A 57,671-nucleotide genomic window follows, 5' to 3' on the forward strand; every position below is an offset into this window, starting at 1 on the left:
TTTGGTGGGTCGCGTTGCGGCCCTCGAAGTGGGGTCCGAGTCCGTAGCCCTTGACCGTCTTGGCCAGGATCACGGTGGGTTTGCCCTTGAACTCGGTCGCGGCCTTGTACGCGGCGTAGACCTTGCGGTAGTCGTGGCCGCCGCGTTTGAGGTTCCAGATCTGCTCGTCGTCCAGGTCAGCGACCATGTCCTTGGTGGCCGGGGTCTTCCCGAAGAAGTGTTCGCGGACGAACCCGCCGGATTCGGCCTTGTAGGTCTGGTAGTCCCCGTCGACGGTTTCGTTCATGATCTTCACCAGGGACCCGTCGGTGTCCTTGGCCAGGAGGTCATCCCATTCCCGGCCCCAGACGACCTTGATGACGTTCCAGCCCGCGCCGCGGAAGAACGCTTCGAGTTCCTGCATGATCTTCCCGTTGCCCCGGACCGGCCCGTCCAGGCGCTGGAGGTTGCAGTTGATCACGAAGTTCAGGTTGTCCAGGTTCTCGTTCGCGGCGAGCTGGAGCAGGCCGCGGGACTCGGGCTCGTCCATTTCCCCGTCGCCCAAAAACGCCCAGACCTGCTGCTCGGACGTGTCCTTCAGGCCGCGGTCGTGCAGGTAGCGGTTGGACTGGGCCTGGTAGATCGCGTTCATCGGGCCGATGCCCATGGACACGGTCGGGAATTCCCAGAAGGCGGGCATCAGGCGCGGGTGCGGGTAGGAAGACAGGGCGTGGCCTTGTTTGGACTTTTCCTGCCGGAACCCGTCCAGGTCCTCCTCCGTGAGCCGGCCTTCCATGAACGCCCTGGCGTACATGCCCGGGGACGCGTGTCCCTGGAAGAAGACCTGGTCCCCGCCGGAGGCGTGGTCCTTGCCGCGGAAGAAATGGTTGAAGCCGACCTCGTACAGGGTCGCGGCCCCGGCATAGGTGGAGATGTGCCCGCCCACCCCGATATCGGCCCGCTGCGCCCGGTGCACCATCACGGCCGCGTTCCAGCGCATGTACGCCCGGTACCGGCGCTCGAATTCCTCGTTGCCCGGGAACGGCGCTTCCTGGTCCGCCGGGATCGTGTTCACGTAATCGGTGGTCGTCACCATCGGCACCCCCACCGACTGGGACCCCGCCCGCTGAAGCAGGCTGCGCATGATGAACTGCGCCCGCTCCGTGCCCTGCTCCCTGATCAACGCATCCAAAGACTCAACCCACTCGGCAGTCTCTTCCGGATCACGATCAGGCAGCTGGGAAGTCAACCCGCTAAGGATGTGTGAGGTCTCTTCTCCTGCAGCCACGTCCAACCTCTCTTCATTGAATGTCTGGGCGCTTGCACTGTAGTGCGCGCTGAAACGTGCATGGAAATTTCGTATTGTGAGAATAAAATTCTGTAATTCGAGATTAGCGACGCCTTCGCCAAGCGTCAATCCAGCGGGGCGGAGACTAGCGCCCACAGGGCCTCGTGGCCCCCTCGCTGCCGTTTGTGACCGCCGTCGGGAGTTTGGCCCTTGACCAAAGGTGACCCAGCTCATACAGTTATTTCACTATTCAATAACTAGATTCCACGATGCGAAAATCTTCACATCCTCTCCCAGCGTCTCGGAAGCCTAGTTGCAGCACCACAAAGAAGTGGAGATCCACGATGCAATCGACTCCCCCAGTCGGCGTCACGACGGCTCCGGAGCAGACCGTACTGCCAGGCAGTTCGGTCCATCCGTCAGTAGGAAATGAAACCCTCTGCGATGTAGCGTCCGTCGCAGCAGGCCGCGCCATCAGCCCCAGCCTCTATAACCTCGACCTCGCCCCCACCAAGAAAGAGGGTAGGCGCTGGACCAGCTACAGCATCTTCACCCTCTGGGCCAACGACGTCCACAGCCTTGGTAACTATGCTTTCGCCATCGGCCTCTTTTCGCTTGGCCTGGGCGGGTGGCAAATCCTTGTGGCCCTCGGCATCGGCGCGGTCTTGCTGTTCACCCTCTTGACCTTCTCCGGATTCATGGGCCAGAAGACCGGCGTCCCCTTCCCGGTCATGAGCCGGATCAGCTTCGGTATCCGAGGTGCCCAGCTGGCCAGCCTGGTCCGTGGCGCTGTGGCCATCGCCTGGTTCGGAATTCAGACATACCTTGCCTCCGTGGTGCTACGCGTCATGCTTGTCGCCATGTTCCCCGGACTCAAGGACATGGACGCCAACTCGATCCTGGGCCTGTCCACCCTTGGGTGGATCGCTTTCGTATCGCTCTGGATTGTCCAGTTGGTCATCGTCAGCTTCGGCATGGAAATGATCCGCAAGTACGAGGCCTTCGCCGGCCCCATCATTCTTGCCACCATGCTGGCCATTGCCATCTGGGTCTTCATGGAGGCCGGGGGAGCCATCCAGTGGTCCGGCATCAAGGGCCTCGAAGGAGGGGAGATGTGGCGCACGATCTTTGCCGGTGGCGCCCTCTGGGTCTCCATCTACGGCACTTTCGTCCTGAACTTCTGCGACTTCACCCGTTCCTCTGTGTCCAAGAAGTCCATTGTCCGCGGCAACTTCTGGGGCATCCCCATCAACATGCTCCTGTTCGGCGCAATCGTGGTCATCATGGCAGGCGGCCAGTACAAGATCAACGGCAAGATCATCGAAAGCCCCTCGGACATCGTGCAGAGCATCCCGAACACGCTCTTCCTCGTCCTGGCCTGCCTTGCCTTGCTGATCCTGACCATCGCAGTGAACCTCATGGCGAACTTCGTGGCACCCGTCTACGCGCTGACCAACCTCTTCCCCAAGCACCTGAACTTCCGCAAGGCGGCCTGGGTCAGCGGCACCATCGGCCTGGTCATCCTGCCGTGGAACCTCTACAACAACCCCCTCGTGATTGTGTACTTCCTGGGCGGACTCGGCGCGCTGCTCGGCCCGCTGTTCGGCGTCGTCATGGCCGACTACTGGCTCCTGCGCCGCGGCAAGGTCAACATCCTCGACCTGTACACGGACCACCCTTCGGGCACCTACTTCTACAAGCGCGGAGTCAACCCCCGGGCGATCGCCGCAATGGTTCCGGCCGCCGTCGTCGCCATCCTCATCGCGTTCGTTCCCGCCCTGGAGGCCGCGGCACCGTTCGCCTGGTTCTTCGGAGCAGGCATCGGGGCATTGTGCTACTACTTGTTCGCGGACAAGAAGCAGCAGCACACCGACGTCTCCGGCGAGCCGATCGCCGTCGTCAGCAACCACTAATACTCAACTGACACGCAGTTGTTGTCGTTTTCGCCCGTCAAAACGACAACAACTGCGAGTTAGTTGGGCGTACCAGCCCGATCCAGGAGGAACACATGCGCATCCTCGTCGCAAACGTCAACACCACCCAATCCATGACCGACTCCATCGCAGCCCAGGCGCGGAGCGTCGCGGCTCCCGGCACCGAGATCATCGGCATCACCCCGCGCTTCGGCGCCGATTCCTGCGAAGGGAACTTTGAAAGCTACCTCGCCGCCATTGCCGTGATGGACCGCGTGGTCAACTACCCTGAACCGTTCGACGCCGTCATCCAGGCCGGCTATGGCGAGCACGGCCGCGAGGGACTACAGGAGCTCCTGCACGTTCCGGTGGTCGACATCACCGAGGCCGCGGCCAGCACCGCGATGTTCCTCGGCCACAAATACTCCGTGGTCACCACTTTGGACCGCGCCGTCCCGCTCATCGAAGACCGCCTCAAGCTCGCCGGGCTCGACGACCGCTGCGCCTCCGTCCGTGCGAGCGGCATGGCCGTGCTGGAACTCGAGGAATACCCGGACCGCGCAGTCGAAGCCATCGTGGAACAAGCTGAACGCGCCGTGCGTGACGACAAAGCGGAAGTCATCGTCCTCGGCTGCGGCGGCATGGCCGGGCTCGACGAACAGATCCGCCAACGCTGCGGCGTTCCCGTGGTGGATGGAGTCGCCGCCGCCGTGACCATCGCCGAGTCGCTCGTCCGCATGGGACTGTCCACGTCCAAGGTCCGGACCTACGCCACACCGCGTCCCAAGACCGTCATAGGCTGGCCCCTGACCACAACGGATACGACGACGGCGGATGCTCCCGCCGCGCACTAGCCCGACACACAGGAGAACCGCGTGAGCGAAACCATCCCCACCCGGCCCCGGGTCGCCGTCGTCACCGGAGCCGGTTCCGGGATCGGGCGGGCGGTTGCCCGCCTTCTGTTGGCCGAAGGCTACCGGGTTGCCCTCGCCGGACGGCGGGAAGCGCAGCTTCTCGAGACCGCCGACGGCCACGCCGAGGCGCTCGTGGTGCAGTGCGATGTGACGGTGCCCGACGACGTCGCGCGCCTTTTCGCGGCGGCCCGCCAGCGCTGGGGGAGGGTTGATGTCCTGTTCAACAATGCGGGCATCTTCGGTCCTTCCGGCAGCGTGGATGAGATCAGCGTGGCCGATTGGAATGCCACCCTGGCCGTGAACGTCACGGGATCCATGCTGTGCGCGGCCGAGGCCGTGCGCACCATGAAGTCCCAGGAACCGCAAGGCGGACGCATCATCAACAACGGCTCCATCTCCGCCCATTCGCCACGGCCCTTGTCCGTCGCGTACACCGTGAGCAAGCACGCCATGGCCGGCCTGACCAAGAGCATCGAACTGGACGGGCGTCCGTTCGGAATCAGCTGCGGGCAGATCGATATCGGCAATACCCGCACCGAGATCATGGACACCATCGGCGTGGGCTCGGGTGCGCTCCAGGCCGATGGAAGCAGGCGCGTGGAGCCGATGTTTCCCGTGGAGGACGCCGCCCGCGCGGTGCTCATGATGGCGAACATGCCGGCGTCGGCCAACGTTGGCTCTGTGGTGGTGACCGCGGCGGGGATGCCGTTCGTGGGCCGCGGCTAGCCCGTTGCGGCTGGAAGCCCGGCCGGCTAGAAAATCGACCAGCCCGTGCGGGTGGTGAACTCATCGAGGGCGGCGACGCCTGCCACTGAATTGCCGGATCGTCCCAGGCCAGGGCTCCAGACACAGATGGTGCATTTGTTAGGTACGACGGCCACAATGCCGCCACCTACGCCGCTCTTTCCAGGCAGTCCCACGCGGTAGGCGAATTCGCCGGCGGCGTCGTATGTGCCGCACGTGAGCATCACGGCGTTGATTCTCTTTGTCTGGGACGGGGACAGAAGCGCAGTGCCGTTCCCGCGCAGCCCGTTGTTGGCCAGGAACCGGCTCGCGAGGGCCAAATCAGTGCAGCTCATTTCGAGCGCGCACTGGTTGATGTATGCCTCGAGGACCGAGTCCACCGGGTTTTCGAGGTTTCCGTAGCTGGCCAGGAAATGTGCCAGGGAGGCATTGCGGTGACTGTTCGCCGCCTCTGAAGCGGCCACCTCGGGGTCGGCATCGATAGATCTGTTCCCGCTTTCTTGCCGGAGCAATTCCCGGACGGGCGATGGCGAGTTGCCCGCAATGCTGAGCAGCCTGTCGGTGACAACCAGGGCGCCGGCATTGATGAACGGATTCCGCGGAATTCCGTCTTCGTGTTCCAGCTGCACGAGGGAATTGAACGGATTGCCGGAGGGCTCCCTGAACACGCGCTTCCAGATCCGGTCGCCATCCCCGGCCAGCACCAGGGCGAGGGCGTAGACCTTCGAAATGCTTTGGATGGAGAAGGGCACGTCAGCGTCTCCGGAGGAGAACACGTCGCCGCTGGGAATTGCCACGGAAATGCCGAATTGCCTGGTATCCACCGCGGCCAGGCTCGGGATGTAGTCTGCAGGCGCTCCTTGGCCGAGCAAGGGCTGAACCGTGCCCACAATGTCGTCAAGGAGATTCTGGAGGTCCATGGTCTTAGCGCCGTCCTTCGGAGTGGGTCCACAGCCTGAGCTGAAGATGCGCGAGCAGCCGTTGCTCTGCGGAGTGGAGGTCGATGCCGGCCACTTCGCAGGCCCGCCGCAGCCGATAATGGACGGTATTCCTGTGGACGGCCAGTTCTTCCGCGCACCGGTTCACATCACCGAAGAACTCAAGGTAGGTCAGCAGAGTTGTGGCGAACTCCGGGTACTTGCTGCACAGCAGGGAGATCCCTCCATGCCGGAGGTCGGCCCTTGACCCCAGAAGTTCCAGCAATTCCTTTGTCAGAACGGTCGTTTCCACATCGGCGTAGGACGCCACGTGGATCGAGGGCGTGCTTTCGAGGACCTTTAGCACGCTCCGGACGTGCTCGAGTGTGCCATGCAACGCGTCCAGGCGTTCGACGACGGGCCCGACGGCGGCCTGGACCTGGCAGTGCAGGTGGACCCTTGCGTCCCGGACAATGACGTTGATGAGGCGGTTGATGGCCGGCGGGGACTTTACGGGGTCAAGGTCGGGAAGAATCATGGCTATTTCCAAGCCGATGGCTCCCACGACGGCACCGGGACGGTAGGCGGCCGCATGGATCGATGCCACATTGGCCAGCTCGCCGCGCCGCAGTTGCAAGCCCGCTGCTGTCTCGTCGTCGCCTTGGGCGGAAATCAGGACGAGGGCTGCCGGCTTGGAGGGATCGATACCCGCGGACTGTGCCTGTGAGTGGATCTGGGGAGTGCCGCTGAGCAGGCTGGAGATCCTGTCGCGCCGTAGCGCCTGGGACTGCTCGTTGCGGTGCCGGACCAGTTCTATGGCCGCGTGCCGTGCCGCTCCAACCATGAGCTTGTCCGTGTTGGGAGCGAGGGGTTCCTTCCCTTCCTGAAGCCAGATGTACCCCAGGATCCTGTTGCCTGCGTGGATACCGATCGCCACTCGTTCCCGGAGACCTTCCGCCGGGTTGGCTTCCATATGGATGGGAGCCTCGGCCGCTTGCAGGTGCTTGTAGACCCCTGATTCCTTCAACAGTTTTTGGTAACGCTCCGGTCCACGCCGCGCCAGGATGGAGAGCCTGCGGAGTTCATCGACATCATTGGAGGCCGGTGAGTACGCCAGGACGCGGTTTGCCGGGTCCTCAATGACCACGTGGCCGTTGGCCAGGGTCGCAGTGGTCTGGGCGATCGCAAAAAGATCGCGGTGAATGATCGTGGACGCGTCAGTGGAAAGCGCGGGCTCCTGGATGCGGTTCTTGGCGATGCTCTCCAGCGTGCCCCAGTTCATTGCGGGAGACACTGCGATCAGGCCGATTCCGGTGGGAAGCAGCACTTCCCGAACGGCCTCCAGTTCCTCCTCGTTCCCTTTCACCGCGACGGCGGCGGGGTAGTCCGGAATCAGCTTCCGGATGCCGGGTAATGCCGCGCGACCCCGGACTCCGATCAGCAGGACCAAGCTCCCGCGCTGGACCGGCGTCTCGTCTTCGGCGTCCACGATCACCGTTTCACGAACCGTGCCGTTGTCCGTCCCGGGAGGAACCAGCAGTTGCCCGTTGTCGACGCCAATGTCTTCAAGTATGTCGCTGAGCATGGCGCCAATGACATGCTCGGCAGATTCCTGGGGTGCCACCCGTATTCACTTCCTCTAAGCGGCTTAGCCGCGCTCACAGCCATGAACATTACTCGCACTCCGCCTGAACGGAGTTGTCATTGGAGCACAATCGGGATCGGGCGAATTTAGCTGGCCAGACAGTTCCTTCCGTTCCGCCGGAACCTAGAGTTGTTTTCCGTCCCCTCCTCCGACGATCCAGCAGTGCAGCTGTGATTCCACACGTCGGCAGGGGACAAGTTCTGGAGTATGCAGCCGCACCCGCGGAACCGGAGTCAAAGGAGACCCCTGGAATGAAACGCACACTGAACCGGCCTGCGCCGAACCCGATCGCCGGGGCTCAGATCGCCGGGCTTGATCCCGCGGATTCGCTGGAAAACACCCGTGAACTTCTTGGCGACCGTTCAACGGCTGCGCAGGATTTTTCAAGCGAGGACGCCGGTTACCACAAGACCCTCAAACCCCGGCAGATCCAAATGATAGCGATCGGGGGCGCGATCGGAACGGGCCTCTTCATGGGGGCGGGTGGCCGATTGAATGGTTCGGGTCCGGCCTTGATCTTCGTCTACGCCCTTTGCGGGTTCTTTGCATTCCTGATTCTGCGCGCCCTTGGCGAGCTGGTTCTCCACAGGCCATCATCGGGCTCGTTCGTGTCCTACGCCCGGGAGTTCTACGGCGAGAAGCTGGCCTACGCGGCCGGCTGGTTGTACTTCCTCAACTGGGCCATGACGTCGATTGTCGATGTCACGGCCGTGGCGCTTTACGTCAAATTCTGGGGACAATTCTGGCAGCCGCTGCAAACAATCCCACAGTGGCTCATCGCACTTTGCGCCCTCGTCATTGTCCTGGCCCTCAACCTCGTCTCCGTGAAGATCTTCGGCGAGATGGAATTCTGGTTCGCCCTGATCAAGGTGACGGCGCTCGTAGCCTTCCTCGTCGTCGGGGTCTGCTTCATCGTCTTTGGCGGGAAGACCGACATCGGCGTTCCAGGGCTGGGCGTGATCCTGGACCACGGCGGAGCCTTCCCGACAGGAGCCGTGGCGCCCCTGCTCGCGATCAGCGGCGTCGTGTTCGCGTATGCCGCAATTGAACTTGTTGGTACGGCTGCAGGCGAAACGGCCAACCCGGAAAAGGTGATGCCCAAGGCCGTCAACACGGTAGTCTTCCGGATCGCACTCTTCTATGTCGGTTCCGTGCTGCTCCTCTCGCTCCTCTTGCCGTTCACGGCGTACAAATCCGGCGAATCGCCCTTCGTCACCTTCTTCTCCCATCTCGGAGATCCCCATGCCGCGGCTGTTTCGGCATCAGTGATGAACTTCGTTGTCCTGACAGCGGCTTTGTCGAGTCTCAACGCCGGCCTCTATTCCACGGGCCGGATCTTGAGGTCCATGGCGGTCAACGGCTCCGCGCCACAGTTCACCGCAAGGATGAGCAAATCGGGGGTGCCGTATGGCGGCATCCTGCTGACGGCGGTGATCACTCTGCTTGGCGTCGGCCTGAACGCCCTGGTCCCGTCCCAAGTGTTCGAGATCGTTCTCGAGGTGTCCGCCATCGGAATCATCGGCGGCTGGGCAACCATCATCCTGTGCCACATCAAGCTTCAGACCTGGGTCAGGCTCGGCAAGGCCGTCCGTCCGTCATTCCGGCTCTTCGGAGCCCCCTTCACCTCATACCTCACGCTCGCCTTCCTTGCCTTCGTTCTCGTCACGATGGGCTTCTCGGAGACAGGGCGCTGGGTCCTCGCTTCCCTGCTGCTCCTGATACCCCTGCTCATTGCCGGCTGGTTCGCTTGCCGCAAACGCATCCTGGAGGCAGCCGAGGCCCGACGCGGCCACACTGGCGACCTGCCCGTCGTCGCAGGATCCTTCTCCCAGGGCGGCCAACGCTCCTGATGCACAACGAATTGATGGAAAGCGAAACCACCTTGCCCGGCATGACGTCCCGAAACAACAGCGCCGCCCTGTCCAAGGAAACCACCCTGACCGATAGAAACCAGGTGAACAACCAACTTCCAAAGCGGGACATCGGCACGCCTAGCAGCGCGTGGCGTTCGCGCGCCGATGCGTGGGAGTTTCTCGGGTACGCGTTCAAGCAGCTGGCAAAGGGCGGCACGGGAACGCCGTCGCTCGCCGGCCTGCAGGACCAAGCCGTTCAGGCGCTGCTCCTGCTTCAGGCCATGGAACTGTATTGGGCGGCGCCGGGGCTCGCCTCGGTGGCGCCGCTACTCGGCTGCGTGGATTCCGGTGATTACGACGCCGGACTGGAGATGATCCGCGGAATGTCCCACCTGATGCCTTCCGTCAGTCCGGCACCAGTCAGTCCGGGACCAGCCAGTCCGGGCCGAGTCAGCCCGGAGCCAGGGCAGCCCGGGGCCGGTCGCACCATTCCGGGTGTCCAGGACGAAGGCTCCAGGGGGCCACAGCCGGCGAGCGAGCGGCCCCGGTTCGAGGTCCTGTTTGTCGACGACATCACCGAACAAGAAGCCGAAACGCTGAAAGCGGAAATGCTCGCCCAGCGGAGGCCATCCGATGCCTTCGCCTATGAACTCATCGTGGTTCCCAGCTACGAGGATGCGCTGGTTGCCTTGGTCCTGAACCCTGCCATCCAGGCGTGCATTCTCCGCCCGGGATTCACCATCGGCAGCAGCCAGCCGCTTGGCCGCGACCTGAGGAAATACCTTGCCGGCCTAGTGAGCCCCGAACTTGCCGGAATGCCACCGCTGGGCAGGTTCCTTAGCCTGGCCGAGCAGATCTCCGAGTTACGCCCCGAACTGGATGTGTACCTGGTAGCCGGTGTCGCCATGGAGAGCCTCGCGGGTTCACTGACGAAGCGGTTCCGGAGGATTTTCCGCAGGCAAGACAATCTCGACCTGCACCTATCGCTGTTGTCGGGTGTCGCTGAGCGGTACAGGACCCCGTTTTTTACCGCGCTGCAGGAATACAGCCGGCGGCCGGCCAGCGTCTTCCACGCCTTGCCGATCTCTCGCGGCGGCTCGGTGGGCAATTCGCCCTGGATCCGTGACATGGCCGATTTCTACGGGATGAACCTTCTCTTGGCCGAGACGTCCGCGACGTCGGGAGGCCTCGATTCGCTGTTGGACCCGCACGGATCGATCAAGGAGGCCCAGGACTTGGCGGCGCGGGCTTTCGGTTCCCAGAAAACCTTCTTCGTCACGAATGGAACATCCACCGCCAACAAGATCGTTCATCAGTCTATCCTCGCTCCGGGGAATGTGGTCCTCGTCGACCGCAACTGCCACAAATCCCACCACTACGCTTTCGTCCTCGCCGGAGCCCAGGTTTCCTACCTGGACGCCTACCCGCTGGACAAGTTCGCGTTCTACGGTGCCGTACCCTTGGCCACCATCAAGGCCCGATTGCTGGCCTACCGACGTTCCGGGCGCCTGGACGAAGTCAAGATGATCACGCTGACCAACTGCACCTTCGACGGCATCGTCTATGACGTGGAACGCGTCATGGAAGAATGCCTGGCCATCAAGCCGGACCTCGTCTTCCTTTGGGATGAAGCCTGGTTCGCCTTCGCCCGGTCCCACCCCGTGTTCCGGCGCAGGACGGCGATGGCCGCAGCGAGGAAGCTTGAGGCGTCCTTTAGTGATCCCGGCTATGCCGCCAGGCACGCCGAACAAGCGGCATCGCTCCACGACGCGGTGACGGGCGCGCCCGCTGATGATGAACTCTGGCTGGAGACCCGGCTTATCCCGGATCCGGCGAAAGCGCGGCTGCGCGTCTACGCCACGCAGTCCACCCACAAGACCCTCACCTCGCTACGTCAGGGATCCATGATCCATGTCTTCGACCAAGACTTCAGCGAGCATAACCAAGAGTCATTTCGCGAAGCATATATGACCCATACCTCCACATCGCCCAATTACCAGATCCTCGCTTCGCTCGACATCGGCCGCCGCCAGGTGGAACTGGAGGGTTTCGGCCTGGTTCAGAAACAGGCGGATCTGGCAACCATCGTTGCCCAGGCAGTGGCCCGCCACCCCTTGCTGAGGAAATACTTCCGGGTCCTCACGTCGAGGGACCTTATTGCGGTGCCCTATCGGGAAACCGGCAGTGCCATGCCGCTCCGGGATGGTCTGGCAGCACTGGCGGACGCCTGGCAGCACGACGAGTTCGTCGTCGACCCCAGCCGCCTCACGCTGGACATCAGCCGGACAGGGGTCGACGGCGACACGTTCCGGCACCGCCATCTCGCCGACAAGCACGGCATCCAAGTCAACAAGACCTCCCGTAACACCGTGCTCTTCATGACCAACATCGGCACGTCCCGCAGCGCCGTCGCCTACCTGATCGAGGTCCTGGTCAAACTGGCCGAGTCTTTCGAGGAGGAACGGCCGGCGCGGAAAACGCCGGACGCCGGTCTCGTCGCGGGCCTTACGGGAGCCACTCCGCCGTTGCCCGATTTCAGCAGGTTCGCGATGCGCTTTCGGCGGGATCCGCTCAGTCCCGATGGGGACCTCCGGGCCGCCTATTTCGAGAGCTACAAGGATGGATCAACCACCTACCTGTCGGCCGACGACGTCAAGGCCCGGATCGCGGAAGGCGAGGAAGTTGTTTCGGCGGGATTCGTCACCCCCTATCCTCCGGGCTTCCCCATTCTCGTCCCCGGACAGGTGATCACGGGTAAAGCGCTGGAGTTCATGGCCGCACTCGATACCCGGGAAGTCCACGGCTTCGACTCAGAGCGCGGCTACAGGGTGTTCACTCGGTGACGGTGTCGGCATGCCGGTGGGCAACCCGCCATTCGCCCTCTTCCCGGCGATACACCTGGGTGGCCCGCAGGGTGTAACTGCGCGGCGCACCGTTGATCGAGGTCGAGATGTGCTCCAGGCCGGCGGTGTAGGCCATGTCATCCACCACGTCACAGGCCTGCAATTCGAAGTTGTAGGACGTGCAGTCGGAGAAAGTCTTCTCAAGGCTCGTGAAGACCGCGTCCACTTCCTGCTGCCCGTAGGCGTTGCGCCACGCACCCAGGATGCTCACGGGCTCCTTGCGGGACCAAATGACGCGGCGTGGGGCCGAGTTGCCGTTGTGCAGTGCCAGTTCCGCTTGATAGAGCGCGGACTTCACCCAGTCCAGGAAGTCGTCGCGTTCGGTCATGCCCTCAGTATGCCCTTGGCTCGGGGCTTTGCACAGGCACGAGGAGTCCATTCAAGATGAGTCAGGAAGAAGACATGTTTCCACAATATGAAAATTAGATTCCCTCTTGTGGAATGAAGTGATCAGGATTACATTTGAAAACAACCCCCGAAATCAGGGGCTGTTCCCAAACTGATTGGTTCAGATCAATGAAGATCCCAGACTCTGCGGCGCTGAAGGCGAGTTCGGCCCCGCGGAAGAAGAAGCCACTGTATAAGTCGCTCTTCTTCCAAATTCTGATCGCCGTCGTCGCAGGTGTACTCATCGGCCATTTCTGGCCGAACATCGGGTCCACCCTCCGGCCACTGGGCGATGGTTTCATTCAACTCATCAAAATGATCATCGCTCCGCTGATCTTCCTCGTGATCGTCACGGGAATCTCGGCAGTGGGCGACGTCAAGGCGGTCGGAAGGGTCGGGGTCAAGGCCCTCTTGTACTTCACCGGCGCCACGCTTTTCGCACTTGTTTTCGGCCTGATCGTGGGAAACCTCGTTCAGCCCGGTGCCGGACTGCACATCGATCCCAGCACGCTCTCCCAGGATGCGCTGAACGCAAAGACCGGGACTGCGCCGCCCAAGGATGCGGCTTCCTTCCTCCTGGACATCATTCCCACCTCTGTGATCGGCGCTTTCGCCAGCAACAGCCTTCTCCAGGTCCTGTTCTTCTCGGTCTTCTTCGGCGCGGCAATCGTCGTCATCGGCCGCGAGCGCTGCCTCCCGGTCATCAGCCTCATGGAAACCGTTCTGGAACTGATCTTCAAGATCATGTCGTGGATCATGAAAGTGGCGCCCATCGGCGCGTTCGGCGCCATGGCGTTCATCATCGGTCAGTACGGACTCGACACCCTCGGGACCTATGCGCTCCTTATCGCTTCTTGTTACGGGGCGGCCATCGTCTTCATCGGCCTGCTGTTCCTGGTCGCCTGGAGCTTCGCCCGGGTGCCCCTGTGGCAGTTCCTGAAGTACACCCGCGAGGAATTCCTCCTCGCGCTGGGCACGGCATCCACCGAGGCGGTCATGCCCCGCATCATGACCAAGCTGACCAACGCCGGCTGCTCCCGGGCCACCACCGGCCTGGTTGTCCCGACGGGCTACTCCTTCAACCTCGACGGCGCCGCGATCTACCTTTCGATCTCGCTGCTGTTCCTGGCCCAGGCCTTCGGCCACCACCTCGATCTCGGCCAGCAGTTGGCAGCCCTGGGTGTCCTGCTCCTGACGTCAAAGGGCATGGCCGGCGTACCCGGTTCATCCTTCCTGGCTCTCTCGGCCACCGCAGCCGCACTGGGCATCTTCCCCGTTGCCGGAGTCGCGCTGCTCCTGGGTGCCGACCGCCTCATGGACTCGATGCGCGTCGTCGTCAACCTCCTCGGCAACTGCGTGGCTACGTTCGTCGTCGCGAAATGGGAAGGCCAGTTCGACCGTTCGGTCATGCTCCGCGCCTTCAACGGTGAAATCACCAACGAGGATTCCGCCATCATGCTCGGGGCCGAAGACGTCTTCGAGGAACAGGAAATCGAGCGCCTGAGCGAAGGACAAGAGCCCTCGCCGAAGTTCCGGGGCGGCCCGAATCCCGACGCGATTCCGCAGTTCGAAATGATTAAACCGGGCCAACACCGGAGCCCCTCCGTCAGCCCGGACTAGGCACCACACACCATTCCAGTTGATCGCCCCACCGCGGCGCCGTGGGGCGATCACCCATTTAAACGCTCAGAGCAGCGGCAGCAGCTCCGACAAATCCGCGCGCAGGCCCGACGCGGCTACCCGGCCGGCGTCGACGGCGGCGGACCACGCCAAGCGGCCGGTGACCATCTCCAGCCAGGTGGCGGCGTCGCATTCTATGACGTTCGGCGGGGTGCCGCGCGTGTGCCGGGGGCCCTCCACGCACTGGGTGACGCCGAAGGGCGGCACCCTGACTTCCACCGAGTTGCCGGGGGCGCGGGCGGTGAGTTCCTCCAGCGAGTAACGGACGGCGGTTGCCAGCACGGTGCGCGACGGCGTCGTCACCGGCCCGGGTTCGTGCCCGGCTTCTTGCCCGACGGCGGCCTGCCATGCGGCCAGTGCCGCGCGGCCTTCTTCAAGGTCGATCCGGCGTCGTGCAATTGCCATAGTTCGCCAGTTCCAATCAGTCCAGCAGCGCCGAAACGGCGTTGCCGAGGCGGATCCTGCCGACCGAGTGGCCACCGCCGAGAACGGGCTCCACGACCTTTTCGAGCACGCTCGAGACACCAGGAATGTCCACTGCCCCGGCAACCGCGAGAAGCGTGAGTCCAACCAGCGTGGCCGCGCGGGGGTTCCCGTCCAGGATCTTCACTGCGGCAGAGGCACCTGTGGGGGTTGCCAGGACCAGGACACCCTCCGCTCCGCCCTTGGCAAGCACGTCGAGTTCGTCCATGACGATGGTGTTTGCCTCGCCGCGGCCCTGCACTGCCCACGGGTAGTCCAACATGGACGTGGCAATGGTTGCCGCGCGGGCGTTGGAGCTCTGGTCCCGCGGGGCCTGCGCCAGGCGCGAGTACGCCCGCGCCAGCCCGGTCAGGGAAAGCGCAGCCACAGGTGCTCCGCATCCATCAATGCCGAGGTGGGCGATTTTCTCGCCGCTGTATTCCTCGATGACGGTCCGCACGCGCTGTTGCAAGGGATGGTTGGGCTCCAGGTAGCTGTGCGTGTCCCAGCCGTTCTCGGTGCAGGCCCAGAGGAACGCGGCGTGCTTTCCCGAACAATTGAAGGCCAGCTTGGATTTGCCGTGTTCGGAACGGATCAGCCAGTTGCGGGCGACTTCGTCCTGCGGCCATGCCGAGGGGCACTGCAGCTGTTCTTCCCGAACGCCGGCGGCTTTCAGCATGCCTTCCACCACGTCCATGTGATCCAGCGAGCCCACATGGCTGGCACACGCCAAAGCCACTTGGGCGCCGCGGAGCGGCACGCCCGACTGCATCGAAGCTAGAGCTTGGAAAGGCTTGAGCGCGGAGCGGGCGTAGATGGGTGTCGAGATGTCGCCGAGCTGGGTCACCACGGAGCCGTCACCGGAAAGAACCACTGCGGAACCGATGTGACGTGATTCGATGAAGCCGCTGCGTTCGACCACTGCCAGTTCGACGGCGGACTCAACGCTGAAGGTTTCATGCGAACTCAAGGGCATGATGCAAGTCTAGGGTGAAGGCACCATCTTCCCGGGCTACTCCACGGTCACCATAACGGACTGCCACCCCGAGGCGCCGGCAGGCACGGGATCCGCCCTCTTTTCAGTCTGCAGTTCGCCCGTACCGTCCGTGGCCCGGACCTTGACGTAGTGGGGTCCCGGAGTGGCGTCCCAATTGAAGGACCACTGCCGCCACGTGACAACAGATGCTTCCGCGGCAAGGGTCGCTTCGGCCCATGGGCCGTTGTCAATCTGGACCTCCACCTTTTTGATGCCACGGGTCTGGGCCCAGGCGGTGCCGCCCAAGGCGACCCTGCCGGCAGGCACTTTGGCGAAGGACTTGGGAACTTCAAGCCGGGCCATGGTCTTGATGGGACCCCGCTCGGACCAGCCTCGGGTGGTCCAATAGGCTTTGTTGTCGGCGAAGCAGGTGACTTCCAGGTCCACCACCCATTTGGTCGCGGAGACGAAGCCGTAGAGACCCGGAACCACCATGCGCACGGGGTAGCCGTGTTCCAGCGGGAGGGGTTCGCCGTTCATGCCGATGGCAAGGATGGCGTCTCTGCCGTCCTGGAGCACTTCCAGCGGAGTGGAGGCGCTGAAGCCGTCGATCGAGGTGGAGAGGACCATGTCCGCTCCCGTCTTGGGACGGGCTTGTTTGAGCGCGTCACGGATGGGCATGCCCAGCCATTTGGCGTTGCCGGCGAGGTTTCCGCCCACGGGGTTGGACACGCAGGTGAGCGACACGTGGGTTTCGATCAGTTGGGCGTCGAGCAGATCCTGAAAGGTCAGCCGGACCTCTTGTTCCACCATCCCGTGGATCCGCAGCTCCCAGTCCTGGGCGTTGATCTCCGGGACGCTGAGGGCGGTGTCGATCCTGTAGAAGTCCTTGGCCGGGGTGAGCCAGGGGGTGACTCCCGGCGTCGGGGACTGGACGCCCGCGGGGACGGGAGCAGCCGGCCGGGACGGAGCCGGGAGCTTCAAGGAATCCCGTGCCTTGGCCACATTGCTGCGTGCGGCACTCAGGAACCGACCGCCGCCGGCTGCGACGGCCGCTGCGGCAACAGTGATACCGGTGGCGGCGAAGAAGGTTCGACGCGTCGTGGCGGGACGCTCGATGCCCTTGGCCGCTGTGTCGGCAGGGGCGTCAGGGAAGGAGTTCAGCCGCCAGATACGGGCCACCAAGAGGCGGAGGACAATGAGCCCAGCCACAGTGCCGATCAGGGTCGGTATGGAATCCACGGGCTTCACGCTGGCCCGGGTCACGACGGCGGCCACAATCACCGCACCCATGCCGAGAACGCCCAACACACCGAGCGCCCAATTGCGGAAGGCCACGACACCCAGCACGCAAGCCAGCACGAAGATGGTCAGGCCCATGCCCACAAACAGCGCAGCCTTGTCGTTGGTGCCGAACGTGGTCACGGCAAAGTCCTTCATCCACGGCGGCGTGAAGTCGATGAACGTGGACCCCAACGCAATCACAGGAGTAGCCCGGGCCGTAAAGAAAGCGCCGATCAGTTCCGCAACGGAAAGTACGACGGCGGCAGAGGCCACCCCGGCCAGTGCAGCCAATGCGGTGGGTCCCCTGAGCCAGTTCCTGAGCTTCTTCATGCAGGGTGTTCGTAGCCGGAGGCCGCCGAGATGGGTCGGACATGCTCTGCGGTGGAGGTGGTGAATGGACATATCAGTGTTATGTCCATTGCTCATGGCCGGGATTGGACATGTGCCTCGTAGTGCTTGTGGTCTGGGTTGGGACATGCCCTGCGTTGGGGGTGGGGTTGGGACATGCCCTGCGTTGGAGCTCAGGAATGGGCATATTGCCACTATGTCCATTGCTTGAGACCAAGGGTGGGCATGCTCCCTCTTGGTGCCCGCGGTGTGGATTGCACATGTCCTGCGTTGGAGCTCAGGAATGGGCATGTTGCCACTATGTCCATTGCTTGAGGCCAAGGGTGGGCATGCTCCCTCTTGGTGCCGCGGTGCGGGTGGGCATGTCCAGTGGTGGAGACAGCTTAGGAGTCCTGCCCCCGCACGAAGTACCCTTGAAGACTGTGAAGGTACTCGTCATTGGCCCCGGCGGCCGCGAACACGCAATTGTCCGCTCCTTGCTCAAGGATCCCAACGTTTCCGAGGTCCATGCGGCTCCGGGAAACGCGGGCATCGCCAAGCTGGTCCCCACGTACGCGATCGACGGGAACAACCCCGGCGCCGTCGCAGCGCTTGCGACAAAGCTGGCGGTTGACCTGGTTGTCGTCGGCCCTGAAGCACCACTCGCGGCGGGGGTATCCGACGCAGTCCGTGAAACCGGCATTCCGGTCTTCGGCCCCAGCAAGGCCGCGGCACAGCTCGAAGCCTCCAAAGCGTTCGCCAAGGAAGTCATGGCCGAGGCCGGCGTGCCCACCGCCATGGCCCGCGTGGCAACAAACGCTGCGGAGGCAGCTGACGCGCTGGACACTTTCGGCGCTCCGCATGTCGTCAAGGATGACGGACTGGCCGCCGGCAAGGGCGTAGTAGTCACCAATGACCGCGAGGAAGCACTCGCCCACGCCCAGTCTTGTTTCGACGCTGGCGGAACCGTTGTCATCGAGGAGTTCCTGGACGGACCCGAGGTCTCCCTGTTCGTCCTGTGCGACGGCCGCACCACGGTGCCGCTGTCCCCGGCACAGGACTTCAAGCGGATTTTCGACAATGACGAAGGCCCCAACACCGGTGGCATGGGCGCCTACACCCCGCTCGACTGGGCGCCCGAAGGACTGGTCCAGGAAGTCATCGACCGCGTGGCACAGCCCACCGTGGACGAGATGGCCAGCCGTGGAACTCCATTCATCGGCGTCCTTTACTGCGGCCTGGCACTGACTTCCCGCGGCACGCGCGTCATCGAATTCAACGTCCGTTTCGGCGATCCCGAAACGCAAGCCGTCCTGGCCCGGCTCAAGACCCCGCTCGGCGCCCTGATGCTGGCAGCGGCCAAGGGCGAACTGGACCAGGCTGAAGAGCTGCGCTGGTCGAAGGAGTCTGCGGTCGCCGTCGTCGTCGCCGCCGAAAACTACCCGGGCACTCCCCGCACGGGGGACCGCATCCGCGGCCTGAACAAGGTTGATGCGCTGGAAGGCGTCCACGTCATCCAGGCCGGCACCAAACTGGACGAAGAAGGCCGGATCGTCTCCGCCGGCGGCCGCGTGCTGGCCGTTGTGGCGTTGGGGACGGACCTCGTCGAGGCGCGCGAGCGGGCGTACGACGGCGTGGAGCTGGTCCAGCTCGACGGCGGACAGTTCCGTACCGATATCGCCGGCAAGGCAGCCCGCGGCGAGATCCACGTGGTCTCCCCGGCGACCGGCTCCATCCCGAATGTGAAGGCCTGAACCATGCCTGAAAGCAACGCAAACGGCCTGCAGACCGAAACCCTCGACCTCCCGGGGTGGAAGCACTTCTACTCGGGCAAAGTCCGTGACCTTTACGTTCCGGCGGATGATGTCATCGCGGACGAAACCGGCCAGGACCGCATCTTGGTGGTGGCCAGCGACCGCATCAGCGCCTACGACCATGTCTTGAGCAGCGAGATCCCGGACAAGGGCCGGGTCCTCACACAGCTGAGCCTCTGGTGGTTCGAGCAGCTTGGCGTGGAGCACCACGTCCTGGCGTCCACGGCCGCCGAGGGAGTGCCCGCAGAAGTTGAGGGCCGCGCGATGATCTGCAAGCGGCTGGAGATGTTCCCGGTGGAATGCATCGCCCGCGGGTACCTCACGGGATCCGGGCTGGCCGAGTACCGGCAATCGGGCACCGTCTGCGACATCCCGCTGCCTGAGGGCCTCGTTGACGGCTCGCGGCTTGGGCACGCCATCTTCACGCCTTCTGCCAAGGCTGAGGTCGGCGAGCACGACGAGAACATCACTTATGACGACGTCGTCGCGATGGTGGGCGACGATATCGCCGCGCGCCTGAGCGAACTCACGTTGAAGATCTACACCCGCGCGGAAGAGATCGCCCGTGGCCGCGGCATCATCCTGGCCGATACCAAGGTTGAGTTCGGCATCGATGTCACGACGGGTGTCATCACCTTGGGCGATGAGGTCCTGACTCCGGATTCCTCACGTTTCTGGGACGCGTCCACCTACGAGCCGGGCAAGGCGCAGCCTTCGTTCGACAAGCAGTTCGTGCGTGACTGGCTGACCTCCGCGGAATCGGGCTGGGACCGCTCGAGTGACACCCCGCCGCCCGCGCTGCCGGCCGACGTCGTGGAGAAGACGCGTGCCCGCTATGTGGAAGCCTACGAGAAGCTCACCGGCAGGACTTTCGTCTAGGCCGCAGGGTCTAGCAGAAATGTGAAGAGCCCCGGACCGTCTGAACTGGTCCGGGGCTCTTCACATGCGTGCAACGTGCGCTCAGCTTGCGCGGGAAGACTGCGCACTCCCGCTATGGCCCGACGCCGCCCGACGTTCCGCCAGCCGGATCTCCAGTACGGAGTCCATGGCCTGCTGGACGCGGTCGGCTGCGCCCGCGGCGGTGAAATCGCGTTGGGCCTCTTCGAGGTGGACCAGTGCATCTGTATTTTCCCCGGCTGCCTTGAGTGCCTTGCCGAGGAGGAAAGCGACCTCGCCTGCGGTGTGCCGGGCGAGGACATCGCGGTCCGCGTGGATTTCGCGCAACTTGGTGATGGCGGCCGGGATGTCGCCCGTCAGGTAGAGCCATCTCGCGCGGATAAAGGCAACTTCCAGCTGGTCCGTCTTGTTTCCGCCGACAATCGACAGGGCGAGTTCAGCGCGTTCGATAGCTGAGAGCGTCTCCGGCTCCACGATTCCCGAGGAGAGCCGGACCGCCGCCGATGCCTTGTTGAAGCGGGCCCACAGCTCGATGTCATTGGCGGGGGAGAGCAGCTTCGCGGCGCGCTCGTGATGCTTGATGCCTTCCACATAGTCGTGGCGCATGAAGGCCACGTTTCCCACGACCCAGGCGACTTCGCCTGCGAGCTGCGACATCGAGTGGTCGTCCATCTGGTTGTTCATTGCCTGGCAATACGTCCAGGCTTCGTCCAACCTGCCGCTCTCTGCCAATGCTCCGATCAGAGCCCGGTGCGCCCCGATGATCAACGTTGAGCCTTTGGGGAGCTGCTCGGAAAGCCGCACGGCTTCCTTGGCGTGCTCGACGGCGGTTGCCAGCTGCCCTTGTCCGTGGCAGACGGCGGCAAGCATCTGCCGGGCACGGACTCCCAGGCCCGCGGATTCCGTAGCCATGGGATGTTCCAGGAGATGCTGGATGATCTGCTGGCATTCCTTCAGCTGCCCCTGCTTCATGAGGCATTCGGCCTGCATGTAGGTCATGTTCCACCAGGCGCTGGTGTTCTTTGCCTCGAGCGCGATTTGGGCGGCGGTTGATGCGTGGCTTGCGGCAAGGGGGTAGTCCCTGAGGTCCCAGGCTTGCCTGGCGTACAGCCCCGCTAGCACGTATTCGGCGTCACTGACGGATACGGGCTGGCTCCAGGCTTCCAAGGCTTTTGGTGCCAGTTCCAGACGGCGGGCGAGTTCTTCAATGACTTCGGCCGTTGGCTCCCTCCGGCCGGTTTCAAGAAGTGAAATGTAGCTGGGCGAGTAAAGGTCCCTGCCCAATTCAGCCTGGGTCAGCCCACGTTCGAGCCGTTCGGCACGGAGCTTTTCTCCGAATCCGTTCCCCACAGGTTCCTCCTAGAGGCTGGTCTTTGCGCTGTCTTTACGCATAAAGCTTGACAGTCGCTGTGGAAAACATTTTACAATGAATGTCAACAGGGACCGCGAAATTTCCGTAACGAATCCGACTCGCATTGAGGAAAAATTATGTTGAAGAAGATTGCTGCAGCAGTGGCCTTGGCCGGCGCTCTTGCATTCTCCGCCGCGGCACCAGCCGTTGTTTCCGCAGCCCCTGTGGCAGACACCGTCAGCACGGTGCTCAGCATTGGTAACTGGCCTGACCCGATGAGGATCTCGCAGGCTATCGGCAACTGGCCCGATCCGATGGGTGTGGTTTCGCAGGCTATCGGCAACTGGCCTGATCCCATGAGGGTCTCGCAAGCTATCGGTAACTGGCCCGATCCCGTGTAGCTGAGGCTCGACGGCGGCTTCCGGAGATCCCGGCAGCTGCTGGATAATTCAAATGAAGTGATGAACTCCCCGGTTGTCTGAAATCGACACGCCGGGGATTTCTTTTGCGCGAAGATCCGCGCGGACCGTGACATGCCCCGAGTCATTGTGTCGGGGTTGTTAACAACACTTGTCTCTAAACCTTGGACAAGCGCGGAAACCGGTCAGGGGAATGTTTTTTCCGGTTTTCCCGGGCCCCCGAAAAGCTCGTTAAATAAAGTAGAAGACCTTCCGAGTGGAAGGTCTTCTACCAATTGGTCGGGATGACAGGATTTGAACCTGCGACCTCTTCGTCCCGAACGAAGCGCGCTACCAAGCTGCGCTACATCCCGATCCGCTGCGAAAGCAACTGTTCAAGAATAGCCGATCCCTCCCCGGATGCGAAATCGAAGGAAGCCCCGCCAGGGAACGGGCAGCTCAGACCAGCGAGTCCTTCCAGGCGCCGTGCAAGCGGGCGAAGCGCCCTCCTCCGCCGATGAGCTCGGCCGGCGTGCCGTCTTCCACGATGCGTCCCTCGTGCACCACCAGCACCCGCTCTGCGGTCTCCACTGTAGAGAGCCGGTGGGCGATGATGATGGCGGTCCGCTCGGAGTCCGTTCCGGATAGCAGGCTGCTGAGGCCGGCCTGCACCAGCCGTTCGGAGGGAATATCAAGCGAAGATGTCGCTTCATCCAGGATGAGTACTGCCGGGGCAGCGATGAATGCCCGGGCAAAGCCGATCAACTGCCGTTGCCCGGCGGAGACCCGGCCGCCGCGCTTGTTAACGTCGGTGTCGTAGCCGTCAGGCAAGGCGGAGATAAAGTCATGAGCCCCTACTGCCCGGGCAGCTTCTTCAATCTCCGCGCGGGTGGCCTCAGGCCGCCCCAAGGCGATGTTGTCCGCCACGGAACCGCTAAAGAGGAAGGCTTCCTGGGTGACCATCACGACGGCGCGCCGCAGGTCCGGCGTCGAGAGCTCCCGGAGGTCGACGCCGTCGAGGGTCAAGGACCCTTCGGTGACGTCGTAGAAGCGGGCGATGAGTTTGGCGAAGGTCGATTTGCCGGCACCGGTTTGTCCGACGAGCGCTATGGTCTGTCCGGCGGGAATGTGGAGGTCCAGCCGGGGGACCACTAGCTTCCCGTTTCCGTAGCCGAACTCCACACCGCGGAACTCGATTTCGCCGCGGGCATGGGGCAAGGGCGGGGGGTTCTTGGGCGGCCGGACCGTGGGGACTTCTTCCAGCAGTCCGGACACCTTCTCGAGCGCAGCTTGGGCGCTCTGGAAGGAGTTGTAGAACATGGCCATCTGGTCCACGGGCTGGAAGAAGCGCTTCGTTGAAAGGATCAGGGCCAGGAGCACGCCCACCGCAAGGTCCCCGGAGAGCACCCGGAAGCCGCCGAACAGCAGGACCACTGCCACGCACACGTTGCCGATGAGGACCAGTCCCGGTTGGAAGACGCCATTGAGGTTGATGGAGCGGACCGTGACTTTGCGGTAGTCCTCGGAGAGTTCGGCATAGCGCTGGGCGTTCTCCGGCTCCCTGCGGAAGGCCTTGATGGCCCGGATGCCGGTCATGGTCTCCACGAAGTGCACAATCAGCCTCGCGGACACCACCCGTGATTCGCGGAAGGCGATCTGCGAGTGCTTCTGGTACCAGCGGGCCAGGAAATACGCGGGCACGCCCGTGGCCAGCATGAGTAACCCGCTGCGCCAGTCGAGGGCAAATACCGTAAATGCCGTGAAAAGCATGAACAGGATCCCGGATGCCAGGGAGCTGACGCCCGAATCGAGGAGTTCACGCAGCGCCTCAAGGTCCGAGGTCTGGCGCGCGATGATCCGGCCCGAGGTGTACTTCTCGTGGAACTCCAAGCTGAGCCGTTGGGTGTGCCGGAAGACCCGCAGACGCAGGTCAAGGAGCATGGATTGGCTCAGCTTCGCCGTGGAAGTGACGTAGAGGGCCGTCAGAATCGCCGTTGCGACGGCCGCCGTCAGATAGAGGACGCCGGCGAGGACCACCGGCATGTTGTTCCCGGCGAGCAGCGAGGGCAGTGCGTGGTCGATGCCAAAAGCGATGATCGCAGGCCCGGCTACCCGGGTGGCCTGCGAGAGCACCACCATGCCCAGCGTCAGCCAGAACCGCAACCGCACCGGGCGGATCAGTGACCCCAGCAAGGCGACCGACCGCCGTCGTACTGCTTTGCTGTCGCTGCGGCTCAGGTGGGCGTTGTCCTCATTTGCGGTACCGAACGTGCTCATCGGCGGCCCTCCCCGGCTTGGTCCATGTGCTGTTCCGAATCCAGCTCGTGTTCTAGTTCGTCGAGTTCGAGGTCGAGGTCCTTCGGGCCGGCGTCGAGGCTCGCGATCACGTAGCGGTAGTGCGCGTTGTTGGCCAAGAGTTCCGTATGGGTCCCGACGGCGGTGATGCTTCCGTTTTCGAGCAGCGCCACACGGTCGGCCAGGGCAACGGTCGAGGGCCTGTGCGCGACGATGAGCGTGGTGGTGTCCCGGAGGACTTCGCGGAGCCTGGCCGTGACGAGTTCTTCGGTGTTCACGTCTAGGGCCGACAACGGATCATCCAGCACAAGGACCCGGGGCTTGGCTGCGATGGCCCGGGCGAGCGCGATCCGCTGCCGCTGGCCGCCGGAAAGGCTCAGGCCTTCCTCTCCGATGAGGGTCCCGACGCCGTCGGGCAGCGAATACGCGAAGTGGGCCTGCGCGACGTCGAGCGCTTCCTCGAGCGCTTCCTCGGAAGTGTCGGGCGCGCCGAGCAGCACGTTGTCCCGCACTGAGCTGGAAAACAGGGTGGTGTCCTCGAAAGCGACCGCCACGACGGTCCTCAGCTGCTCGACGCTGAAGTCGCGGACATCCACGCCGTCGATGGTCACGGATCCTTCGCTCACGTCATAGAGCCGGGGGACCAGCTGGAGCAAGGCGCTCTTTCCGCTGCCCGTAATGCCCACAAGCGCCATGGTTTCGCCGGGCTTGATGTCCAGGGTGACGTCGTGCAGGAGCCGGGCGCCGTCGTCGAAACCGAAAGCGGCGCCCTTGAAGCTCAGAGCCCCGCGCAGTTCCTTGGGTGTTTTGGGGTTGGCAGGACTGGTGATGGTGTTGGGCGTATCCATGACCTCGAAGTGGCGGTCGAGGGCGGTCTTGGCGGTCAATGCCATGGCCAGGAGGGTCCCCGAGAATTCCACCGGCGCCGCCACAACCGCCGCCGTGCCGAAGAACGCCACGAGGGAACCGATGCTGAGTTGGCCCGTGGAGACGAGCAGGACGCCCGCCACGAGCCCGACGCCAAGCGCCAGCTCGGGCAGCAGCGTCACCACCAATGTGAAGGTGGCTTGGTGCTTGGCCTTGGCGATCTCGGTCTGCCTCAGCTCCTCGGCCTGCTCGTTGAAGTTCTCCAGCGCTTCGCGGCTGCGACCGAATGCCTTGAGCACGCGGATGCCGTGAACGGACTCCTCCACCGTGGTTGCGAGGTCGCCGGCCTGGTCCTGGCTGAGCCGGGTTACCACGCTGAAGCGGCGGCGGAAGCGGAAGGAATAGACCATGATGGGCACCGCGGCTGCCAGGAAGATCAAAGCGAGCTGCCAGCTCATCGCGAACATCACCACGACGCCGATCACCACGGTCAAGGTGGTCACCACCAGCATGATCGCGCCGAACGCCATCCAACGCCGCAGGAAGTTCAGGTCCGTCATCGCACGGGACAGGAGCTGCCCTGAGCCCCAACGGTCGTGGAAGGAAACGGTGAGGTCCTGCAGGTGCCCGTAGAGGGACACCCGCATCCTCGATTCCACTGTGGTTGCGGGATTGATGACGAACTGGCGCCGCAGGGCCACAAGCCCGGCTTCAGCGATGCCGAGCGCCAGAACAACGACGGCGGCAATCCAGACAGCGTTGCTGGGGCCGCCAGGGTGGAGGGAGCCGTTGATCAAAACCCGCAGCACCTGCGGGATGGCAAGTGCCATGATGCTGGCCAGCAAAGCGCTGAGCAGGCCCATGAAAAGCCGGGGGAGGATCGGTTTAACGTGCGGATAGAGACGTTTGACGGAGGTGAAGAATGAAGTCTGTTTGGCCATGCCCGCTTCTCAACAGCTTTGTCCCGGCGTTCGGCGCCTGCCCGGCGCGACGCACGGAGGTAGTTTCCTATAGCAACTACCCTATGCCATCGCGTAACAGGATTCACAGCACCATTGCGTTGCGTGATACGAGGTATTCGGAACTACCCTTCCCCCGGACATGCCCAGCTTTGGTAGCCAAGGATGGACATATTGCTGTTATGCCCATCCTTGGCACGGTGGGATGGACATGCTCATTGGGGCGGGGTGGTTATGCCCATCCTTGGCGCGGTGGGAGGCGCATGCTCGGTGGGGCGGGTTGGTTATGCCCATCCTTGGCGCCGAGCGAGGCGCATGCTCATTGGTGGCGCGGGCTATTGGCGGGCCGTCAGCGTCAGCAGCACCGCTTCCGGCTTGCACGCGATCCGGACCGGGGCGAAGCGTGAGGTGCCGATGCCCCCGGAGACGTTGACCGGCGTCGTGCGTCCGTTGTTCTCCCAATCATGCAAGCCTTTGGCGCGCCACGTGGGGAGATCGCAATTGGCAACCAAGGCACCGTAGCCCGGGATGCAGATCTGGCCGCCGTGAGTGTGTCCGGCGAGGATGAGGTCTGCGGAGTCGTTCGTGAAATGGTCCAGGACCCGTTGGTAGGGGGCGTGGATGACGGCGACCCGAAGGTGCGGGCGGGAGTCCTGTCCGGCGGTGCCGCGTGGCCAGCCAGCGTAGCGCTCCCGATTCAGATGGGGGTCGTCCACTCCGGAGAAATCGAAGCGGATCCCGTTGATGGGCAAGGACTGGTGCCTGTTGGTGAGGTCGATCCAGCCGGACATCCCGAAACCGGAACGCAGCCGAGGCCAATCGAGCTCGACCTGTTTGTTCTTGACGCGCGACGGGCCGCGCAAATACGCTGCAGGGTTCTTGAAACGCGGGGCGTAGTAGTCGTTCGAGCCCGGCACGAAGACACCCGGGAACTTCAACAGTGGCCGCAATGCATCCAGCAGCGGAACGACGGCGTGGGGGTGGCTGAGATTGTCACCCGTGTTCACCACGAGGTCAGGCTCAAGCGCCGCGAGCGAACGCAGCCATTCGGCCTTCCTGCGTTGGCTCGGGACGAAATGGATGTCGCTCAAATGCAGCATCCGGAGGGGAGCCGAGCCTTCGGGCAGGATGGGAACGGTCTCCTCCCGGAGCACGAACTGGTTCTTTTCCCAGAGGCCATAAGCGAGGCCGGCAACGCCAGCGGTTGCGCCCGCACCGGCAGCTACGGCAAAGCCGCGTCCGATGCTTCGGACGCGGCTTGCCAGCGATTCAATGATGGGCTTGGCGCCGTTAGCCATTGTTCTTTTTCCCGTTGTTATTTCCGTTGCTGCTCGGCTGGGTGCTCGGCGTCGTATTGCTCGGAGTGGAGTTGCTTGGTGTCGAGGTCCGGTACCCCGGCGGATCGAGCAGGTTCGACGGCGGGGCCGGGAACGGGTTGGTGCCGTAGGCAGGTGCAACCTGGGTCATGTAGTTGGAGAACTGCGGACCGGCGATCATGTAACCGTCAATACCTTGGTAGAACTTTCCATTGATAGTCACATTTTGACCAGGCCGTTGCTGGTTGCCCAGCGGATCCCCAAACCATGTGGCCGTCGCGAGGCCGGAGGTGTAACCGGCAACCCAGGTGGAACTGTTGCTGTCATTCGTGCCGGTCTTGGCCGCGACGGGGAAAGTGGTCTTGGTGGAGATACGCGGCTGGATCAGCGAGCCGGAACCCTTGTTCAGAACCTCTTGCATCGCGTAAGCAACGCCGTGAGCAACCTCAGGGGTGACCGCATCCCTGCAGCTAGTGGACTGGGCCGGCAGCTTAGCACCCGTTTGGTCGGTGACCGAAGTGATGGCGATCGGCTCGCAGTACTTGCCATTGTTGGCAAAGGTGGCGAAGGCGCTGGCCATGGTCAGGGGAGAAGTCTGGGTGGCGCCGATCAGGTTGGACAGGCGGGTCATGTTGACCTTGGGGTTCGGGTCGCCGGTGGTGGCATCCGGGAGGCCGCTGTGGATGCCGACGGCGTCGACGATCTTCTGGATTCCGCACAGGTCAACCCGTGCAGCCGTGGCAAACGTCATGGTGTTGATGGAGTTGGCCAAACCATCGACCACCGTCATGGGCTTGTAATAGCCGCCTTCGGCGTTCTGAAGGTCGTGGGTTCCGTTGGTGCTGTCGTATGAGTCGGTCACTGGAGTCGGACAGGTGTTTTTCCAAGGGAATCCGGGCGCGTACCGCCGGACGGTGCCATCCAGCACGGTGTTCATGGACTTGCCCTCGTTCAACCATTCGGCGAAGGTAAAGGGCTTCATGGTGGAACCTGGCTGGAAGCCGCCTAGTCCATTAAGGTCATTGCCGTTCGCATCGAGTTTGTCGACGTTGAAGTTCTGCGTTTGATCGAACTTCCCCGCAGTGGGAAACCAGACGGTGTTTTGGGCCATGGAGATGATCTTGCCGCTGCCCGGTTGAACCGAAACCAAGGAAGCGCCCCATTTGTCCGGATTCGCGCCAGCGGAAGCGTCAACCTGGGCCTGGGCCACAGCCTGGGCCTTCGGATCGAGTGTGGTCTGGATGGTGAGGCCGCCCCGTGAGACGCGATTGACGCGATCGTCGATCGTCGCACCGTACGCAGGGTTGTTGTAGAGCAAATGCAGCACGTAGTCGCAGAAATACGCAGCCGTGGGGGAATAGGGGCAACCTTGGCGAGGCTGCGTGACCTTGGTGGTCACCGGCGTCGCGATGGCGGCGTCGTAGTCAGCCTTCTTGATTTTGCCCTGGTCCAGCATGAGGCCGAGGACCAAGTCGCGGCGCTGCTTCGCGTGGTCCGGGTTCGCAACCGGGTCGTAGTAGGACGGGCTGTTGACCACGCCCGCCAGCAAAGCGGCCTGCGGCAACGTGAGGTCCTTGGCGCTGGTGCTGAAGAAGAGTCTCGAGGCGGCTTCGATGCCGTAGGCATCCTTGTTGAAGAAGACGATGTTGAGGTAACCCTCAAGGATCTGCTGCTTGGAGAATTTCTTCTCCAGCGCGATGGCCAACTTCATTTCGCGAAGTTTGTCGCCGACGCCTTTGTTGACGCCATTGAGCTTGACATCGGCCGACTGGCCCTGGGACACGAGCGACTCGTTGATGACGTTGTTCACGTACTGCTGGGTGATGGTGGAAGCACCCTGCTTTTGGCCACGCGCTGTGCTGACGATGGCGCGCATGATGCCCGTGGCGTCGATGCCGCCGTGCTCATAGAAGCGGCTGTCCTCGACCGCGACGATCGCGTCCTTGATGAAAGGGCTCATCTGGTCGAGCGGAACCCGAGTGCGGTTCTCGGAATAGATCGAGGCGATCTGGCTGCCGTCCGCAGCCAGGATGGTGGTCGCCTGGCTGGGCGGGTTCACGGTAAGTTCCGCCGGCAGCGTGTCAAAGAACTGAATGGACCCACTCGCCGCACTGCCTGAAACGGCGGCCGCGGGGACAAGCAAGCCCGCCACCAGGACACCACAAATAGCGCTCACACCGAGGAATCCAAGGATCTTTCCAAGAGTGGTGGCAGTGTCGAATAGAGGGTTCCTACGAGTCACCATGTTCACCACTTTACCGGCAAGGGCTAGTCTTTCTTTCATGACCAAATGGGAGTACGCGACGATTCCGCTCATCATTCACGCCACAAAGCAGATTCTGGACCAGTGGGGAGAGGACGGCTGGGAGCTCGTCCAGGTTGTCCCCGGACCCGATGGAAACGGACTTGTTGCATACTTGAAGAGGGAGAAGCAGTAACAATGACAACCCCCGCAGAAGCCAGCGTTGGCGCGGATTCCACAGCTCCGGCATCCGCCGTCGAGCAGCGCCTTGCCGAACTGGGACTGACCCTGCCGGCTGTTGCAGCTCCGGTGGCCGCATATGTTCCGGCCATCGTCTCCGGCAACCACGTCTACACCTCAGGACAGCTGCCCTTCATTAACGGCAAACTCGAAGCTACGGGCAAAGTCTCCAGCGGTGAAGAGGGCCTTTCGGACGAGCCCACGGTGTCTCCGGAAGACGCGCAGATGTATGCAGCCGTCTGCGCTGTCAATGCCTTGGCTGCCGTCAAGAGCGTCATCGGGGACCTCGACCGCATCACGCGCATCGTGAAGGTCGTCGGCTTCGTGGCCTCCGATACCTCCTTCACCGGCCAGCCCGGTGTCATCAATGGTGCATCCGAGCTCCTCGGGCGTGTCTTCGGCGACAAAGGGCAGCACGCGCGTTCCGCCGTCGGCGTTGCAGTTCTTCCGCTCGACTCTCCCGTCGAGGTCGAGTTGATCGCTGAATTCAGCTAAGGAACCGGTTCACTCAATTGCCACAACTAGCCCGACGCCTGTTTGCGTTACCCCCTGAACTAGAAGGGGCTGCACGGAACTGGCTTGAGCTCGGCGAACGGGCCCCCCGCGCCGCGCGTTTTGCATCATCTGTTGTCCTGCTCCGCGATTCGCCTACCGGCTTGGAAACGTGGATGGGTTACCGTCCCGGTTCCTCGCCGTTGGGCGTCGCCGCGTTTCCCGGCGGATCGCTGGAACCCACCGACGACGACGCCCTCGGCTGGCTTGGCCCCTCGCCTCAGCATTGGGCTGAGACGCTAGGGACCGCCGACGTCGGACTGGCCCGCCGCCACGTGGTGGGCGCCATCCGCGAACTGTTCGAGGAAACCGGCGTGCTGCTGGCCGGCCCCGACCTGTCCTCCACCGTGGAGGCGACATCCACTCCCGAGTGGATGAAGGCCCGCGAGGCTGTAGCAGCGCAGGACAAGTCGTTCACGGATGTCCTGGCCAAGCGTGGCTTGTCGCTGCGGACGGACCTGCTCAAGCCGCTCGTCAACTGGCTCAGCCCGGACTTCGCGCACCGGCGCTTCAACACCCGCTACTTCGCGGCAACCCTTCCGGTTAACCAACAGCCCTCGCTGCTGGCCAGCAAGGGTGTCTGGGGGCGTTGGGTGTGCGTTTCCAAACTCATGGCCGAGCGCGAGACCACTGCGCTTGGGGATGAAATCGGCCAGGAAAACACGGTTGGCTTGCCATTGGGCCAGTTGTTGGTGCCGGGCTCGGAGATCATCCTCGAGAAGATGGCCGCTGCCCAGGGCTGTATTGCGTACCTCAGCTACAAACGGAAGCCGCACATGTACCAGCCGCGGCTCATCGAAGAGGATGGCGCACTCATGCTCGAAGTCGAAGCGGCCCGGACGGTTTCAGGGGAGCCACAGCGGGAGCGCTGAGGACCTACGACGCCGGCGACACGAAAAATGCCTGGTGACACCGGAATTCCGGTTTCACCAGGCATTTTCTGTGTCGCTAGAAATTACCGGGAGCGCTGGCGGAGGCGCTGCATGTCCAGGATGACCACTGCGCGGGCTTCGAGGCGCAGCCAGCCGCGCTGGACGAACTCGGCGAGGGCCTTGTTCACCGTCTCACGGGAGGCTCCGACCAGTTGGGCCAGTTCTTCCTGCGTGAGCTCGTGGGCGACCAGGACGCCGTCAGTCGCGGGGCGGCCGAAGCGGTCCGCGAGGTCCAGAAGGGCCTTGGCGACACGGCCCGGGACGTCCGAGAACACGAGGTCGGACAGGGAATCGTTGGTGCGGCGCAGGCGGCGAGCGAGTGCCTGGAGCAACTGCGCGGACACCTCGGGGCGAGTGCGCAGCAGGGCGTTGAGGCTTTCGTTCTTCAGGCCTGCCAGGCGGGTCTCGGAAACGGCCGTGGCCGTTGCGGTGCGCGGGCTGGGGTCGAACAGGGCCATTTCGCCGAAGAGCTCGCCCGGGCCGAGGATGGCCAGGAGGGATTCGCGGCCATCCGGAGAGGTGCGGCCGAGCTTAACTTTGCCGGACACGATGAAGTAGAGCTGGTCACCCTGATCCCCCTCGCGGAAAACAGACGCTCCGCGTGAAAGGTCCACCTCTGTGAGTTCGTCCGTCAGCAGACGGAAAGCGTCGTCGTCAAGTGTGGCGAAGAGGGGTGCGCGGCGCAATACCTCGATATCCATGAAATCTCCTGAGTAAAAGTTCGGCTGGGGCGCTTCAGCCATTGTTTCAGAATTTTGTCGCGTCTGTGACGTACTTGGCAGCCGAAACGCCCTAAATCACGCGGAAGGGGCCCAAAACCGTGCCCCAACCGGCCGGGAATCCCCTGCAGGGCGGCTGCTTCGCGATCTGGGCGACAGCTTGCTTCCGCAGGGAAGCTGTCAGTCTGTGCAACTACAATTGGGGCTTACTCGGCTGTGAGGAGCTTTGGTGTTCGGCTTGACCATCTTGGACCTGGCGTTGATTTTGACGCTACTTTCCTACCTGATCTACGGACTGCGCAACGGCTTCTTCGTGACGCTCGGCGGAATCGCGGGCTTCGCGGTAGGAGCGGTGGCTGCCTTTATCGCGGTCCCGCTCGTCGGCGACTGGGTGAAGGACAGTGGCTGGAGGCTTACCGCCATCATCGGCTCGGCCGTAGTGCTCATTGTCCTTGGGCACGGGCTCGGTACCTGGATCGGCCAGCGGGTCCGCAAAGCCGTGCGTATCCAGCCATTGCACGCACTTGACCGCGTGCTGGGTGGTTTCGTCAGCTTGGTTGTTGCCGCACTAGTCATGTCCATGTTGGCTTTCAGCATCGGCTCCTTGGGCGTGCCGTTCGTTTCGCAGCAGCTAGCCGATTCCAAGGTGATCCGCTTCATCGACACCATGACGCCCACACCCGTCAAAGCCAGCGTGGCGCAACTGCGTTCCACGGTCATGGGCAACGGCATTCCGCAACTCATCGAGGGCATCGGCCCCGTTGCACCTGTGCCCATTCCGAACACCAGCACGGACACTCCCGCACTCAACAACGCGGCCCATTCCGTACTGAAGATTGCCGGCACGGCCTACCAGTGCGGCCAAAACCAGACGGGCTCCGGTTTCGTGGTCTCCCCTGGCCGCGTGGTGACCAACGCGCACGTCGTGGCTGGCGTGTCGCAGCCTGTAGTTGAAATCCCCGACGGCGGTGCGTTGCCTGGTCGCGTGGTCTACTTCGACAGCCAACGCGACTTGGCCGTGGTCGCCGTCGACGGTCTCCCGACGGCGCCGCTGCAGCTGAGCGCCGACCTTCCTGCCGGTTCGCCCGCGGCCTTCGCCGGCTACCCCCACGGTGGTCCGTTCCAGTCCAAGCCGGCCGCGGTGGAGGGCATCTCGACCCTGCTGGTGCCGGACATTTACGGCAACAACCCGTCCCCGGAACAGGTCTACAAACTGGCCGGAGACGTGCAGCCCGGCAATTCGGGCGGTCCGCTTCTGACGACCCAGGGGCAGGTTGCCGGCGTGGTCTTCGCCAAGACCACTTCGGATGTGGCCGTGGGCTACGCCCTGACTATGGACGAGCTCTCGCCAGTGGCCCAGCAAGCACCATCCCTGAGCGAGGCAGTGTCGTCAGGTCAGTGCACCAAGAAGTAGCCCTGCCCACCAAGGGACATGCTCAGCGCTTGATCTGAGCACTGGACATATTGCGATTATGTCCAGCCTTGGTCACGAAGAATGAGCATGTCCCCAGGGATGGGGTGCACATGTCCAGCCTTGGCCACGAAGAATGAGCATGTCCCCAGGGATGGGGTGCACATGTCCAGCGCTGGTCACGAAGAATGAGCATGTCCCCAGGAACGTGCTCAGTCGGAGGATCTAGACCGCGGTGGCGAGGTAGTCGATGGCCAGTTTGTAGCCCTGGACTCCTGCGCCGACGATGACCGCGGAGCACACTGGGGACAGGTAGGAGTGGTGCCGGAATTCCTCGCGCTGGTGCACATTGGTGATGTGGACCTCGACGGCGGGAAGCTGCACCGCTGCAAGGGCGTCCCGCAGTGCCACGGAAGTGTGCGTGTACGCACCCGCGTTGATGACGATCCCGACGGCGGTTCCGCGTGCGCCGTGAATGGCGTCCAGGAGGTCGCCCTCATGGTTGGACTGGACGCAGTCCACTGTGAAGCCGTGGGCCTCGGCGGCTGCCAGGGCGAGCTGTTCCACGTCGGCCAAAGTGGAGGTGCCGTACTTTTCCGGTTCGCGCGTGCCCAGCAGGTTCAGGTTGGGGCCATTGAGGACGAGGATGGTGCCGCGACCGGCTTCGGTGGCGATGGGAGCTTCAGTCATGACTCCCAATCTATCGGTGTGCGGCGACGGTCCGGCGTTTCTTACGCAGCCAACGGCAGCGTAAGAAACGCCGAACAGCAGCTACACCGCAGTGAAGCGGAGGAGCAGCGCGTGCTCAGGGTTCAGGACCGGCATAGGAAGCCCCACCTCAGCAAGGAAGCGGCCGCTTACTTCAGCTCCGGATGGCAGCCATGCCGGCGGTTGCACCTGTGTGAACGTGCGGGCGTAATCGGCGTCGCCGGGAGCCGGGAAAATGGCTTGCACCGCGTAGGAACGCCGGGGATCGAGGCCCGGAATGGCGACGCGCCCGGGTTGTTCGGCGAACGATGTCCGGGTGCTGACGACGGCGAACAGTGCGGACCCGCCGTCGTCGGAGACCACGCCGTGCAGCATCAGCGAGTCGTCCGGAACGTCCGCACGGACCATCCGCCCGCTGTGGATGAGCCCCCGGTGCTCCTTGTACAGGCCGATGAAGCGCTTGAGCTCCTCGCGTTCGGCGTCCTGCACCTGGCGGACGTCCCATTCCATGCCGAAATGCCCGAACAACGCGGTGATGGCGCGGAAGGAGAGATCGTGTGTTCGGGCCGTGGTGTGTGAGGTGGTGGGGCCGATGTGCCCGCCCACCAGTTCCGGTGGAACCACGACGCCCGTCCAGCGCTGGATGGTCTGCCTTTCGAGGGCGTCGTTGCAGTCCGATCCCCAGATCCTGTCGGTCCGCTCAAGGATGCCGAGGTCCACCCGGGCCCCACCGGAAGAGCAGCTTTCTATTTCGACGCCGGGGTGGGCTTTGCGAAGTTCGTCGAAGAGCCGGTACGCGGCCAGGGTTTGCGCATGTACGGAGGCGCGGCCTGCATGGCCGTGCTCGCCGAGGTCCCGGTTCTGGTCCCATTTGAGGTATTTGATGTTGTTTTCCCCCAGCAGGGCGTCGATCCGTTCAAAGACGTACTGCCAGGCCGCGGGGTTGACGAGGTCGATGATGTGCTGGTGGCGCCACTCCAGCGGGAGGCGGCCGCCGTCCTTGTGGGAGAGGGCCGCGGGGCCCACGATCCAGTCGGGGTGCGCCCGGGCAACGTCCGAATCCAAGTTGATCATTTCCGGTTCCACCCAGAGCCCGAATTCCATGCCATGGGAGTTCACGGCCTCGATGAGCGGCGTCAGGCCATCGGGCCAAAGGGTTTCGTCGACGTACCAATCGCCCAGGCCGGCATGGTCGTCGCGGCGCCCGCGGAACCAGCCGTCGTCGAGCACGAAGCGCTCCACGCCCAGCTCCGCGGCGGACTCCGCGAGCTCGATCAGGGTGTCCAGCCTGTGGTCGAAGTACACGGCCTCCCAGGTGTTGAGGACCACCGGGCGGGGCTTGCCGGCGGGGAGCCCCGAGGAAGCCGCGGGAAGGACGTGATGCGGGCGGGACCGGAACCAGCTGTAGAAGGCTTCGCTGATGCCGTCCAGGCCGTGGTCCGAGTAGGCGGCAAACAGCGCAGGCGTGGTGTAGCTCTCGCCAGGTTGGAGCACTACTTCCGCCGGGCCCAGGAGTTCAGAGCCGCCGATCATGGTGCGGCCATCGGCCACGGTGTCGGCGAATTGTTCATGGTTGCCGCTCCAAGCCAAGTGGGTGGCCCAGACCTTCCCGTGGCGGTTGCCGAATCCGGCGGTACCTGCGGCGAAAAGCAGCGAGGAATCGTGCCCCGTGCGGCCGTGGCGTCCCGTGCGTACCCACGTTCCTTGCTGGACGGTCCGGCGCTGTGGGTGGCGTTCGCGGCACCAGCGCCCGGTGAGGTCAAGGAGTTCGACGGCGTCCGGCCCCACCGGGAGGACGGTGGCCAGCTCGTCGAGCTGGAAGGGGGACGAACCGTCGTTGACGGCGGTGTGGCGCAGTTCGAGAAGGCCGCCGGGATGAAGCGTGAGCTTGGACGTCACGGTGATTCCGGCGTCGGGATCTTTCTGGACAATCACTGCAGAGGCGGCCGCTGCAGAGGCGACGGCGGAACTGGCGTCAGCCTGCACGTCCGCCACGCGAAGCCGGAGCGAGAAGTCCAGTCCCGGGACGCCGTCGGCGATTCGCTGGCCGCGCAGGCCCGGTCGGCCCTGCCAGGCGGAGGAACCTTGAGGGAGGAGCGTCGCCGGCACGTTGGCGTCGACGGCGGAGTGCGGGATGGGTTCGCCCAGGATGGCGAGGTCCGGGAGGGTGCTGCCGAGGTCGGCACCCCAGTGGATGACTTCGGCCTCTCCGTTGTCGAAACTGACCACCAGGCTTGTGCCGGCGGAACGGAGGTGGAGCGGGTCCATGGGCTGGTTCACTTTCAGAGAGGGGCGCGTTACGAGGGAGTGGAGAGTCCGGGCGCCGCCGTCAAAGGAGTGAAGCGGCGGCGCCCGGACTGGTTTCAGGGGCTGGTGTTACTTGAAGAGGTTGTTGACTTGGTTGTTGGCATCGGAGAGGGAGCTGGCCGGCTTCTTGCCGCTGAGTACTGCGTCCATTGCGGGCTTCATGATGCCGTCAACTTTTGCAGCCTTGTCCGCGATGGGGAAGAGGAACGTGGTGCCGTCTTTGACCTGCTGGGTGAAGGCGGAGACGTCGACACCCTTGGCTGCGAAGGCCTTGGCAGCCAGATCCGCGGAAGTGGAGATAGCGGGGAACACCACTGCCTTGTTGGCAACGACGTCCTGGCAGGCTGAGGAACCAAGGTATTCGACCCACTTGGTGGCTGCTGCGGGGTTCTTGGTGCCGGCCCAGATGGAGTCGGCCAGGCCGTTGAACATTGACGCGCGCTTACCGCTGGGGCCGACGGGCGTGGGGGCGATGGCAGTCTGAATACCCTTGTATCCGGTGTACTGGCCGATCATCCACGAGCCGCTGGTGTTGATCGCGGCCTTGCCTGCACCGAAGTTGTCCGACACGCTGGCGCCTACCGTTGTTTCAAGTTTGGGCATGTAGCCCTTGTCCGCCAGCCCTGCCCACCAGGCGATGGTTTCCTGGAACTTGGGGTCGTCGTAGTTGAACTTGGTGCCCCACGGGTTCTTGTCGGTAGCGGTCCAGCCGGTGGTTGCTGCGAGGAAGCTCCACTGGGTCTGGCCCTGGCCGGAGCCGGAGGACTCCAAGCCCAAGCCGTAGACGGCCACGTTGTTCTTGTCGAAGCCGGCTTCGTCTCCGCGCTTGCCGTTCTTGTCCACGGTCAGGTGGGCGATGGTCTTTTCGTAGCTGCCGCCGTCCTTGGGGTTCCAATCGAGCTTGGCCATCTGCTCGGCAGTGATGCCGGCGGAGTCGGTCATGGCCTTGTTGTAGAAAAGGCTGATGGTGTCCCAGTCCTTCGGGAGGCCGTAGCGCTTGCCGTCCTGGCCCACCCAGAGATCGGCCAGGCCCTTGTTGTAGCTGTCCAGTTTGACGCCGTCCTTGGCTACGGCGTCGTCGAGGGCCAGCAGCTGCTTCTTGGAAGCGAACTCCGGGTACTTGGACAGGTGGTCGGTGAAGACGTCAGGGGCGGTACCGGACACGAAACCGTTGGTCAGGGTGGTCCAGTAGTCGTCCCAGCCGCGCTGGGTGATTTTGACCGTGATATTCGGGTTGGCCTTGGTGAAGTCACTCGCGCACTGCTGGTAGGCCGGGAGCTGGTTGGCGTCCCACAGCCAGTAGTTGATCTCGCCCTTGGCTTCGCTGGAGGCGGGGGCGGATCCGCCGCCACAAGCGGAGAGTGATAGCGCGGCCGCGACAGCGACGGTGACGGCAGCTGCGACGGTGCCAATGGATTTCTTCATGGTGGACCTTTCAGGGGGTTGCGATAGAACGGGGCGGTGCTGGGGGATGACTTACTTGATGCCGGAGAAGCCGATGGAGTTGACCACCTTCTTGCCGAAGGCGATGAAGAGGATCAGGACGGGCAGCGCTGCCACGAGGGTGGCGGCCATGAGTCCGCTCCAGTCCGGTGCACCCTGCGGGGACTGTGACTTGAAGACGCCCAGGCCCACGGTGAGGACGCGGACACTCTCGTCCTGGCCCACCAGGAGCGGCCAGAAGTACTCGTTCCACTGGCCGATGAAGGTCAGCAGCGCCAGGGTGGCCAAGGGTGCTGCGGCATTGGGGATCACGATCTGGAAGAAGATCCGGAGGTGTTTGGCGCCGTCGAGCATGGCTGCCTCTTCCACTTCGCGGGACATGCTCAGGAAGAATTGGCGCAGGAAGAAGATGGCGAACGGCGTCATGAACATGAAGGGCAGCGCCAGCCCGGCGAAGGTGTTGAGCAGGCCCAGGTTCTTGATCATCAGGAAGTTCGGCAGGGCTGTGAAGATCGGCGGGACCATCATGGTGGCCAGGAAGATCGCGAAGACCTTGTTGCGGCCGGGCCAGCGCAGCCTGGAAAAGGCGTAGGCGGCCATTGCGCTGAAGAAGACCTGGCCGGCGGTGGTCATGGTGGCGAAGATGATCGAGTTTCGCAGGTAGAGCCAGAAATTGATGTCGGCGCCGGAACCGCCTTCGGCGATTGCTTGCTCGGGGCTTTGCAAGCCGAAGACTCGCTGGAACGCGCCCCAGCTGAAGTCCGCCGGAAGGAGGTTGCCCGCGTTCGAGGCGAGCGAATGGTTGCTGGACAATGCTGTCCGGAGCATCCAGAGGAACGGGGCGAGGGTGACCGCGACGGCGATCACTATGAGGACCCAAGCGCCTGCGCGGCGCCAGTTGAAGGGTTTCGTGCGCGTGCGGCGCGACTGCGGGGAGCCGACGACGGCGGTGGCGGACTCCCGCAAACGGCGGGAATTGGTGGAGGTACTCATGGCGGGGTTTCCTTAGTCCAGGTCCGTCTCGTTGCCTTTGAGGAACTTCATCTGGATGAAGGCCACCAGGGCGAGAATGATGAAGAGAATGACGGACAGCGCTGAGGCGTAGCCGAAGTCGGACTCGCCGAACGCCTTCTGGTAGATGTACATCTGGATGACCCGGGAGGCATTGACAGGTCCGCCTTGCGTAGTGACAGCCACGGTGTCAAAGACTTGGAATGAACCGATCACGGTGACCACCAGGACCAGGGCCAGCACCGGGCGCAGGAGCGGCATGGTGATGCTCCAGAAGGTGCGGGTGGGGGAGGCCCCGTCAAGGTTGGCTACTTCGTAGACGTGGTTGGGGATGGACTGGAGTCCTGCGAAGATCAGCAGGGCGGTGTAGCCCATGTGCCGCCAGACGTTGACGAAGGCAATGGTGGGAATGGCCCACTGTTCGCTGCCGAAGAAAGCGATGCGGGGTAGGCCCATCCAGCTGATGACTTCATTGACGATGCCCAGCTGGTAGTCCAGCATCCAGAACCAGAGCAGTGCGACGATCACGTTCGCCACCAGGAACGGCAGCAGCAGGACGCCGCGGATGAAGGTCGATTTGGCCACGCGGTGCATGAGGAGCGCGAGTCCGATGGCGATGACGGTCTGGAAGCCGATGTTCAGTGCCACGTACTGCACGGTGACGGCCATGGCGTTCCAGAAGAGATCGTCGCTGAAGATTGTCGTGTAGTTCTTCAAGCCGATCCAGGTGGGATCACCCAGGATGCTGTACTCGGTGAAGCTGAGGTAGATGCCCCGGATAGTGGGGACGAGGAAGAAAAGAACGAAGCCGATCATCGCCGGGAAGATGAAGAGCAATGCGATCTTCAAGTCACCGATCCGGCGAATGCCGAACTTGGCTGGTTTGCCCGGTTTGGGAAGCGCGGCGGGCTCCGCGTGTTTGGCAAGGGTGGTCATCTTCGACCCTTTCCTGACTGTGATGTGGGTTACAACTGATGGAAATCTACACGAGTAGATATGAAGCGGTCAAGTAAGTTTGTGAAGTTTTGTTCGAATATTTTGGATTTCTTGCTTTTTGTTGACTCGAGTAGATCCCGGTGATTCACTGGCCTGAGTCACTCGTCGTACCGCTTCCGGCGCGCCGAGGGCATTCTGAAGCCACACACCTGAATCGAAGGGCTAACAATGACGTTTTCTATGGGAGTAGTAGGCCTTGGCCAGTTCGGCGGCCAATTTGCCCACCTCTTCAAGCTCCACCCCGGGGTTTCCGCCGTCTATGCTGTGGACGAGCTCCCGGAACGGGCTTCCAAAGCCGTTGAACAGCTGGGGCTCGACGGCACCATGGGCAGTTTCGACGAGTTGCTGGCCTCCGACGTCGACGCCGTCGCCATCTTCACGCAGCGCTGGACGCACGGGCCGCTGGTGATCAAGGCGCTGCGCGCCGGGAAACACGTCTATTCGGCCGTTCCCATGGCAATCTCCGAGGAGCAGATCGCAGGAATCATCGACGCCGTGCGTGAAACCAAGCTTGTCTATGCCATGGGAGAGACCAGCTTCTACAACCCCGCCACCGTCTATGCCCGCAAGCAGCACGCCGCCGGCAAGTTCGGCCGCATCTTCTACACCGAAGGCGACTACGTCCACGACATGGACCTGGGCTTCTACGAGGCCTACCAGTACAGCGGCGGCGAAAACTGGAAAGCAACTGCAAGCTACCCGCCCATGCTGTACCCGACCCACGCCATCGGAGGCGTGCTGGGCGCCATACCGGGACACGCCGTGAGCGTCAGCTGCATCGGCGTCAAGGACGATCGAGGCGACGGGGTCTTCGACAAGGAAGTCAGCATGTTCGACAATGACTTCTCCAACGCCACTGCGCTGTTCGAAATGAACGACGGCGGCGTGATGCGCACCAATGAGATGCGCCGCGTCGGCTACCCCTCGCACATCCGGGAATCGCGCTTCCGCTTCTTCGGCACGGAAGCAAGCTTTGAACAGCTGGCCACCACCACGCTGTGGCAGGACAAAGAGGGAGTACTCGACGTCTCGGACCAAGTGGAGACCAAGCCCAGCATGTCGGCCGATGACCCCTCGTTGGCGGACGTGGCCCCCGAACTTCGCGGTGCGTTCATCTCCGGGCTCGCTCCGGTGCACGACGCCGGCCGGCTCCCGGTTGAATTCGAGGGAGCCCCCACCGGGCACGAAGGCAGCCACCAGTTCCTGGTGGACGACTTCGTCACGGCCGTGAACAAACGAAGCCTTCCCCCGGTCAACGCCTGGGTGGCGGCGCGCTTCACGCTTCCCGGCGTCGTGGCGCACGAGTCCGCCCTCCGCGGCGGCGAGAGGCTTCCCATCCGCGATTTCGGCGATGCTCCGGAGGCTTTGTAGCTAGCATGATCCAATGACTACTTCGGCAGTGCACACCCCGCGCGGACCGGTGACGCGCAAAGACGTGGCCCGGTACGCCGGGGTGAGCACTGCCGTCGTGAGCTATGTGGTGAACGGCGGCCCCAAGAAGGTGGCGCCGGCAACGGAAGCGAAGGTCCAGGAGGCCATCCGGATCCTGGGGTACCGGCCGAATGCCGCCGCGCGTGCGCTCAAAATGGGGTCCAACCAAACCCTCGGCCTCGTGATTCCCGACTCCAGCAACCCGTTCTGGGCGCTGCTGGGACACGCGGTGGAAGTGGCTGCCGCCGAGCGCGGATATGCCCTGCTGTTGACGAATTCCGACAACAACCTGGACTCCGAACGCCGCCACATACGCAACCTCGCTGACCGCCAAGTTGATGGAGTGGTCCTGGCCAGCGTCATGTTCGAACCCGATCTACTGGAGCTTTTCGGCACGGAAATCCGCTCGGTCCTGCTGAACCATGCCTCGGTCGCTCCCGGTTTCAACAGCGTGGGCGTAGACCTTGAAGCCGGCGCCCGCCTGGCCGTGGAACATTTGATCGGCCACGGACACACCAACATTGGACTCGCCATGGGCATCACGGCGGACAACGAGGCTGACGGGCGCGAGGAGGGTTGGCGGCGGGCGCTCGAAGCTGCCGGACTCCCGGTTGGGCCGCTCGCCCGCGGCGGGTTCGACCGCCCCGGGGGCTATGCTGCCGGACAACGCCTCCTGGCCGCGGACAACCGCCCGACGGCGATATTCGCCAGCTCCGATATGCAGGCAATCGGGCTCCTGCGGGCAATCCGCGAGGCCGGCCTGTCCGTTCCGGACGATATCGCCGTGGCGTCCTTCGACGGTTCGATCGAGGCCGAATACAGCTGGCCGGCCCTGACCACGGTGGAGCAGCCCGTGTGGGAGATGGCAGAGGCGGCAGTATCCGCGCTGGTGGGCGAGAATCGCAACGAACCCCCGCAGCACAGGGTCTTCCCCACCCAGCTCCGCATCCGGCAATCGTGTGGATGCCCGTAGCGCCCTCCCCAGCCCAACTAGCTCGCATTTGTTGTCGTTTTGAGGGCTCATAACGACAACAAATGCGAGCTAGTTGGGCCTCCGACGCTAAGGTGCGGCGATCCTGAGCTTCCCGACGCCGTCGGCGAGGATGCGCCGCGCATCCTCGCCGAGACGCGAATCCGTCACGAGCACGTCGGCCTCCTCCAGCTGGGCAATCGAGGCGATGCCCACCGTTCCCCACTTGCTGTGGTCCGCCAAAACCACCACGTTGCGGGCCGCACTGATGAAGGCCCGGTTGGTTTCGGCTTCCTGCAGGTTCGGCGTGGTGAATCCGGCCTCCGCATCCATGCCGTGGACACCGAGGAAAAGGGTGTCCAGGTGCAGTTGCTTCAGCGCGGCCGTGGCGATGGGACCCACCAAAGCGTCCGACGGCGTCCGCTCGCCACCCGTCACGATGACCGGGAAACCCTCCCGGGAACCCGAGGCATTGTGGAAGAGATCCGCAATCCTGATGGAGTTCGTCACCACCGTGATCCGCGGGCCCTCCAGGAGCACCTTGGCGAGCTCGTAGGTGGTGGTACCGGCGCTCAGGCCCACGGCCATGCCCTCGTGGACCAGGGTGGCGGCCTCGACGGCGATTGCGTGCTTTTCCTCGATTAACTGGGTGGATTTCAGCTCAAAGCCGGGCTCGTGGGTCCGGGCGTCGCCGGGTATCTTGGCACCGCCGTGGATGCGCTCGACGAGCCCGGACTCCTCAAGCGATTCGATGTCGCGCCGAACGGTCATGGCTGAGACGCCCAGCAGTTGCGCGAGGTCCGAGACACGGACAACCCGTTCACGCTGGACGGCGTCGACGATGGCGGTGTGGCGCGCTGCCTGAAGCATCGGAACCTTTCTGGAGGACGGCGGGTGGCTAGGCGGGAGCGGCGACGACGGCGACGCCTCCGGCAGTAAGGTTTAGCGTACCTCCGGTGGCGGTTCCGCTCAGGAGCTCGACGCCGTCGAGCGGTACCTCCACGTCCTGCGCGCTGTGGTTGATGACGAAAGTCCAGTCTTTGGCGCCGTTGCTCCTGCGGACGATTTCCACGTCTTCGGGAGGCTGAACGCCCAGGACCGGCTCCACCCCGGCATCCGAGCAGAGCAGCTGGACCAGTTCGGCCAGTCCTGCGCGACCCAGACTCGTGGCGACGTAGTAGGCGGCACCGCGTCCGGCGGATCCCGCCCTGCGGGTCACTGCCGGCGAGCCGTCGACGCCGGTGCCTGCGCCGCTTGTGCCTGCGCCGCCGTCGAACGTGGCCAGAACCTCCGCCCCGGTTGCCTTACCCAGCTCGCTCCAGACCGTCCCGGAGCCAAAGCGGCTCAAGCCCACGGTATCGCCGGAACGCAGGGGGAAGAATTCCTCCATGCTCACGCCGAGCAGTTCGGAGAATGCCCCGGGATAACCGCCTCCGTTGACCGGGTCCATGCGGATGTGGTCGTTTTCGTCGACGATTCCGGAGAAATAGGTGATCACCAGGGTTCCGCCGGCTTCGACATACCCATGGAGCCTTGCCGCGCCTTCATCCGTGACCAGGTAGAGCATGGGCGCGATCACCAGTTTGTAGGCGGAAAGGTCATCGGTGCTTTGCCGGATGTCCGTCGTGACGCCGGCCCGGTACAGGGCGTCGTGCCAGCGCCGCGTTTCCGGGAGGTTCCGTGCGTCCTCGCTGGGGTGCGAGTCCAGTTCGGTGCCCCAGCGGGCGTCGGTGTCGTGGATGATGCAGGCTTTGGCCTGGACGGTGGAGCCGGCCACCTCCGAAATGCTCTCGAGCGCATGGCCAAGCTCCACCACTTCGCGCCATACTTTGCTGTCACGACCGGCGTGGGGGACCAGTCCGGAGTGGTATTTTTCGGCCCCGGCACGGGAGGCCCGCCATTGGAAGAACAACACGCCATCGGTTCCGCGGGCCACGTGCTGCAGGGAGTTGCGCAGCATTTCGCCCGGCGCTTTGGCCACATTGCGGGGTTGCCAGTTGACTGCCGAGGTGGAGTGTTCCATCAGGAGCCATGGCTTGCCTTGCGCCCAGCCGCGGGTGAGGTCCGCCGTCATGGCGAGTTCCTGGAAGTTCCGTTCGTCGGCCGCAATCAGATAGTGGTCATTGGACACGACATCCATGTGCTCGGACCAGCGCCAGTAGTCCACTGGGGCGCTCAGGCCCATGGTGAAGCCCATGAAATTGGTGGTCACCGGGTGCTTCGAATATGCCCTGATGATGTCTGCCTCTGCGTTGAAGCACTCAAGAAGGGCATCGGAGGAGAACCTCGCGAAATCCAGTTGCTGCGTGGGGTTCACCCACGTTCCCGAACGGCGCGGCGGCAGGATCTCGGCCCAGTCGTAGTAATGCTGGGACCAGAAGGCCGTGCCCCAGGCGTCGTTGAGCGCGTCCAGGCTCCCGTACCTGGCTTGGAGCCACTCCTGGAAGCCACGCTCCGCGTGGGGGCCGAAGTCCGGTTGGTTGTGGCAGCCGTACTCGTTGTGGACATGCCACATCACGACGGCGGGGTGCCCCGCGTAGCGCTGCACGATCGCCGTCGTCAGGGCTGCTGCCGCCCGGCGATAGTCCGGCGAGCACGCCGCGAAGGCCTGGCGCGAACCGTAACTTTGCCGGACGCCGTCGGCATCCACCGGGAGTGAATCGGGGTACTTGCGGCTGAACCAGGGCGGGGGCGAAGCGCTCGCGTTCGCGAGATCCACACTGATGCCGTTGGTGTGGAGCAGGTCAAGGATCCTGTCCAGCCAGCCGAACTCGTACCGGCCTTCTTCGGGCTCCAGAAGGGCCCAACTGAAGATGCCGACACTGACCAGGTTCACCCCGGCTTCCTTCATGAGGGCGACGTCGTGTTTCCAGACCTCTTCGGGCCATTGTTCGGGGTTGTAGTCGCCGCCGAACGCAATCCGGCCGCCCAACTCGTCGACGATGTAATCCATTGCCATGCGTTTTATCCTTTGCTGGAACCGAGAGTTAGACCGGCCACGAATTGGCGCTGCAGCACGAGGTAGATGATCAGGGTGGGTATCACGGTGATGGTGGCGCCGGCCGCCAGCAGGTTGTAGTTGCTGAGGAACTCGCCCTGCAGGTTATTGATGGCAGTCGTGATCGGCAGCCGGTTACCGCTTTGGATGAAGAGAAGCGGCCAGAAGAAGTCGTTGTAGATGAAGATGACTTCCAGGGTTCCGAGCGCCGCGAGGGCGGGCCGGCACAGCGGCAGGATGATGTTCCAGTACTGCCGCCAGATCCCGGCGCCGTCCACCAGCGCGGCCTCCGTCAGGTCGGACGAGAGGGCCTTCATGTAGTTGGAAAGCACGAAAGTGCAAAACCCGATCTGGAATGCCGTGTCCACGGCGATCACCGAGATGTAGGTGTTGAGCAGATTGCCGGAATCGCTGAAGGAGTACGGCAGCGTGACATGTTTGAACATCTCGAACAACGGGGCCGCAAGGACCTGCGGGGGCAGGAGGTTGCCTGCCGTGAACATGATCAGAAGCGTGACGTTGAATTTCCAGCTCACCCTGGAGACGGCGAACGCCATCATCGAGGCAAAGAACAGCGTCAGGAGCACCGACGGAACGGTGATGATCACCGAGTTCAGGAGGTACTTCGAGAATCCGCCCTGGGTCCAGGCCTGGATGAAGTTGTCGAAATTGAAGGTGCCGCCAAGGCTGAAGTAGCCGAATTTGTCCGTATCCGCCTTGGGACGCAACGCCGTGAACAAGGACCAACCCAGCGGAATCAGCCACATGATTGCCATGACAGTCAGGAAAATATGGGTTCCGTAGTGGCGCTTGCCGGAGTTCCGGGTTGCGCCTGCGGCTGCCGTTGCGCGCGGGATGGGGTTGGCGAGGGTGCTCATGCCTTGCTCTCCTTGCCGAAGGTGCGGATGAGGTAGAAAACGATGGGGATCAGCGAGACGACCAGAAGAATCACCGCGAGGGACGAGCCGACCCCGATCACCTGGCCTTCGCCGATCAAGTTCTGGATCACCAGGGCGCTGATCAATTCAAGGCCGTTGGTCCCTCGGTTGATGACGTACACAATGTCGAAGGCACGTAGCGACTCGATGATCGTGATCACCACGATCACGATGTTCACGGGGCGCATTGCCGGGAAGACGATGCGGAAGAACGTCTGCGCCGCATTGGCGCCGTCGATCGACGCCGCTTCCCTCAGCGAGGGGTCCACGCCCTTGAGCCCGGCCAAGTACAGGATCATGACGTAGCCCGCGTGACGCCACGTAGCTGCAACCATGGCCGCCCAGATATTGACGTTGGAATCTCCAAACCAGTCCACGGCCTGCGGTGTGCCCGCCGTGCCCAGGAGGTAGTTCAGAAGCCCGCTGTCGCGGTTGTAGAACAGCTGCCAGATGATGCCGATGAGGGCCAACGACAACATGACGGGGGTGAAGAAGATGCTCTGGTAGATCTTGCTGCCGCGGATCTTCTGGTCCAGAAGTACGGCCAGCAGCAGGCCGAGGGGGGTTGCGATCAGGGCCAGGAAGACGAGCCACAGGACGTTGTGTTGAATGGCAGGCCAGAATGGGGGATAGTCCTGGACCACGTAGCGGTAGTTGTCCGTCCCTGCGGCCTTGATGTCCTTCAGGTCCAGGCCGTTCCAGCGGGTGAAGCTCAGCGCAATGGAGAAGAGCGTGGGCAGCCAGACCAGCAGGAGCTGGATCAGGGTAGGCACGCCCACCATGATCGCGAGGATGAATTTGTCGCGCCGGGTGAGGCGGCGGACCCTGCCTGCTTTGCCGGTCCGCCGGCCGGTGCCGGGCTGGCCCTTGACCGTGATTCGCCCGGCAGCACCGGGCTCGCTGTCCGGTGCTGCCGGTTTCTCGGCGGTAGTACTCATGGGTATTCCTTCAGCTACTGGGCTGCGTAAAGGGTCTTGGCCTGCGCTTCAAGGTTCTTGACGTCCACGGTGCCGTCCTTGATGAAGGACTGCAGCGCGGGGATCATCACGTTGTTGGCCATGGCAGGGAGGGCGTCCCGGTCCAGGAACTGGCTGATGTACTTGGCATTGGCGATGGTGTCCGCGCACTTCTTGTTCAGCGGGGTGAACTTTGACGTGTCGGCGCCCTTGACGGTGGCGATGTTGGAGCCATCCACGGCTGAGTACGCGTTCTGGCCTTCGGCGGATCCCATGAACGCCAGGAAGTCGTGCGCTGCCTTGTTGTCGCCGCCCTTCTTGGAGAGGAGCAGTCCGTCGATGGGGGCTTCGACGGCGTCGGTGCCTTCCACGGCGATTTCCGGGAACGGGAAGAAATCGATGTCCGCCAGCACGGCGGGATCCGTGAACTGCTGGGTCACGAACGAACCCAACAGGTACATTCCGGTCTTCTTGGCTTCGAGGGCCTTGGCGGCGTCCTGCCACGTCTGGCCGAGGGCATTGGGGTCTTGGAACGGCAGGAGGGCCTTCCAGGTGTCGAAGACATCGCTGACCTTCTTCTGGTCCCAGCTTTCCTTGTGGGCGGTCAGGTCCACATGGAATTGGTAGCCATTGAGGCGCATGTTGATGTAGTCGAAGGTGCCCATGGCCGGCCAGCCGTCCTTGTCGGCGAAGCCGATGGGGATGATGCCGTCGGATCTCATCTTGGTGGCCAAGGTCTTCAGCTCATCGAACGTCTTGGGGACCGCGTAGCCCTTTTCGGCCCAGAAACTCTTCCGGTAGAAGAAGCCCCAGGGGTAGTTGTAGTTGGGGACCAGGTACATCTTGCCGTCCGGCCCGGTGGAGGCCTTCTTCATGGCGTCGGAGAAGTTGCTGCCGATCGTTGCCCACACGTCATCTACGGGAGCCAGGAGGCCCTTGCCCGCGTAGTACTGCATGCGGTAGCCGGCGAACCACGTGAAGGCATCGTCCGGGCTGCCCTGGAGGTAGGAGTTGATCTTGTTCTGGAAGTCGTTGTGCGGGACGACATTGGTGGCCACCGCGATGCCGGACTTCTTGGTGAAGGCATCGGTGACGGCTTTGTAGGCGGCCTTGGGAACGTCGTCCGAGGAACCCGAGCCGAAGGTCAGGCTGTTCGAGGTGGCTCCGGGAGCCGGCCCGGAGCCGCCGGTGCAGGCAGCCAGCAGTGGAATGCCGGCGAGCCCCGCAGCGCCGATACCGAGCGTTTTCAGGATGGTGCGGCGTCCAGGGCCAGCATTGTGGGCCGACTGGAACGGGTCAAGATTCGCTGCCATGTTCTCTCCCTTGAAAGCGTGGTGCTTGTGAGGTTTCTCACGTAGAACTCGACTATAACCGCTCAAAAGAGAACATGAAAGCACTAAATATAACATTCTTGCGACGGAGGGTTTTAAGACAGAAGCGGCGGTCCTCCTTGGAGAGAACCGCCGCCTTAGCCTGCTGGCCTGAGGGGCTTTGCTTGTTTGGGCCAGAGCCTACTTCTTCAGCGACTCGGCGATTTGGGCCATGATGGTGGGGTCCGAGAGGGTGGTGGCGTCTCCGGGTTCGCGGCCTTCGGCGACGTCTTTGAGGAGGCGGCGCATGATTTTCCCGGACCGGGTTTTGGGCAGTTCGGGGACCACGAGGATGTGACGGGGTTTGGCGATGGGGCCGATTTCCTTGCCGACGTGGTTGCGGAGTTCGGTCACGGTCGCGTCGCCGCTGTCCTGTCCCGACGGGGCGGATTCGCGCAGGATCACGAACGCGACCACGGCCTGGCCGGTGGTTTCGTCGGTGGCCCCGACGACGGCGGCCTCGGCCACCCACGGGTGGGACACGAGGGCGGATTCGATTTCGGTGGTGGAGAGCCGGTGCCCGGAGACGTTCATCACGTCATCCACCCGGCCCAGGAGCCAGATGTCGCCGTCCTCGTCCTTCTTGGCGCCGTCGCCGGCGAAGTACATGCCCTCGAACCGGGACCAGTAGGTCTCCTTGAACCGTTCCGGGTCCCCCCAGATCCCGCGCAGCATGGCCGGCCAGGGCTCGCGGACCACGAGGTAGCCGCCGTGCCCGTCCGGGACGGACTCGCCCGCTTCGTCCACGACGTCGATCGCGATGCCCGGCAGGGGGACCTGCGCCGAGCCCGGCTTGGTCGCCGTGACCCCGGGCAGGGGCGCGATCATCTGCGCCCCGGTCTCGGTCTGCCACCAGGTGTCCACGATCGGGGCCGGGTCCTCCTTCTTCTCCCCGTGGTTTCCGGCGTTGGCGCCGATGACCTCCCGGTACCACATCCACGCCTCGGGGTTGATCGGTTCCCCCACCGAGCCCAGGACCCGGATCGAGGACAGATCGTACCGGCCCGGGATCTCCTTGCCCCACTTCATGAACGTCCGGATCGCCGTGGGGGCGGTGTAGAGGATGGAGACCTTGTACTTTTGAACGATTTCCCACCAGCGGCCCTGGTGCGGGGAATCCGGGGTCCCCTCGTACATGACCTGGGTGGCGCCGTTGACCAGCGGCGCGTAGGCGACGTAGGAGTGGCCGGTGACCCAGCCGACGTCGGCGGTGCACCAGAACACGTCCGTTTCCGGGTGCAGGTCAAAGACCGCCCGGTGCGTGTACGCAGTCTGGGTCAGGTACCCGCCGGTGGTGTGCAGGATGCCCTTGGGCTTGCCCGTGGTCCCGGAGGTATACAGGATGAAGAGCGGGTGTTCGGCATCATGCCCCACGGCGGTGTGCTCCGCCGAGGCGGCCCCGACGGTGTCCTCCCACCACCGGTCCCGGCCCTGGACCCAGTCCACGTCCTGGCCGTTGCGCCTGACCACCACGACATGCTCCACCGAATGTCCTGGGGCGGTCAGGGCCTGGTCCACGGCGGGCTTGAGCGGGCTGGGCTTGCCGCGCCGGTAGGTGCCGTCCGCGGTCACCACGAGCCTGGCCTGGGCGTCATCGATCCTGGAGCGCAGGGCATCGGCGGAGAACCCGCCGAACACCACCGAATGCACGGCCCCGATCCGGGCGCAGGCCAGCATCGTGATCACCGCTTCCGGGATCATCGGCAAATACACCGCCACCCGGTCGCCCTTCGCCACGCCCAGGGACTCGAACGCGTTCGCGGCTTTCTTGACCTCCTCGGTCAGCTGCGCGTACGTGTACGTGCGGGTGTCGCCCGGTTCGCCCTCGAAGAAGATCGCCACCCGGTCCCCGAGCCCGTTCTCCACATGCCGGTCCAATGCGTTGTACGCGGCATTGACCCGCCCGCCGACGAACCACTTCGCGAACGGCGGCTCGGACCAATCCAGCGCCTCGGTGAAGTCCGTGTCCCAGTCCAGCAGCAACCGGGCCTGCCTCGCCCAGAACGCCGGACGGTCCGCCTCCGCTTCCGCATACACCCCGGCGCCGACCACCGCATTCGCAGCGAACCCGGCGCTCGGCGCGAACTTCCGGTCCTCATGGAGAAGATTTTCAAGGGCATCGCCGTTGCCTGCCCCGTCGGATCCGGGTGCAGCGGTGGTCGTCGATCCATTGGCGTCCTGGGACATGTGAACCTCATCATTCATCGATCTCTGCCGCGCGGTAGTCCCGCAGCGAGGCCGCCCCGCGGCGCCAATCATGCACGGCGTTGGGCTGCGGCATCTCGCGGGATTCCGCAAAGAGCTTTTCCGGAACCCACCTTAGCGTTTTGAGCCGACAACAAGTGTCTGCGGTCACAATCTGGACCGTGAGCGGCTGGTGATTCGCGCCGAACGGCGACGAAGGCTCTTGACCCGGGCGCTGATTAACCAATTTGGTGGACACGAAGTCGGTCACTCAGTAGCCTTTGCTTGTTGGGCGGCTAGAGCCACTCATTTCTTGGGGGAAGCGAGCACCACATGAGCCCGCCATAGAGCACAGCGCCACCTACGCCGCGTCCCACAACGGGAAGCCATTCATCGTCCGCAACGGCTAACACTGCAGCGGAACGCCCGCATCACACTTATTCCGCAAGGCGCAATGTCGCGCCCATCGAAAGGACCCCCCAATGAGTCAGAACACCCCTCCTGCAGGGCCTCCCGCCGGATACCCGGCCCCCGGCTCACCACAACCCGGACCTTACGCGGGAGGACCGGCACAGAAATCCGGACAGTATCCCGGGTACCAGGGAGCACCGACGGGATATCCCGGATACCCGGGAGCACCGACGGGATATCCCGGATACCCGGGAGCACCTGCGGGTTACCCTGGCGCCGTCCCCGGTGGACAATTCGTGAGCAACAAGTCATTCCTGACAGCCTGGCTATTGGCACTTCTGCTTGGCGGACTCGGCGTTGACCGGTTCTACTTGGGCAAGATCGGCACAGGCATTCTGAAGTTGGTCACGCTTGGCGGTCTGGGTATTTGGTCGCTGATTGACCTGATCCTGCTTCTGACGAACAAGCAGACCGACAAACAGGGCTACAAGCTGGCTGGCTACGAAAAGCACAAGACGGTGGCCTTGATCGTGACCTTGGCGTTGATTCTCTTGAGTATCGTCTTCAACATTGCCAGAGGGGGTGCCTCCACCGCGCCGAGCGGGTCTGCTGCTGTCGTGCCAGCCGCATCTCCTGCCTCGAATTCCGGGGCTACGACTGCTGCGGCACCCGCCGGATACACAGTCGGCCAGCCAATGTCCGTAGACATGGGCGATGGCAACGTCGCCAAGGTGACTATCGTGTCGGCCAAGTACTCGGCGACGGCGAACGCGACCCTGAACTCGCCCGCCAAGAATGGCGGATACCTGATCCTCGACGTTCTGTGGGAGACCGAGAAGGGCAAGACCTCCTCGAACCCGTTGTACTTTGAGGCGAAGGATGCGGACGGCCGCAAAGGCGACGTTGAGATGTTTGTCGACGGCGCACTCGGCTCCGGTGTTATCCTCCCTGGCGACAAGGCTCGCGGCAACGTCGCCTTCGACATCGCGCCGGGCACATCGACTGTCATCATCACGACGCCGCTTCTGCAGGAGGCTGCGCGTCTCCAGGTGACCCCGCAGTAGCTTTAAGCTGCACAATGGCTCCGCACGGATCACTGGTGCGGAGCCATTCTGCGTTTTCTCGCGTCCGCGCCCAGCCTTCGTAGTGGCTTCAACTAGTGGACTGTCAGACGGGTGGCATAGGCTGAAGAGGTCTCGAGACGCGAAAACTTGCCGCCCGGTCCGGCCCGGAAAATACTGGGTGCACCCTTGGGAAGCAGCGTCCGGAACACCGCCGTACTAAGGAGATTTGCACATGAACCAGACGAGCCTAGGTCCGAAGAACGGCGCACAGGCGCCAGGATCGGCCCCCGAAGCAGCAGCTGGATCCGGGGCGCCAGAGCCCGGCAGCATGACCTCCCCGAAGTACCAAGCCGTTCTGGGTCCGTTCACTATCCGGGACGTGACCGTTTTCGGTTCCACCTTGCTGATGTTTGTGGGTTCCCTCCTGCCGATGTTTGGCGGGCGCTACAACCTATGGAATTTGGACAACCTATTCTTTCTGGCACTGGGCATCATTCTTCCCCTCGTTGTTGCCGCTCTGTTCGTTGCCCGCCGCCTGCAGCCGGGGAACATTGTGAGAATCGGTTCCCTCTCGACTGACCAGTTCTCTTCCGTCGTGGCGTCGTTCGCCCTGACCCTGTTCTTCCTGTCTGCGGCAGGCGCGTTTACCGTTTTCGTGCTCGTCGGACTTATTGGCTCGGTAGGACTTCTGGCCGCGACGGTCCTGGCTCCCCACCTGCCGCTTCTCCGCGACGATTTCAAGGACAGGGCTGAACAGCCCGCACACGTTGTGGCCCGGGAATCGGCCATTCCAACCCGTAAGCCTGCCGTGCCGAAGCCGGCCAAGCCTGAGCCGGCACCCGCCAGCCCGGGACCCGCCAGCCCTGCGTCAGCGGAGATCGCTGCCGTGCCGGCCCGTGCTGCACGCGTCGCCGCCCCTGAGGCCGCCGCCACCGAGGCCGCTGCCCCTGCGCTGGCCGGGGAAGCCCTTGCCACCGCACCCGCCGCCGTCGCACTCGCCGGACACGCCGCCGTCGTACCTGCCGAGTCCACAGAGGCTGCGGTCGCAGACGGCGGTCGGGAGGCGCCGGCCCCCACACCCGAGGAGCCCAAGCACCTGCCTGCTGCCACCATGGCTACGCCAATCGTCGGCGGCCCGGACACCGGCGCCGGGCCCGCCACCCAGCACATCGGCACGGTCGATCAGCCCCGCGTGCACCAGACCATCGGCGCCACCGTTGATCCAGCCACGCGAAGGGACGAATCCGAGCACGACTCCGGGTACGAGGCATTCTGGTTCGCCGTGGCCCATCCCCGCGTCGTTGTCGACGAGCACACAGGAATGCCCTCCTTCACCATCGAACCGGGCGCGTGGGTCCTGGCCCTCGAAGACCGCGGCGAGGAATTCCTCGTGCAGGATACTGACGGCAAAGTGGGCGTCCTGCGCGATCTCAGCCACATCGAACGCGGTTAACCCGGCTGGCCGTGGACACCGTCGTCGAAACCCCGCTGGCTTTGAAGCGGCGTGCGCGCAAAATCAACAAGGCGCTTGCTGAGCTCTACCCCTACGCCCACGCTGAGCTTGATTTCCGGAACCCGTTCGAGCTGGTAGTGGCCACCGTGCTGTCCGCCCAGACCACGGATGTCCTGGTCAACCAGGTCACCAAGATCCTGTTCGCGCGCTATCCGGATGCCCGGAGCATGGCCGAAGCCGAGATTGCGGAGCTCGAGGCGATCCTGCAGCCCACCGGTTTCTTCCGTGCGAAGGCGAAGAACGTCCTGGCGCTCAGCACACGCTTGGTGGACGAGTTCGACGGCGAGGTTCCCGGCCGGCTCGAAGATCTGGTGACACTTCCCGGCGTCGGGCGCAAAACGGCGAACGTCGTGCTCGGCAACGCTTTCGGCGTTCCGGGAATCACGGTGGACACGCATTTTGGCAGGCTGGCGCGCAGGTTTGGCTGGACGACGTCCGAGGACCCGGTGAAGATCGAGTTCGACGTCGCGGAGCTGTTCGAGCCCAAGGACTGGACCATGCTGTCCCACCGCGTGGTTTTCCACGGCCGCAGGGTTTGCCATGCGCGCCGGCCGGCGTGCGGAGCGTGCGCGGTGGCCAACTGGTGCCCGAGTTATGGCGAAGGCGAAAAGGATCCCGTCAAAGCGGCCAAGTTGCTCAAATACGAACTGGCGCCGGGCAACGAAGCGCTTCTCGCAAAGCTGCTTGCCGAGACCCACCGCGCGGCCGAGATTCGGATGGAATCGCAAAGGAGACCGGCATGACCGCGCTCGAGGACCTCGTCAGCCTCATCACCAGGATTGATTCCGGCCTGCATCCGGGCCCTGATCCGCGGATTGCCGCCGCAACAGTAGATCCGGACAAGGCGCGAAAAGCGGCCGTGCTTATGCTCTTCGGCGTCTTGGACGACGTCCCAGCCCAATCCGGGAAACCGGTGGCCCCGGCGGATTTGGACGTGTTGCTTCTGGAACGCGCCCACACCCTGGACGACCATCCGGGGCAGGTGGCGTTCCCCGGTGGCAGCATCGATCCCGGGGATGAGTCAGCAGTGGCGGCAGCCCTCAGGGAAGCAGTGGAGGAAACCGGCCTGGACAGTGGCGGCGTGCAGGTGCTGGGTGTCATGCCGGAACTTGGCCTGATCCGCAGCAACTTTGTGGTCACACCGGTCCTGGCGTGGTGGACGTCGCCCTCGCCTGTGAGGGTGGTGGACTACGCCGAATCCGCGCAAGTGTTCCGAGTTCCGGTGCGGGACCTCCTTGATCCCGACAACCGATACACGGGGACGCTCACACGACTTGGCCGGACCTTCTCAAGCCCCGTCTTCCAAGTCAATGGACTCGTGGTCTGGGGTTTCACCGGGATGGTGCTCAGCGGCCTGTTCGACGCGCTGGGGTGGACTGTTCCATGGGATGCGGACCGCCTGCTCGAGATAGAGATTTAGCTCGCGCTGTAGGTGCGCCGCCGGCCCCCGCAGGGGGCGCCACTGGTCCGCCGAGCGCCGCCGGCTCGCGCTACGCTGCGTGCGGGGCTGTTTTTGAAAGATCCACGACGATGCCCGTGGCGGCATTTTCCCGCACGGCGGTGATGCCGGCCGACACGGCCTTCAGCTGTTTAAACTGCGGAGACTCCGCCACCAGCGTTCCGTCGGCTGTCACCAGCCGGAATCGGTAGCCGTCTTCGCCGTCCTTGAGAATTTCGAATCGTCCAGCCATCGTTGCTGTTCCCCCTTGTTTACTGCCCGCACAGTGAGTGCGTCTTTGCACTGTGGCGCCCCTCACTTCGAACGCCATAAGGCGAGACTATCCAGAAGGAAGGGAGCGCTGAAGTTACTTTGGGGTATATTACTTGCCTGAGTCATGCCAGCTTCGTTTCCGCCTTATGACTCGCTTTCGGCCCCGTTGGGGGGCTATGGTTCCGGACTTCAAAAGATCAGTGCGCGCCTCGGCGCCGGAACCGGGAATTCGGCGATCGCCATCCGGAACTCTTCCTCCGCGTTGAGTCGCCTGCGGACTTCCATCGACTCCAGCCTTTGGACATCTTCCGTTTCAATGCCGGGGTTTTTCGCCAGTTCCCTGATCCATTCGCCGGCCACTACGGCGTCATGTTGCTCGCCCAACAGCCGCTGCAGGCCGATGGCCGGCTGGATCACACCGGAAGCGTGATGGCTGAAGGCGTCCGCAACGGCTTCCACCGAGTAGCGGAGACACTTGACGTCTTTGCGAGCCTGGTGGAGCGCAGAGTTGCGCACCTCCGGGTCGCTGCTGCCCGCTTGCTCCGCGAGGCTGTGCTGCAAGCGCTCCCACCGTGTCTGGAGCCGCTCCGCAAGGTCCGCCGTCGGGTGCTTGTATTCCCTTGCGGCAGGCACTTCCAATAGCGCAGCCCTTGCAGCACGAACTGTTCGCTTGCTGCGCTTGCGCCCGCCAAGGGAAGCGGCCAGCCGGGCGCTGGACGCTTCCAGTTCCTCCACGGCCAGGCGCACGGCCTCGGGGCTTTTCCATGAATCCTTTGTGTCAAGGGATAGCCGGATCCTCTGCGCCAGGACATAGGCGTCCCGGGACTCGCCGAGTGAAGTTGCGAGCCAACTGACTTCCTCGCGGGCCGGCCGGGGGAGTTTCGGGATCATGCCGCGATAACAGCTGAGCACTGAACGGAGCCGGCGAAGGGCAAGCCTGGCGTTGTGTACGGCTTCCGGATCTGCCGCTGCGATCAGCGGCAGTTGTGCCTCCAACTCCGTCAGTTGGAAGCCAATGTATGCAGCCAGTGGGGCCTGGCCTTTGTTTCCCACGGGGCAATCGTCCTCTGCTGTTGCGCCCGGGGCAATAGGGCCTCTTACTTCGCTTTGTCGTAAGAATCGACGACGGCTACGCTCACCGGAAATTCCACCGGAACCCGCCCGAACAACAGTTCCTTGGCGGCGGCCGCGGCCTCTTCGATGGCGTTGATGCACGCTTCTACCGACTCGGCAGGCGCGTGGACCATGACTTCGTCGTGCAGGAAGAACACGAGTTCCCCGGCAGGCAGGCCGTCGGCACGCGCGGTGCGCAGCCGACGTCGAAGTTCGGCAAGCCAGCATGACGCCCAGTCCGCAGCGGAACCTTGCACCACAAAGTTCCGCGTGAAACGGCCCCTCGAGCGCGCGATGCTGTCCGCGCGCCGCTGTTCTTCCGCCGTCGTGGATTGCTGGCTGCGGATCCAGCGTTCCGACGGCGGTGGGCTGCTGCGGCCCAACCTTGAGGTCACGGTGCGGCCGCCTTCGCCGTCGCGGGCTGCTTGTTCGACGAAGCCGACTGCCCGGGGATAAGTGCGGGTCAGCTGAGGCATGAGGCGCCCGGATTCGCCCGTGGTGGCACCGTAAATTGCGCCGAGCAGGGCGATCTTGGCCTTCGAACGGTCGCCACCGAAACCCTGCGCGGCGATGCCGGCGTACAAGTCCTTGTCGCGCGCGGCCTCGGCCATCTTCGAGTCCTGCGCCAGCGCCACCAGAACCCGGGGCTCGAGCTGGGAGGCGTCTGCAACGATCAATTTGTGCCCCGGGTCGGCATGCACCGCTCCGCGGATCTGGCGGGGGATCTGCAACGCGCCGCCGCCCCTGGACGCCCAACGACCGGAAACCACGCCTCCCACGACGTACTCGGGGCGGAAGCGCCCGTCGCTCACCCACGCGTCCAGCCACGACCAGCCGTTGGCAGCGAACAAGCGGGAAAGCTTCTTGTATTCCAATAGCGGCTCGATGGCCGGATGCTTGGATTCCTTGAGTTCCCACTGGCGGGTGGATTTTACCTCGATCCCGTTCCGGTGCAGGGCACGCATGAGGTCCTGGGGTGAATCCGGATTCAGTTTCGGAGACTGGAGAATCCCGCGAAGCTCGTTGCAGAGAGCCTCCAGCCTGGCCGGCCGATGGCCGGCGGGAGGTCGGGGACCCAGATGGCCTTCCAGGATTTCTTCGTGCAACGTCTCCTGCCATGGCACACCCGTGAACTGCATTTCGGCGGCGATCATTGCACCGGCGGATTCCGCAGCGAGCAGCAGTTTCAGGCGGTGCTGCCGGCCTTCTTCCCTGGAGGCCTGGCCGAGCGCGCGTTGCTGGGCCGCGAACTCTGCCCGGATCTCGTTCAGGCTCGGCTGGG

47 protein-coding genes and 1 tRNA gene (1 of these 48 running past the window's edge) are annotated in these 57,671 nt (G+C 63.6%); 19 read left to right on the top strand and 29 right to left on the bottom strand.

What is annotated here, in order from left to right:
• Positions 1-1,267, bottom strand: a 1,267-nt coding sequence (locus QRN59_RS15030) for a pyruvate dehydrogenase E1 component-related protein (RefSeq protein ID WP_502871061.1), incomplete at its 3' end; no start/stop codon positions are given.
• A gap of 344 nt (positions 1,268-1,611) precedes the next feature.
• Here QRN59_RS15030 and QRN59_RS15035 point away from each other — a divergent pair.
• The 3 genes from QRN59_RS15035 to QRN59_RS15045 all read left to right on the top strand — a co-directional run bounded on the left by QRN59_RS15035 (position 1,612) and on the right by QRN59_RS15045 (position 4,820).
• The gene (locus tag QRN59_RS15035) at positions 1,612-3,180 is read left to right on the top strand and encodes an NCS1 family nucleobase:cation symporter-1 (protein ID WP_284983303.1); all 1,569 of its coding nucleotides are present in this window, start codon (positions 1,612-1,614) and stop codon (positions 3,178-3,180) included.
• Positions 3,181-3,275: 95 nt separating this feature from the next.
• Positions 3,276-4,034: an aspartate/glutamate racemase family protein gene (locus QRN59_RS15040; RefSeq protein WP_284983304.1), complete on the top strand. Its 759-nt coding sequence runs from the start codon at positions 3,276-3,278 to the stop codon at positions 4,032-4,034.
• A gap of 21 nt (positions 4,035-4,055) precedes the next feature.
• On the top strand, positions 4,056-4,820 hold the full coding sequence (locus QRN59_RS15045) for an SDR family oxidoreductase (protein ID WP_284983305.1): 765 nt from the start codon (positions 4,056-4,058) through the stop codon (positions 4,818-4,820).
• 26 nt (positions 4,821-4,846) lie between these two features.
• Here the strand turns inward: QRN59_RS15045 and QRN59_RS15050 are convergent, their stop codons facing one another.
• Positions 4,847-5,758, bottom strand: a complete 912-nt coding sequence (locus QRN59_RS15050) for a glutaminase (protein ID WP_284983306.1) — start codon at positions 5,756-5,758, stop codon at positions 4,847-4,849.
• 4 nt (positions 5,759-5,762) lie between these two features.
• A complete protein-coding gene (locus tag QRN59_RS15055; RefSeq protein WP_284983307.1) occupies positions 5,763-7,379 on the bottom strand; it encodes a PucR family transcriptional regulator in 1,617 nt (538 codons plus the stop codon).
• Between the two features lie 272 nt (positions 7,380-7,651).
• On the opposite strand from QRN59_RS15055, the gene QRN59_RS15060 reads away from it, so the two are divergent.
• Positions 7,652-9,250 carry an amino acid permease gene (locus QRN59_RS15060; RefSeq protein WP_284983308.1) on the top strand — a complete coding sequence of 533 codons (1,599 nt, stop codon included), beginning with the start codon at positions 7,652-7,654 and terminating at the stop codon, positions 9,248-9,250.
• A 14-nt stretch (positions 9,251-9,264) separates the two neighbouring features.
• A complete protein-coding gene (locus QRN59_RS15065; protein ID WP_284983309.1) occupies positions 9,265-12,096 on the top strand; it encodes an aminotransferase class I/II-fold pyridoxal phosphate-dependent enzyme in 2,832 nt (943 codons plus the stop codon).
• Here the strand turns inward: QRN59_RS15065 and QRN59_RS15070 are convergent.
• Positions 12,086-12,484, bottom strand: coding sequence for a nuclear transport factor 2 family protein (locus QRN59_RS15070; protein WP_284983310.1), 399 nt, complete (start codon positions 12,482-12,484; stop codon positions 12,086-12,088). The genes QRN59_RS15065 and QRN59_RS15070 overlap by 11 nt on opposite strands.
• Positions 12,485-12,672: 188 nt before the next feature.
• On the opposite strand from QRN59_RS15070, the gene QRN59_RS15075 reads away from it, so the two are divergent.
• Entirely contained in the window at positions 12,673-14,163 is a 1,491-nt protein-coding gene (locus tag QRN59_RS15075) for a cation:dicarboxylate symporter family transporter (RefSeq protein WP_284983311.1), read from the top strand.
• Between the two features lie 66 nt (positions 14,164-14,229).
• Here QRN59_RS15075 and QRN59_RS15080 read toward each other — a convergent pair whose 3' ends face one another.
• From QRN59_RS15080 to QRN59_RS15090, 3 genes are read right to left on the bottom strand one after another with little or no spacing between them, the layout of a single operon-like run.
• Positions 14,230-14,628, bottom strand: a complete 399-nt coding sequence (locus QRN59_RS15080) for a sterol carrier family protein (RefSeq protein WP_284983312.1) — start codon at positions 14,626-14,628, stop codon at positions 14,230-14,232.
• Positions 14,629-14,644: 16 nt separating this feature from the next.
• Positions 14,645-15,661 (bottom strand): asparaginase, encoded by a 1,017-nt coding sequence (locus QRN59_RS15085; RefSeq protein WP_284983313.1) that lies wholly within the window; start codon positions 15,659-15,661, stop codon positions 14,645-14,647.
• A gap of 36 nt (positions 15,662-15,697) precedes the next feature.
• Positions 15,698-17,275, bottom strand: coding sequence for a molybdopterin-dependent oxidoreductase (locus QRN59_RS15090; RefSeq protein WP_284983314.1), 1,578 nt, complete (start codon positions 17,273-17,275; stop codon positions 15,698-15,700).
• A gap of 440 nt (positions 17,276-17,715) precedes the next feature.
• Between QRN59_RS15090 and purD the strand changes: the two genes are divergently transcribed.
• Together purD and QRN59_RS15100 are read left to right on the top strand one after the other, a co-directional pair.
• Positions 17,716-19,026, top strand: coding sequence for a phosphoribosylamine--glycine ligase (purD, locus tag QRN59_RS15095; RefSeq protein ID WP_284983426.1), 1,311 nt, complete (start codon positions 17,716-17,718; stop codon positions 19,024-19,026).
• A gap of 3 nt (positions 19,027-19,029) precedes the next feature.
• Positions 19,030-19,965, top strand: coding sequence for a phosphoribosylaminoimidazolesuccinocarboxamide synthase (locus QRN59_RS15100; protein ID WP_284983315.1), 936 nt, complete (start codon positions 19,030-19,032; stop codon positions 19,963-19,965).
• An 81-nt stretch (positions 19,966-20,046) separates the two neighbouring features.
• On the opposite strand, the gene QRN59_RS15105 is transcribed toward QRN59_RS15100, so the two are convergent.
• Positions 20,047-21,333 carry a helix-turn-helix domain-containing protein gene (locus tag QRN59_RS15105; protein ID WP_284983316.1) on the bottom strand — a complete coding sequence of 429 codons (1,287 nt, stop codon included), beginning with the start codon at positions 21,331-21,333 and terminating at the stop codon, positions 20,047-20,049.
• A 138-nt stretch (positions 21,334-21,471) separates the two neighbouring features.
• On the opposite strand from QRN59_RS15105, the gene QRN59_RS15110 reads away from it, so the two are divergent.
• Positions 21,472-21,735, top strand: coding sequence for a hypothetical protein (locus QRN59_RS15110; protein ID WP_284983317.1), 264 nt, complete (start codon positions 21,472-21,474; stop codon positions 21,733-21,735).
• 294 nt (positions 21,736-22,029) lie between these two features.
• On the opposite strand, the gene QRN59_RS15115 is transcribed toward QRN59_RS15110, so the two are convergent.
• The 5 genes from QRN59_RS15115 to QRN59_RS15135 form a co-directional block, all read right to left on the bottom strand.
• Positions 22,030-22,106 (bottom strand) — tRNA-Pro (locus QRN59_RS15115).
• Positions 22,107-22,191: 85 nt separating this feature from the next.
• Positions 22,192-24,009, bottom strand: a complete 1,818-nt coding sequence (locus tag QRN59_RS15120) for an ABC transporter ATP-binding protein (protein WP_284983318.1) — start codon at positions 24,007-24,009, stop codon at positions 22,192-22,194.
• Complete coding sequence (locus QRN59_RS15125; RefSeq protein ID WP_284983319.1) at positions 24,006-25,835, bottom strand: ABC transporter ATP-binding protein; 1,830 nt, start codon at positions 25,833-25,835, stop codon at positions 24,006-24,008. The genes QRN59_RS15120 and QRN59_RS15125 overlap by 4 nt, the downstream gene beginning before the upstream one ends.
• A gap of 353 nt (positions 25,836-26,188) precedes the next feature.
• On the bottom strand, positions 26,189-27,151 hold the full coding sequence (locus tag QRN59_RS15130) for a metallophosphoesterase (RefSeq protein ID WP_284983320.1): 963 nt from the start codon (positions 27,149-27,151) through the stop codon (positions 26,189-26,191).
• Positions 27,144-29,453 carry a transglycosylase domain-containing protein gene (locus tag QRN59_RS15135; RefSeq protein WP_284983321.1) on the bottom strand — a complete coding sequence of 770 codons (2,310 nt, stop codon included), beginning with the start codon at positions 29,451-29,453 and terminating at the stop codon, positions 27,144-27,146. The genes QRN59_RS15130 and QRN59_RS15135 overlap by 8 nt, the downstream gene beginning before the upstream one ends.
• Here QRN59_RS15135 and sp36 point away from each other — a divergent pair.
• The 3 genes from sp36 to QRN59_RS15150 are packed head-to-tail and all read left to right on the top strand — an operon-like array spanning position 29,452 to position 31,075.
• Complete coding sequence (sp36, locus tag QRN59_RS15140) at positions 29,452-29,607, top strand: Sp36 family protein (protein ID WP_009359196.1); 156 nt, start codon at positions 29,452-29,454, stop codon at positions 29,605-29,607. The genes QRN59_RS15135 and sp36 overlap by 2 nt on opposite strands.
• 2 nt (positions 29,608-29,609) lie before the next feature.
• A complete protein-coding gene (locus tag QRN59_RS15145; RefSeq protein WP_284983322.1) occupies positions 29,610-30,146 on the top strand; it encodes a RidA family protein in 537 nt (178 codons plus the stop codon).
• A gap of 17 nt (positions 30,147-30,163) precedes the next feature.
• Positions 30,164-31,075 (top strand): NUDIX hydrolase, encoded by a 912-nt coding sequence (locus QRN59_RS15150; RefSeq protein WP_284983323.1) that lies wholly within the window; start codon positions 30,164-30,166, stop codon positions 31,073-31,075.
• Positions 31,076-31,158: 83 nt separating this feature from the next.
• Here the strand turns inward: QRN59_RS15150 and QRN59_RS15155 are convergent, their stop codons facing one another.
• Positions 31,159-31,836 carry a Crp/Fnr family transcriptional regulator gene (locus QRN59_RS15155; protein ID WP_011775987.1) on the bottom strand — a complete coding sequence of 226 codons (678 nt, stop codon included), beginning with the start codon at positions 31,834-31,836 and terminating at the stop codon, positions 31,159-31,161.
• A 247-nt stretch (positions 31,837-32,083) separates the two neighbouring features.
• Here QRN59_RS15155 and QRN59_RS15160 point away from each other — a divergent pair, with 247 nt between their 5' ends.
• Positions 32,084-33,268: a MarP family serine protease gene (locus QRN59_RS15160; protein WP_284983324.1), complete on the top strand. Its 1,185-nt coding sequence runs from the start codon at positions 32,084-32,086 to the stop codon at positions 33,266-33,268.
• 222 nt (positions 33,269-33,490) lie between these two features.
• Here the strand turns inward: QRN59_RS15160 and aroQ are convergent, their stop codons facing one another.
• From aroQ to QRN59_RS15185, 5 genes are all read right to left on the bottom strand, one after another.
• Complete coding sequence (gene aroQ / locus QRN59_RS15165; RefSeq protein ID WP_284983325.1) at positions 33,491-33,955, bottom strand: type II 3-dehydroquinate dehydratase; 465 nt, start codon at positions 33,953-33,955, stop codon at positions 33,491-33,493.
• Positions 33,956-34,036: 81 nt separating this feature from the next.
• Positions 34,037-36,241, bottom strand: coding sequence for an alpha-galactosidase (locus tag QRN59_RS15170; protein ID WP_284983326.1), 2,205 nt, complete (start codon positions 36,239-36,241; stop codon positions 34,037-34,039).
• Between the two features lie 108 nt (positions 36,242-36,349).
• A complete protein-coding gene (locus tag QRN59_RS15175) occupies positions 36,350-37,705 on the bottom strand; it encodes an ABC transporter substrate-binding protein (RefSeq protein ID WP_284983327.1) in 1,356 nt (451 codons plus the stop codon).
• Between the two features lie 51 nt (positions 37,706-37,756).
• Positions 37,757-38,716, bottom strand: coding sequence for a carbohydrate ABC transporter permease (locus tag QRN59_RS15180; protein WP_284983328.1), 960 nt, complete (start codon positions 38,714-38,716; stop codon positions 37,757-37,759).
• Positions 38,717-38,728: 12 nt separating this feature from the next.
• Positions 38,729-39,670, bottom strand: coding sequence for a carbohydrate ABC transporter permease (locus QRN59_RS15185; protein ID WP_284983329.1), 942 nt, complete (start codon positions 39,668-39,670; stop codon positions 38,729-38,731).
• A gap of 228 nt (positions 39,671-39,898) precedes the next feature.
• On the opposite strand from QRN59_RS15185, the gene QRN59_RS15190 reads away from it, so the two are divergent.
• The gene (locus QRN59_RS15190) at positions 39,899-41,101 is read left to right on the top strand and encodes a Gfo/Idh/MocA family protein (protein ID WP_284983330.1); all 1,203 of its coding nucleotides are present in this window, start codon (positions 39,899-39,901) and stop codon (positions 41,099-41,101) included.
• 13 nt (positions 41,102-41,114) lie between these two features.
• Positions 41,115-42,134 (top strand): LacI family DNA-binding transcriptional regulator, encoded by a 1,020-nt coding sequence (locus QRN59_RS15195; protein ID WP_284983331.1) that lies wholly within the window; start codon positions 41,115-41,117, stop codon positions 42,132-42,134.
• Between the two features lie 87 nt (positions 42,135-42,221).
• Here the strand turns inward: QRN59_RS15195 and QRN59_RS15200 are convergent, their stop codons facing one another.
• The 7 genes from QRN59_RS15200 to QRN59_RS15230 form a co-directional block, all read right to left on the bottom strand.
• Positions 42,222-43,001, bottom strand: a complete 780-nt coding sequence (locus tag QRN59_RS15200; protein ID WP_284983332.1) for a DeoR/GlpR family DNA-binding transcription regulator — start codon at positions 42,999-43,001, stop codon at positions 42,222-42,224.
• A 28-nt stretch (positions 43,002-43,029) separates the two neighbouring features.
• On the bottom strand, positions 43,030-45,090 hold the full coding sequence (locus QRN59_RS15205; protein WP_284983333.1) for a beta-galactosidase: 2,061 nt from the start codon (positions 45,088-45,090) through the stop codon (positions 43,030-43,032).
• Between the two features lie 5 nt (positions 45,091-45,095).
• Positions 45,096-46,007, bottom strand: a complete 912-nt coding sequence (locus tag QRN59_RS15210; RefSeq protein WP_284983334.1) for a carbohydrate ABC transporter permease — start codon at positions 46,005-46,007, stop codon at positions 45,096-45,098.
• Positions 46,004-47,005 (bottom strand): carbohydrate ABC transporter permease, encoded by a 1,002-nt coding sequence (locus tag QRN59_RS15215; RefSeq protein ID WP_284983335.1) that lies wholly within the window; start codon positions 47,003-47,005, stop codon positions 46,004-46,006. Before QRN59_RS15215 ends, QRN59_RS15210 begins: the two co-directional genes overlap by 4 nt.
• 14 nt (positions 47,006-47,019) lie before the next feature.
• Complete coding sequence (locus QRN59_RS15220) at positions 47,020-48,336, bottom strand: ABC transporter substrate-binding protein (RefSeq protein ID WP_284983336.1); 1,317 nt, start codon at positions 48,334-48,336, stop codon at positions 47,020-47,022.
• A gap of 198 nt (positions 48,337-48,534) precedes the next feature.
• Positions 48,535-50,580, bottom strand: coding sequence for an acetate--CoA ligase (gene acs / locus QRN59_RS15225; protein WP_284983337.1), 2,046 nt, complete (start codon positions 50,578-50,580; stop codon positions 48,535-48,537).
• Between the two features lie 10 nt (positions 50,581-50,590).
• Positions 50,591-50,848: a hypothetical protein gene (locus QRN59_RS15230; protein WP_284983338.1), complete on the bottom strand. Its 258-nt coding sequence runs from the start codon at positions 50,846-50,848 to the stop codon at positions 50,591-50,593.
• A 436-nt stretch (positions 50,849-51,284) separates the two neighbouring features.
• Here QRN59_RS15230 and QRN59_RS15235 point away from each other — a divergent pair, with 436 nt between their 5' ends.
• The 4 genes from QRN59_RS15235 (at position 51,285) to QRN59_RS15250 (ending at position 54,985) form a co-directional block, all read left to right on the top strand.
• Positions 51,285-52,052: a TM2 domain-containing protein gene (locus QRN59_RS15235; RefSeq protein ID WP_284983339.1), complete on the top strand. Its 768-nt coding sequence runs from the start codon at positions 51,285-51,287 to the stop codon at positions 52,050-52,052.
• Positions 52,053-52,284: 232 nt separating this feature from the next.
• On the top strand, positions 52,285-53,505 hold the full coding sequence (locus QRN59_RS15240) for an MFS transporter (RefSeq protein WP_284983340.1): 1,221 nt from the start codon (positions 52,285-52,287) through the stop codon (positions 53,503-53,505).
• 11 nt (positions 53,506-53,516) lie between these two features.
• Positions 53,517-54,308: an endonuclease III gene (gene nth, locus QRN59_RS15245; protein ID WP_284983341.1), complete on the top strand. Its 792-nt coding sequence runs from the start codon at positions 53,517-53,519 to the stop codon at positions 54,306-54,308.
• Complete coding sequence (locus QRN59_RS15250; RefSeq protein WP_284983342.1) at positions 54,305-54,985, top strand: NUDIX hydrolase; 681 nt, start codon at positions 54,305-54,307, stop codon at positions 54,983-54,985. The genes nth and QRN59_RS15250 overlap by 4 nt, the downstream gene beginning before the upstream one ends.
• A gap of 70 nt (positions 54,986-55,055) precedes the next feature.
• On the opposite strand, the gene QRN59_RS15255 is transcribed toward QRN59_RS15250, so the two are convergent.
• The 3 genes from QRN59_RS15255 to QRN59_RS15265 all read right to left on the bottom strand — a co-directional run.
• Positions 55,056-55,256 (bottom strand): YegP family protein, encoded by a 201-nt coding sequence (locus QRN59_RS15255; RefSeq protein WP_284983343.1) that lies wholly within the window; start codon positions 55,254-55,256, stop codon positions 55,056-55,058.
• A 209-nt stretch (positions 55,257-55,465) separates the two neighbouring features.
• Complete coding sequence (locus QRN59_RS15260) at positions 55,466-56,329, bottom strand: CHAD domain-containing protein (RefSeq protein ID WP_284983344.1); 864 nt, start codon at positions 56,327-56,329, stop codon at positions 55,466-55,468.
• A 44-nt stretch (positions 56,330-56,373) separates the two neighbouring features.
• Positions 56,374-57,671 carry the 3' portion of a bifunctional 3'-5' exonuclease/DNA polymerase gene (locus tag QRN59_RS15265; protein ID WP_284983345.1) on the bottom strand. It continues 397 nt past the right edge of the window, so only the last 1,298 of its 1,695 coding nucleotides appear in the window; its start codon lies off the right edge, out of view — the gene reads right to left on this strand; it ends in the stop codon at positions 56,374-56,376.

Origin of the sequence: Arthrobacter sp. efr-133-TYG-118, assembly GCF_030209755.1 — a bacterium.
GTDB lineage: Bacteria > Actinomycetota > Actinomycetes > Actinomycetales > Micrococcaceae > Arthrobacter.

Excerpts from the sequence above, each read along its gene's own strand:
- QRN59_RS15090 (WP_284983314.1), bottom strand. The coding sequence starts at position 17,275 with ATGAAGAAGCTCAGGAACTGGCTCAGGGGACCCACCGCATTGGCTGCA.
- sp36 (WP_009359196.1), top strand. The coding sequence starts at position 29,452 with ATGACCAAATGGGAGTACGCGACGATTCCGCTCATCATTCACGCCACA.
- QRN59_RS15110 (WP_284983317.1), top strand. The coding sequence starts at position 21,472 with ATGTTGAAGAAGATTGCTGCAGCAGTGGCCTTGGCCGGCGCTCTTGCA.
- QRN59_RS15130 (WP_284983320.1), bottom strand. The coding sequence starts at position 27,151 with ATGGCTAACGGCGCCAAGCCCATCATTGAATCGCTGGCAAGCCGCGTC.
- QRN59_RS15255 (WP_284983343.1), bottom strand. The coding sequence starts at position 55,256 with ATGGCTGGACGATTCGAAATTCTCAAGGACGGCGAAGACGGCTACCGA.
- QRN59_RS15155 (WP_011775987.1), bottom strand. The coding sequence starts at position 31,836 with ATGGATATCGAGGTATTGCGCCGCGCACCCCTCTTCGCCACACTTGAC.
- QRN59_RS15050 (WP_284983306.1), bottom strand. The coding sequence starts at position 5,758 with ATGGACCTCCAGAATCTCCTTGACGACATTGTGGGCACGGTTCAGCCC.
- QRN59_RS15210 (WP_284983334.1), bottom strand. The coding sequence starts at position 46,007 with ATGAGCACCCTCGCCAACCCCATCCCGCGCGCAACGGCAGCCGCAGGC.
- QRN59_RS15085 (WP_284983313.1), bottom strand. The coding sequence starts at position 15,661 with ATGCCCTTGAGTTCGCATGAAACCTTCAGCGTTGAGTCCGCCGTCGAA.
- QRN59_RS15120 (WP_284983318.1), bottom strand. The coding sequence starts at position 24,009 with ATGAGCACGTTCGGTACCGCAAATGAGGACAACGCCCACCTGAGCCGC.
- QRN59_RS15220 (WP_284983336.1), bottom strand. The coding sequence starts at position 48,336 with ATGGCAGCGAATCTTGACCCGTTCCAGTCGGCCCACAATGCTGGCCCT.
- aroQ (WP_284983325.1), bottom strand. The coding sequence starts at position 33,955 with ATGACTGAAGCTCCCATCGCCACCGAAGCCGGTCGCGGCACCATCCTC.
- QRN59_RS15190 (WP_284983330.1), top strand. The coding sequence starts at position 39,899 with ATGACGTTTTCTATGGGAGTAGTAGGCCTTGGCCAGTTCGGCGGCCAA.
- QRN59_RS15040 (WP_284983304.1), top strand. The coding sequence starts at position 3,276 with ATGCGCATCCTCGTCGCAAACGTCAACACCACCCAATCCATGACCGAC.
- QRN59_RS15060 (WP_284983308.1), top strand. The coding sequence starts at position 7,652 with ATGAAACGCACACTGAACCGGCCTGCGCCGAACCCGATCGCCGGGGCT.
- QRN59_RS15200 (WP_284983332.1), bottom strand. The coding sequence starts at position 43,001 with ATGCTTCAGGCAGCGCGCCACACCGCCATCGTCGACGCCGTCCAGCGT.
- QRN59_RS15215 (WP_284983335.1), bottom strand. The coding sequence starts at position 47,005 with ATGAGTACTACCGCCGAGAAACCGGCAGCACCGGACAGCGAGCCCGGT.
- QRN59_RS15080 (WP_284983312.1), bottom strand. The coding sequence starts at position 14,628 with ATGGCAATTGCACGACGCCGGATCGACCTTGAAGAAGGCCGCGCGGCA.
- QRN59_RS15035 (WP_284983303.1), top strand. The coding sequence starts at position 1,612 with ATGCAATCGACTCCCCCAGTCGGCGTCACGACGGCTCCGGAGCAGACC.
- QRN59_RS15240 (WP_284983340.1), top strand. The coding sequence starts at position 52,285 with ATGAACCAGACGAGCCTAGGTCCGAAGAACGGCGCACAGGCGCCAGGA.
- QRN59_RS15180 (WP_284983328.1), bottom strand. The coding sequence starts at position 38,716 with ATGAGTACCTCCACCAATTCCCGCCGTTTGCGGGAGTCCGCCACCGCC.
- QRN59_RS15185 (WP_284983329.1), bottom strand. The coding sequence starts at position 39,670 with ATGACCACCCTTGCCAAACACGCGGAGCCCGCCGCGCTTCCCAAACCG.
- QRN59_RS15205 (WP_284983333.1), bottom strand. The coding sequence starts at position 45,090 with ATGGCAATGGATTACATCGTCGACGAGTTGGGCGGCCGGATTGCGTTC.
- QRN59_RS15145 (WP_284983322.1), top strand. The coding sequence starts at position 29,610 with ATGACAACCCCCGCAGAAGCCAGCGTTGGCGCGGATTCCACAGCTCCG.
- QRN59_RS15125 (WP_284983319.1), bottom strand. The coding sequence starts at position 25,835 with ATGGCCAAACAGACTTCATTCTTCACCTCCGTCAAACGTCTCTATCCG.
- QRN59_RS15135 (WP_284983321.1), bottom strand. The coding sequence starts at position 29,453 with ATGAAAGAAAGACTAGCCCTTGCCGGTAAAGTGGTGAACATGGTGACT.
- QRN59_RS15195 (WP_284983331.1), top strand. The coding sequence starts at position 41,115 with ATGACTACTTCGGCAGTGCACACCCCGCGCGGACCGGTGACGCGCAAA.
- QRN59_RS15065 (WP_284983309.1), top strand. The coding sequence starts at position 9,265 with ATGGAAAGCGAAACCACCTTGCCCGGCATGACGTCCCGAAACAACAGC.
- acs (WP_284983337.1), bottom strand. The coding sequence starts at position 50,580 with ATGTCCCAGGACGCCAATGGATCGACGACCACCGCTGCACCCGGATCC.
- QRN59_RS15175 (WP_284983327.1), bottom strand. The coding sequence starts at position 37,705 with ATGAAGAAATCCATTGGCACCGTCGCAGCTGCCGTCACCGTCGCTGTC.
- QRN59_RS15250 (WP_284983342.1), top strand. The coding sequence starts at position 54,305 with ATGACCGCGCTCGAGGACCTCGTCAGCCTCATCACCAGGATTGATTCC.
- QRN59_RS15075 (WP_284983311.1), top strand. The coding sequence starts at position 12,673 with ATGAAGATCCCAGACTCTGCGGCGCTGAAGGCGAGTTCGGCCCCGCGG.
- QRN59_RS15070 (WP_284983310.1), bottom strand. The coding sequence starts at position 12,484 with ATGACCGAACGCGACGACTTCCTGGACTGGGTGAAGTCCGCGCTCTAT.
- QRN59_RS15170 (WP_284983326.1), bottom strand. The coding sequence starts at position 36,241 with ATGGACCCGCTCCACCTCCGTTCCGCCGGCACAAGCCTGGTGGTCAGT.
- QRN59_RS15100 (WP_284983315.1), top strand. The coding sequence starts at position 19,030 with ATGCCTGAAAGCAACGCAAACGGCCTGCAGACCGAAACCCTCGACCTC.